The sequence below is a fragment of the Streptococcus sp. 2018110 genome (assembly GCF_019754115.1).
GTDB classification, from domain to species: Bacteria; Bacillota; Bacilli; order Lactobacillales; family Streptococcaceae; genus Streptococcus; species Streptococcus hashimotonensis.
This window is the reverse complement of the sequence record NZ_JAIJZO010000011.1, coordinates 1-57671: the sequence shown is the minus strand read 5'-3', so window position 1 is coordinate 57671 and position 57671 is coordinate 1. Positions and strand designations below refer to the sequence as shown.

Here is a 57671-nt window from a genome sequence, read left to right as displayed (position 1 = left end):
CTAAGTCTTCACCTGATACTTCTACAGTATCTAATTCCTCATTCACACGTCCAACTTCTGGAGAATTTACATGAGCCGATACAACATTATTAGCAATTTCCAGTTTTACTGTACCATTTTGCGTTGCATTTGAAAGAAGACGAGCACGCTCCATCGAGTGACGAAGATTTGCAGTATCAAAAATTGCAGTTGTTTTAAACTCAGTTGGAATTAAGCGGTCGGTATCAGGGTAGGTACCTTCTAATAAGCGTGTATAGAAGCTAATATGCTCGCTTCTAAAAAGGATTTGATTATTTGAAAAGAAGACTTCTACTGTTTCAATATCATCTGTAAAAACTGCAGTAAATTCACGGAGAGAACGACTTGGAATGACAACATTAAAATCATCACCAGATGTATCAAGGACCAATTTTCGTTGGCTCATACGGTGTGAATCTGTTGCAACAGTTTTTAGATTTTTATTTTCTGTTAAAACAAAATGAACACCTGTAAGAATAGGACGACTTTCTTGTGTAGAAGCTGCAAATGCTGTTTCATTAATTGTTTGTTTTAATACTTTGGTTTCTAACACCAATGGTTTTGAAGTTGGAACTTCCTGTAAACGAGGATACTGTTCTGCTTCTTTTCCCTTTAATGTGATTTCAGACTTACCACTTGTCAAAACGATTTGCTTTTGTTCAATTTCATTGAAGTCAAGGACCAAATCCGGCATGCTGGATACGACATTAATAAAGAAACCAGCTTCTAAGAGAATGGAACCTGGAGAACTGATCAAAAGTCCTGCATTTTCATCTTGAATAGAAATAAAATGTTCAATCGAGATTTGTCCATTTGAACCAGTTAAAGTGATTCCTTCACTAGTTACTGTAATTTTTACTGTTGAAAGAATTGGAATAGCATTTTTTGTACTGATTGCCCGTTTAGTAATACTAAGTGCTTGTAGAAATATATTTTTATTAATAGAAAATTGAATCATGGATTCTCCTTTATTTATTATCTATAAGGTTAATAGTAATAGTAGTCTCTGTGTATTCTGTGGAAAAGTGATGAAAGACCAATAAAACTGCGGAAATTAACTTGTTCACAACTTGTGGAAAAAACAGAAGTTTTTTTAAAAGTTATACACAGGTTAACGAAGTTTATTTTTTATACTGGTAATCTCTATTTCTAAATTCTCATCATCCAAGAGGAGAGTTTTTATTTTATTGTATGCATGCATAACGGTTGTATGGTCTCGATTACCAAATTCTTTCCCAATTTTTGGAAGGGAATTGTCTGTCATTTCACGTGCTAAAAACATAGCAACTTGTCGCGCGTGAACGATATGTTGAACACGCTTAGAACCTTTTAATTCTTTCAAGCTGACACCGTAGAAATTTCCCACTTCGGTTTGGATTTTCTCAATAGGAATAACCATGTTTTGTGGATTTGTTTGTTTTCTTGATCGAATAGCCTCAGCAGCAACCTCGACACTTATCTCAGACAGTTGCCGCATAGTGGCTATCAAATGGATATCTTTTAAGGCACCTTCAAGGTCACGTACGTTCGAATCAAATTGCCCAGCTAGATAGGATAGCGTCTCATTTGTAAAGTTATAAGGCAGGTTCTCGCACTTGTTACGTAAAATTGCGATACGTGTTTCAAAATCAGGTGGAGTGATTTCACTGGTTAACCCCCATTTGAAACGTGTTACTAGTCTTTCTTCCAAATTGTCTAAGTGATCGGGATTACGGTCACTTGTGAGTACAATCTGCTTATTTTTTTCATGAAGCGCATTAAAAGTATGGAAAAATTCTTCCTGTGTTGTTGCTTTATTACGGAGAGACTGAATGTCATCAATTAGAAGTAAGTCCAGATTGCGATAGGTTTTTTTGAAACTTTCCATATCATTGAGACGGAGGTGTTCTAAAAATTCATTGATGAATGTTTCCGATGAGACATATTTTATCCTTGCCTGGGGATTATCGGCTAGAACCTTATTTCCAATCGCATTTAAAATATGAGTTTTTCCAAGACCAGGACCACCAAAAATGAATAATGGATTGTAGAGCTCACCTAGGTTATCAGATACAGCTAAAGCTGCAGCCTTTGCCCAGTGATTATTGTCTCCTTGTACAAAATTAGCAAAGGTGTACTGGGATTTTATGTCAGAATGAACCGGTTTAAAAGTTTCTTGAGGCGTAGCCGGCTCAGGTGTCTGTACCTGGTGAACCACTGAACTTCTTGCGTTTGTAATGTTCTTAATCTCCTGTTCATCCTCTGTAAATTGATATTGGATGGCAAGAGGCTCTCCGTAGATTTCAAAACTAGCGGCAATCATTAACTCTTCGAAGTTTTTTTCCCAGAAATCTTTTTTAAATGGACGATTTAAGAAAATATTGGCAACTTGCTGGTTGATTCCGAGTAATTTTGCATCAGCGACATAAAAATCATAAATAGATGGCTTAAAATTTACTTTTGCCAATTCAATAAATCGTTGCCAAAAAAGTTGTTCTTGGTTCATATTTTCCCCCTTTCACATTATATTCGTTAGAATAGTGTACCATAAAAAACAAAAGTTTTCCACAGATAATTTTTAAAATCCACACTGTTAAGAAAAGTTTTCCACAAGATGTGAATAAAAGTCAGAACCTTTGCTGGTCCTGACTTTTTGTAATGATTTTAGTGTGGAAAAGAGTGTTTATAAAAATAAATTGTAAACAAGTCTATTTTAAATTGTTGATAATTCTTTCGAATTCATCGAGGTCATTAAAGCTAATTCGAATTTCTCCGCTCCCGTTTTTCTTCTTGAGAATTTTTGTAGCTGTTCCAAGAGTTTTACTGAGTGAATCTTCCTGTTCTTTTAAAAATTGGTCGCGTTGTTTAAGCTTAGTGTGTTTTTTCTTATTTGCAGCTATTAATTTTTCAAGCGTACGCACACTTAAATCTTTTGATAAAATGAGTTGAACCCATTCGGCTTGCTTTTCTTCTGAAAATGACACCAATTGTCGCGCGTGCCCTTGTGAAATTTTTCCTTCTTCTACAGCTTGTTTAGTCTGAGATGATAGATTTAGTAGGCGCAATAAATTACTGATATATGGTCTTGATTTTCCCATGATTTGAGCAACTTCATCATGTGTTAACCCTCTACTAATCAATTTTTGATAAGAGGCTGCTTCTTCTATCGGATTTAAGTTAGAACGCTGCAGATTCTCTATGATAGCCTGATAGAGTAAATCATCATCAGTCAGTTCTTTTACCACTGCTGGTATTGTAGTCAGTTCAGCTAATTGACTGGCTCGCAACCTTCTTTCTCCAGCTAATAATTCGTATCCGATAATAGAAGATTTTCTTACAATAATCGGTTGAATTAAGCCATTTTCCTTAATAGATTGAGCAAGCTCAAGTAGCTCCTTTTCATCAAAATGAATTCTTGGCTGATAGGGATTGGGATGGATTTCTGAAATATTTAGTGTACGTAATTCTTCCATATATCCTTATTCTAGCAAAAAAAATGAGACTTTACAATTGTGTAAAGTCTCATTTGTCAATTATTCGCTAAGTTCTTCTGTAGAATGTGTCAACTTAATGTCAACAGTTTGTTTCTGATTATTGCGGTAATAAGTTACAGTGATTGTATCTCCAATTTGATGTTTGTAGAGAGCGCTCTGGAGGTCACTCTTATTTTGAATAGCTTCTCCGTCAATCTCAGTAATAACATCAAAAGTTTCTAATTTTCCATCTGCAGGTAGCCCACTTTGTGTAGAGACAATTACTACACCGGATGTTAATTCCGTATTTGATAATCCAGCTTTTTCCAATTGACTAGTTGACAAGGTCGTCAAGTTAACCATATGAACTCCAAGAGCAGGTCGGCTAACTTTTCCATCTTTTTCAAGTTGATTGATAATAGCTACGGCATCATTTGCAGGAATAGCAAATCCCATACCTTCCACAGCCACACCAGAGCTACTTACAGAACTTGAGGTGATTTTGCTAGAGGTGATACCAATAACTTGTCCTTGGATATTAATCAATGGTCCACCAGAGTTTCCTGGGTTGATAGCTGTATCGGTTTGAATAGCATTGGTTGAGATTGTTTGTCCGTCTTCTGATTGTGAAGTAACTGTCCGACTTAGGCTGGAAATAATACCTTGAGTAACTGTATTGGCGTAGACACTACCTAGAGGACTACCAATTGCGATAGCAGTTTCTCCAACTTTAATTGTATCGGAATCAGCAAATTCAGCAACAGTAGTGACTTTATCTGCTGATATTTTTATAACAGCTATATCAGAATAGGTATCGGAACCAACGAGTTCACCGCTGATTTTTTCTCCAGATGCTAAAAGAATATCAATCTTTTCTGCGTTATTAATAACATGTGTATTTGTCACAATATAGGCATATTGACCATCTTTTTTATAGATAACCCCAGACCCCTCTCCAGCAACAGCTAGTTCGTCAGATGATTCAATATTTCCAAAGATAGCACCAAGACTATTGTTGGCTGACTTTTGGTAATTAATAACAGACACAACAGCATTTTGTACTTTCTCTACAGCTTTTGTGGTGGAAGTTTCATTATTATATTGAACATTGCTGACACTAGTGATAGCAGAATTTGCTTGTTGAACCTGTGGTTGGAAGAAAGAGGCTGATAAGGCCCCGATAAGCCCCCCAAAAAATCCAATTACAAATAGAATCGCAAATTTCAAATATTTTTTCATATAAGGAATCCTTTCCATTTCTTTAATTTTCCTTAAGATTACTCTTGCTTTCTTAATTATAGCTTAAAGTTTTCAAAAATCAATCCACAACCTGTGGATAACTCTGTGAATTGTGTGAAAAACTGTAGCCATATCCTGATTTTCTAAAAATATTTTCTGTCGTATGCTTGTGGATATGTTACAATTATTTTATGAAAATAAAATTGATTACCGTTGGAAAATTGAAAGAAAAGTACCTCAAAGAAGGTATTGCAGAATATAGTAAACGATTGGGACGATTTACTAAGTTGGATATGATTGAGCTTCCTGATGAAAAAACACCAGATAAAGCCAGTCAGGCAGAGAATGAACAAATATTAAAAAAAGAAGCCGATAGAATTATGTCTAAAATTGGAGAGCGAGATTTTGTCATTGCCTTAGCGATAGAAGGGAAACAATTTCCATCGGAAGGATTTAGTCAAAAGCTATCTGATATTGCAGTAAATGGGTATTCAGATATAACTTTTATCATCGGTGGTAGTTTGGGTCTCGATTCTTGTATTAAAAAAAGAGCTAATTTGTTGATGAGTTTTGGACAGTTGACACTTCCCCATCAACTAATGAAATTAGTTCTCATCGAGCAGATTTATCGTGCATTTATGATTCAGCAGGGAAGCCCATATCATAAGTAGTTTCACGTGAAACAAGGAGTGAAAATGAATCAAAAAGATTATCGTGTTTTTGAGGGATTGAGAATTGCTTGTTCATTAACGTTTATCAGTGGTTATTTAAATGCCTTTACTTTTGTGACTCAGGGTGGTCGCTTTGCTGGTGTACAATCTGGAAATGTTATTTCCCTAGCTTATTTTTTAGCTAAAGGTGACTTTGCGCAGGTAGTTAATTTTTCCATTCCCATTTTATTTTTTGTATTCGGACAATTTTTTACCTACTTAGCAAGAAGGTATTTTGAAAAACAAACATGGTCTTGGCACTTTGGTAGTAGTGTAATGATGTTAGTTCTTATTTTACTAACTATCATTTTCTCACCTATTATGCCTGCGTCTTTTACAATTGCTAGCCTAGCCTTCGTAGCCTCTATTCAAGTAGAAACATTTAGAAGGTTACGAGGTGCTCCGTATGCCAATGTGATGATGACAGGGAACGTCAAAAATGCTGCTTACCTCTGGTTTAAAGGAGTTATTGAAAAAGATTCAGAACTTAGAAAAACAGGTAGAAACATCTTATTGACCATTATAGGATTTATGCTAGGTGTCATCATATCTACTCACCTATCCTTCCAATTTGAAGAATATGCCCTTATTGGTCTGATTTTGCCAGTTTTATATATTAATTATGAATTATGGCAAGAAAAAAGACCTACTCGAGGTAGGTCTAAATGATTCCAGCAGGATTCGAACCTGCGACCGTTCGCTTAGAAGGCGAATGCTCTATCCAGCTGAGCTATGGAACCTTAACCATTTTATTTTACATTAAACAAAGCACTCTGTCAATACAATAAAAAATCAAAAAAATGTATTGACAAACAAAGTCACATGTATTATACTAGTTATTGTTCTAAAAATGGTCCGTTGGTCAAGGGGTTAAGACACCGCCTTTTCACGGCGGTAACACGGGTTCGAATCCCGTACGGACTATTTCTTCCGCCATAGCTCAGTTGGTAGAGCGCATGACTGTTAATCATGATGTCACAGGTTCGAGCCCTGTTGGCGGAGTAAATAAAGCAGAGGAAACCTTGAGAAATCAAGGTTTTTTGTTGTTTTGGTCAAAACTTGGTCAATGAATTTACAGTTATTTCAATTTTGTTTGTTTTTCAGATTAAATTAAAAAAATATTGAAAAAGTGGTATGAATAATAATACAAAAGGGAAATTTGGTCAAAAAACGGTCAAGTAGTTGCTGACATGATTTTCCTAATTTTTTCAGTCTCTTCCTCTTCTTTTTCCTTAATAAGATGAGAGTAGGTTTCTATAATCTGCTTTGTGTCTTTATGACCTACGATTTTTGATAGTGTCCAAATATCGATTCCTTCAGCAAGTAAAATACTGATGTAGGTATGACGTATACCAGTAGCAGTTAGGACTTTTGGAGTTATATTTAATTGATGAAGCAGTTCACTGAGACAAGTATTGACAGTTTTATTTGAAGGTACACCATAAATTGGATTAACAAATAGAAGATTATTTGGATTATCGAAATCAATTGTATCTTGCTCTTTTAGCAATTTATCAAGTACCTCTATTACAGTATCATCAATAGGAATATTTCGTACAGATGTTTTTGTTTTAGGGTCTGTAAACTCATTTTTCGCTGAATCGTATCGCCTATAAGTTACAATCTCTTTGCTTTTCCAAAGTATGCAATCCCAAGTTAAGCCTAACACCTCTCCAAATCTCATACCAGTTTTTAACTGTATGTAAAGAAGATAGTAAACTAAGTTGTCAGTATAGTTTACATTATTGTAAAGATAATTAACTAATTTTTTATAATCTGCTTTACTATGAATATACTTATCTTCTTTTGATTTTGCTGGTTCTAATCCAGTTATCTTTACACCTATTGTAAAGTCATGGAAATCAAGTCGGTCTTGCTTAGCAAATTCTAGAACTTTCTTAACTTCAGAATTTAAACGAGCAACATTATCACGACCATTAGTTTTAGCAAATTGATTGATAAAGAGTTGGTAGCGACTAGCCTTTATATTTACCAGAGGCATATTTCCGAAAAATTCTTCAATTAGTTTGCCACGTTTTATGTGTTTGTTTAGTGTCGCCTGTTTTTTATTTAAAGGAACGATATGTAGCTCATACCATTTTTTCCAAAGTTCATGTAAACTAATTTGTCTATCAATGTTAGCCCCTTTTAGAAGTCTAAGCTCAATTTCGATTGCTTCAAGTTCAGCTTCTTTTTTAGTTCTAAATCCAGAATTTGAAGCTATTACTTTTCCTTTATCATCAAAGATTCTATAGTCCCATAATTTTTTCTTACCTCTTTGTCTATAGGATGCCATATAGTTACCTCACTTTCATAAAAAGCAGATAACCAAGGGTTGTCTTGGTTATCATAGCATAATTATTTGAAAATTTCTAGAAAATTCTGTTCGAAAAATTCACGTGTTTTAGTAGCTAAAAAGAAATATCGACCTCCTCGATTCTGAGGATATTTTACAAATCCGTTTGGGTTTTGGTCAATATCAATTTGTTTGCGAATAATTGGCTTATATAGGACATTTTCAAGTAGCCATGGACGAGATACAGAGAGCATTTCTAGGACATCGTTTAGTGTCATATAGTGACCTGCTACAGCACTTTTCTTCAGTCTTTCATATTCATCTTTATCTACAATAATCTTCGAATCAGGAAGCTTAATAGTGATATTTGCTAAGTCAATAGTAAATTTATTTATTTCCATGACTTTATCTCCCTTCTAAATTATGAGATAATAGACTAGGGATAAGCCTAGTCTTATCTCAGTTAATCGGCAACATCATTCTTATTGTTCTTGGCGGAATTTTTAGGGTTGATGTTGTTTTTTTGATAAAAAATTTGAAAAGCATCTTCAAGTAAATCTTTAAAATTAAGATTAGAGAGTTTGTCACCAAACTTAGATAACCATATTCCTACATCTGTGTTTGGGGTGTAGTTGGCCTCATACTCTTGAATTAGTCTGATGATGAAGTGGTTACGTGCTTCTGTTCCCCATATTGTTTCTATTTTCCGTAGAAGTGGATAAAAGCCACTACCTTTCATTAAATATAATATTGTTGCCATCAGGTCATTATTCCTTGAAGATAATGATTCTAGTGCTGGAAAGTCTCCCATACCTTTTATTAAATCACTTGTTACATCAATAGCTTCTCCAGTAGTTGTATCAAAGAAGCAATATTTATCAAGTATCTTATTAACAATTAGCTTGCTCAAGTCCTCAGAGCTATCTAATGTTAGTAGCAGAGCTAGGATTTGCTTACTATAAATTCCTTTATAGGAAGCTTCCATACGAATCCAAGAATCACAAAATTTTGTGAGGTGCATATATCGTCCCTGATTATCTAATTGCTCCTGGTACTTATTATAGATGCGAAGTAAAGCGTTAATATTCTTTTTCTTGCTACCAATATAAACAGTTTGTGCATATCCATTTACCTCTTGAGCACTAATTTTTGATATATTTTTACGCCCCTTGTTATTGGTAATGATGTATTTCTTTGTTTTCAATCCTTGGTAGAGGTCATTGACAGTTAACTTATAGTTAAAATAGTCAATGGCAAAGTCAATACGTGAAAGACGTAATTCATAGTAATCCTCGTCCAGTAAATGTGCCATGTTGTGGACGTCGATTGCTTTACCATTGAAGTCTTGATAACTAGATTTATATTGCGACAATGCAGATGCACTGAACTTTAATATAATACCCATTGTAAAGTTGGTCTGATGCCAAGCAATAGCAAAATAGTAAGGCAAGTCTTGAAAGGTGAATCCATCTGTATAGCCTGCTGGTGGTATCTTTAGAGGAATATACTCTCCAAAGAGAATAGGCAAAGATAGTTTCTCAGCCATTATTTCTGATAGCGATGAAGCAATTTGAAACCAATTAGCAAGAGACTCTCCTACAGTATCTTCTGTTGGCTTGATGACGAATGTTACTTCATCAATGCTGGTCATAATTACAGGTTTACGGTTAGTATCTTTTTGAAGATACTCTTCAATTTCGTTTTTACAAAACATAATTTACGTCCTTTTATCCGCCTATAAATTGATAGTTAACTGGGCGGTAGGTTTTATTTTAGTTAACTATTGCTACCGAGTAGCGAAATTCCTATGATTTAATTTTCCCATGATATGAAGCTATAGTCACCCTAAGTTTTATTTAGCAGGTAAATGCTTGCTTTGACAGCCTTTTGTAATGGTAGTAAGTTCCTTCCCTAAAGTGGAATGTGTAAAGCAAAGAATCTAGGAAATAATGGAACGGGGGTTATTACATTATCCCCGTTAGCCAGCTAAAGCTGGCGAGGCTGTAAGCCAATCCTTCGCCTGAAGGCTACGGGGCAACAGCCTCATCAAATTAAAAATAACGGTCTGAACGCTGCACAGCTTCCAGAATCAAATTTTCTAGCGGTCGCATGTTATAACTAGGTACTATGATGTGACGACTCTCTTTTCCATTGATTTTCATATATCCTACCCCTCGGGAGTTATTTCTTATGATGTTCTCTTTTTCATCAGAGAAGAGCATTGAGACCGTTTCTTTAGACAATTTACCTAGTGCAATCACTGTACCTATGGAATCACGTGATAAGCCAAGTGTTGACTTATGAGCGTCCTGCTGGGAAACGACTACAAATATAGAAAATGACCGTGATAATTGAATAAGACGTGTAAAGTCTTTTATAGCTTGGTCACGCTCCTTCTTATCAAGGCTATTTTGCCATGCAGTAAATTCATCAAAGCAGACTACTACAAATTCTCTGGACTTATCAAGCCCCTTTTGACGGTTTTCAAGAATTGATAATGCTAAAGTAAGGAGTTCTGCGACATCATTAAAACGCTTAAATCCTTTACATCCATCTAAAAAAGCAAAGTCAGAATCAGCCTTATAGTCGCCAATCAGAAACGTGGCTCTAGGGTAGGTGTGTGCAAAACGTGCTAAAAAAATTTTTGTCGCATAAGTCTTACCAGAACCGCTGGAACCTACTAAAAGAGCGTGTGGTACACGCTCAACTGGTATATCCCAGAAGAAGTGATTTCCAGCATCAAAAAGCTTTTTATCAAGAAAACATTTCATCTGTTCACACTCCTAATTAGAACTATAGGAAAATTGAATTTCCAAATTGAGATAATACTGATTGTTATACCTCAACAGTTCTCCAAATTTGGGTGTAATATATAACGACTTCCCTTTGTCTGACCAATTTTCATAAGTTATAGAATCAACCAGAAATTTACTAAATTGTGTCAGAAAAACTTGTTGGATATAGCTTTCTTCTTCCTCAACAGGCTTTTTAGATAGCATAACAGGAAAACGAATAAGGTGAGAACGATAATCACTGCTAGTTTGCAAGTATCGAATATAGCGACTATCAAAAAGAAGTTTTTGCCCTGAAACAGTTGCAGTTTTTTCAATTACCTGTTCAATATCTGCTATGATTGTTGGGAGGTTTAATTGAAGTATTTGAGCCTGTTTCTGTTTTTCTTTAATCTCGCTAATTCTAAGAGCAAAATAAAGAAATCCAGCAAATAAGATAATTAACCAAGACAAAATTGTCATAAAAAGTCCTTTCTATGGCTAGGAGGAATCCCCCTAGCCACTAAACCAACTCAATAAAAGCAGACTTAGCTTTGACTGAAAGCGCACCGCGATTCCCACTTGTGTAGGCATTGATAGAAACATTATCAAGAGTAATTTCTACTTTTTCATCAAACAAAGTTGTAAAGTCTGATATATTCACGGTATCAACTTTTATATTTGTCTGACTAAAACGCCCCTCTAACGAGCGTATTCCGATAGAGAGTTGGATTTGACCAGTACTGTGCCCAGACGTAAAATCTTTTACTTCCGATGCCCCGAGCAAGCGCCCTTGAATTGTTACTTGTGTAGCTTCCATGAGCCACCTCTTTTCTAACCCATGTGGGTAAATAATGTTGTGTGATAGCTATCTCACACTACGAGAATAACATACAAATAATTCAGTTTCTACCTAACGTCTAGGTACTGATGTAATAGGCTTTTTCCACTTTCACTAACGGAATAAAGTACACTTGAATTTGTTCATCGGTTATGCTAATCTAATGAAAAATATGTGAGGTGCTATTTATGTCTATAGATGTTGTTGAACAACAAGAAAAATTATTACTAGCTTGTATAACTCTGAACTTTGTTGAAGATTTAGAGGAATTCAAGGAATTTCAAGAACTTTCAGCTGAAGAAAAAGGATACAAAGCAATATTAGAATACGTCGATGATATGATTGATTCTAAAGTAGGTGTTAAAACACTAGAAAAAATCTTCCAAGGAAACCCTTCTACGTCCAAAACAGCTATTAGTGATAGAGCTTATAATGCTATCTTTGAAAATGAAATATTTAGTGAATTAAGTGAAAAAATATACGAAGGCATTCAAAACAATGATAAAGTAATTATGGACAAGGTTACGGACATTATTGAGCATCGAATTGAAAACAAAGAATTCCCTAAGATATTGGAGAAGATGAAGAAATCAAGTAATTGTCATTATGCTCTACCTATGTTATTACAAAATGAGCAACTATTAACGAATGTGCTTGATTATCTCCCTTTAATTGAAAAGATTTTTGAATCAGAGGAGAATGTTACAGTATTTTGCCAACTAGCTGAACGATTGGAAATGTTTAAGATAGTTGAGGAGTTTGAGGACTGGGAGAATGTTGAACAGTTTATCAAATCTGTTCAAACACGAAACGGATTTGATAATTACATAGATTAGAGCATGCAAAAAGCCAAGTCATTTTTCGACTTGGCTTATTTTTCAACTTCTTCTATTAAATTTATCATAAGTTTTAAGAGTCGCTCTTGTTTATCTTTAGGGAGCTCAGCAAGCAGGGACAGTAATTGATTGGTCAGAGGGTTGTTTTCTTTTAGCGAGATATCAAAAAATGTTTCTACATCTGTATCAAGAGCAGACATGATTTTTTCAAGTGTTTGGATTTTTATGTTTGGTTCTAAGTTTTCGAGTTTATAGGCGTATTTTAAAGGGAGGTCGGCATACTCCTCTAGTTGTTGCTGGGTCATGTTTTTTTGGATTCTGAGAATACGAATCCGTTTACCGATATATGCCCTTAAATTTGTTGTTTTCATGTTGATACCTCTTTTAGAACCTATACTACTGTATTTAATATCTTTAAAGAACTACTCCAAAAGCGAATATTTTTGTAAAATAGCTTTTAAATGCTATAAAATATGGTATAATATCTTTAAAAAGCTATTTAGGAGTTTATATATTATGCTTAAATCTAACATCCATGGTCATGGAACCATTAAGAAATTGCGTACTGGTGCGGTTGTATCTGTATTGACTACTTCAATGCTAGTAGGTGGGGTAGTGAGTGCTGAGGAGGTTGTTACTGGTACTGAGTCTACTTCGGTTGAGGTGGTTGCCGAGTCTGGTGCAAGTGAAGGAGTTGTTGAAACTAAGGTAACTGATGCTCAGGTGTCTGAAGCCAAGGCTGAAGCAGACCAAGCTAACCAAGCGGTTACAGAGCAAGAAGCAGTTGTAGGTGGTTTAGAAGAAACTATTGCTACGGGTGAATCTACGGTTTCTGATTTGAATACTCAAATTGAAGAAGCTAATAAGGTCACACCAGAGGTAGTAGCAGATGCTAAAACTGATGCCGATGCTAAGTCTGATGCGTTGGTTACAGCTAATGAAACTGTAGAGACTGCTAAAAATTCTGCAAATGCAACAGCAGTGGCGGTAACTGTTCAAGAGGGTGTTGTATCTGATGCTGATGCTAATGCTCAAAAAACTGCAAGTGCGGTTGCCGATGCCGAGAAGAAAGTAGCAGACCTTTCAGGTACTACGGATACAACTCAACTTCAGAAGGATGTAGATACTCTTACTGAAGCTGTTGCTAAAGATACTACTGACTTAGCAGAAGCTAAACAGGCTCTTGAGTCTGCACAGTTGGCTGAAACCGACAAGGCTCAAGCTATCGCAACTCAAGAAGGGGTAGTAGCGTCTAAGGAAGCTGATGTTGACTCAACTGCAAATGCTTTGGCAAATGCAACTAAAGCTAAGTCAGACGCCGATAAAGAAGTATCTACCACTAAATCAGCTCTTGATACTGCCAAGGCGGGTACTACTGTAACTGAAACTGTTCAGGTTGGTACTAAGACTAAGACTACTGGCGGTACGTCTACATTAAATACTGGTGTTGCTCAGTCAGGTCGCTTCTCGGGTGTAAATGGTGTTGTAACCAACTCAGATTATCTGAAGGCTATTCAAAACTACGCTAATGGTACAGGAACAATTGCCGATATTGAGTCTGCTCTAGCTAAAGGAATTTCTTATCAGAGCGGAGGCTCTACTGTTTCTGTTAAAGTGAACGTTCGTGACTTGTTGGCATCGCCAACTGTTGCAGAGTTCCAATCTTGGACTGAGAATCTTCGTTACTCTTTCTCAGATACAGATAACTCTACTCTTGTAAAGGTTCATGACCTTACAGAAGAGCAACGCACAGACTTGAGCCTTTTCTATGCCTCATTGGTTAATGAATTACGTTCTAAACTAGGTACTCCTTTGTTGGATGTAACCAAGTCTAGTGTGTCAGTAGCAAACAGTACTACAGATGCTTTGTTTAATGGTATGTTTGCTAATTACCAAGGTATGACTCATGACCAGCTTGTTGCTAGTGGTTTCTTTACAAAAGCTACTGGAACAATTAATGATGTTACAGTTATTGCTAAAAGTATTGCAAATAACGAAAACACTACAATCATTAACAATATTGCAAATATCGCTCAATTTGATGATAGAGATGCAACTGTTTCTACAATGGCAGAGTTGAAGTCTATGGTAGTGGCAGCGGTAGGTCATCAGTTGTATCGCCCTCTTTACAATATTGTAAATGGTGTTGGAAACAACTCTGATTTTTCTACAGCCCTTAAGGTGTTGGGTCTTGTAGAAGGTGAAAGTTCTGTAGGGGTATCTTTAGATGTATTGTCATTCAAGGACGGTCATGGGGAACGTGTACCTAAGGTTGTTGTTACATTTAGCGATACTGTAGGTACCCCAATTGTTAATAAGTATTCAACAGTAACAGGTGGTACTACAACAACTACCCCTATTTACGAAACAGTAACTAAAACAGTAGTAGACGAATCAGCAGTCGCAGCAGCTCAATCAGCTTATGATACTGCTTTGGCTAATGCCCAAACAGCAAATGTAGCTTACCAAAATGCAAATACTGCATACGTTAATGCACAACAAGCCCTTGCAGATGCTCAAAAACAACTTTCTGACTTGAAGTCAGGTACAGTAGATATTCCTGCTCTTGAGCAAGCAGTAAAAGATGCTGAAACTCAACTTGAAAAAGACCAAGCATCCTTGCAGTCTGCTAAGGAAACTCTTGCCGTAGCTAAGGCTAGTGCTATCGATAAGGCTAACGCCCTTTCTAAAGCTAAAGCTGAACTGGTAGAGGCTCGCTCAGCAGATGAAAAAGCCCAAGGGGTACTTGCACAAGAAAAAGAAACTCTGGAAGTGCTTAAGAAGGCTGACCAGGTTGCACAACTTACCCTTACTGATGCTATTGCTAAACAAAGCACAGCTAAATCTGACTCTGAAAAAGCTACTGCTAAGTACAATGAACTTGCTAAGGCTTTGGTTGACAAGGGTGCAGTTCTTACAGTCTTGACTGCTAAGCTTACTGAAGCTAATCAAGCCCTTGCAGTTGCTCGTGCAGAGTATGAGACTGCTAAGGAGTTACTTGCAACCCTTAAAGCTAATGCAACTGAGAAAACTGCTCGCTACGAAGAGTTGGCTAACCTGAAGGCGGAACAAGACCGTGCTGAGGCTGAGGCTAAACGCTTGGCTGAGTTGAAGGCTAAGGCTGAAGCTATCAACAATGCAGGCGGTATTGCTACCCCAGTACTAGATGCTAACGGGGTAGTTATTGACTACGTTGATGGGAAGAAAGCAACATCTGTAGTGCATACTAAAATTGGAAAACAAGCTGGCATAACGCAGGTTGGTGACAAAATTACTTATTCACGTGTTGAACGTGCTAAGATCTTGCCAAACACAGGGGAGCAAACAAGTTTGTTGGCACTCGCAGGTGTGTCAGTATTATCTAGCCTTGGTCTTGCAAGTGCAAGAAGACGCAAACAAGGATAGATGGCTAAAATGAAAAAATCTTCTTACTTATTGTAGGAAGATTTTTTGGATTCCTAAAAATTTCGGAAAGACTACGCTATTCCAACAATTTTTAGGAATGTTAATAGAATTTTAAATTTTTTAGTTACTCCGAAATGCTTCTTTGTCAAAACTTGGTCAGACTGTATTTTTATAAAAATTCTGCATAATTTAGGAAATACATAAATATTTTATAAAATTTCATGTGGTCAAAATTTGGTCAAATTCCTTCTTTTCATTACTCCATAGATAAGTGACAAACCCTTGATTATCGCTATTTTTGTTATCTATTTTAACTTATTTTAACGTACAATTATCTGTTGGCGGAGTAGATAAAGCATAGGAAACCTTGAGAAATCAAGGTTTTTTGTTGTTTACAAGAAAAAACCGAGAAAGTTTAGGATTCTCGGTTCTTAGAATAATAGTATCTAATGAATTGATAGGAGAAAAATACAAAAACTGCACCAAAAGAAATCAGTAAACCTAGATAGAAACCATTTGGTATAAAGGTTAAAACTAGTTTAGTTTGACCTGGACTTACATCTACTTTCATAAAACCCTCTTGCGCTTTTTGGATTTTGATAGGTTTACCATCAATGGTTGCATTCCATCCTTTATCATAGGGTAAAGTAAGGAGGAGCGAGGCTTCTTTATCGGTTACAAAATCAACGGTTACTTTATTACTATCAGTTTTTGTTACTACTTGTTTTTCTTGGAGAATGGAAATAGCCTGTTGGAAAGCTAATAAGTCCAATCGATAAAATTGTGGTTTATCAAAAGAAACTTGATTATTTTCAGGAAAATATACATCGACTTGAACTTGTACATCTGTAGTAAAGCTCCCCACATTGAAGAAAGAGAAAGCATTATCTAGTGTAAACTCACTTGACTGATTATTGACAGTAATGACAACCTTTTTTTGATTCTCATTTGAGAATGTTAAATTTGGCAAATTTAAGTATACTTGGCTATTTGCAGGTATATTTACTAAGAAAGTTGCTTTTGCAGCATCCTCATTGTCAACTTTATTGACAGTCATTCGATTGCTCAGTTCAACTGTATTTTGTGAAACAACATCTGATAAAGTGTGGTAGTATTTTTGAGATAACCCTGTTAGTTGATTAAGAAAATTTGTTTGATTATCGAGAGTCAGATTTGTAAAATTGACATCTTTGTAAATCCCTTCAGTCAATAGGGCTAACCCTAGATTAAAACTATTTTCGTAAAGATTAATAGTAGACTGACTCTGATTCAGTGTGAAACCAAACTTATTTGGGTCCGTAGTAGCTAAATTATATTTGATTCCGAATAGGCTATCAGCAATAATTGTATTATTCTGATAACGAAGATTCAAATTGGTACCGTCTGAACGGAAACCGAGCTTATCTAGTACTGAGCTGGAAGCACGATTTCGAATGGAGGAGAATTGAGAAATACCGTTGTAATTGAATTTCATGCTATCATTGCCAGTTTGTGGTAATAGACGTTCTATACGATAAAATGAATCAGTTGTAGTCTTTGTAGACTTTACAATACTGTCAATATCTGTCAATTTTTCTTCATAGTTTGATCGGCTAGGGAAATGCCATTCATCAGAAATCCCCTGAACCTGATAATGACTATGTAATCCAAGTTCTAAGAAAGTGAAGAACAATAAAACAATATTAATCCATTTTAAGGATGATTTATAGTGAATCATTGCTACAAAAAGAATGAAGTAGGCTATTAGAAATTCTAGTGTGAGTAGGAAATTTACATCCATTAGAAACTCATAATGATCTCTAAAAATAAAGGTAGAAGCAAAGCAAATGAGTAAAAATGAAACAATCAGAGTAAAATTTTTAATACTTACTTGACGTAGTCGTACCAATGTCTCTGCTGCTAAATAGATAACGGTTATTGATAGAGCCCATGCATAACGATAGAGGAACATGTTTGGCGCATGCATACCTTGCCAAAAAAGATTGAGTGGTTGTAAGTAGAAACTTGAAATAATGAATGTAAAGAATAGAGCATAGGAGAGTTTGACAGTTGGTTTTATTTCTTTTAATGTAAAGAATAATAAAGCGAGTATTAGTGGAACGAGACCAACAGAGATCATGGGAATAGAACCGAATTTTGTTGTATCAAAGCTACCAACTAAGTTTTTTGCAAAGAAGTCCAGATACCAAGAGTCTTCGGTTTTTAGGTTGACAATTTTTGTAAATGTTTCACCATGAGTTTTTAAATCCAAGTAGGTTGGTAACAACATGAACATGCTGCTTAGAGCAGATAAAATTGACACTATTGTAAAGTTGATAAATCTTTTGATTCTCTGACTATTTATCCATGATAATTGAACCAATGTCCATAATGTTAGAAAAATAGCCACCATATACCCGAAGTAATAGTTTTGGATAAACAAGCATGTTAATGTTATGTAGTAGAGAATCGGACCCTGTTTTTTTAATAATCGATGCAATCCAAGAAGAACGAGTGGGAGGAGTATAAAAACGTCTAGCCAGTTGTTTATTTCTAATTGACTTGTACTAAAACTCATCAGAGAAAAACTAGTAGCGAGTAATAGTGCCCATTCTTCTTTCAAATTTTTATGGATACCCTTTAGGCTGACATAAGTTGACAACCCAGTCAATCCAAATTTGACAATAGTGACAAGATAGATAGCGTCAGGCATGGATTGTAAATCAAAGAAAAAGACAATTGGAGATAGGAATGAACCTAGGTAATAGGAGGATAGGGCATAAAAATTGAGTCCTAAACCACTTGAAAATGTGTAAAATAAAGAGCCGTCTCCGTGTAAAGTATTTCGTAATGTTTGATTAAAAATAACATACTGGTGGAAGCCATCACTGGCCAATATTGTTGTATCACTTCCCCACCAGATTCCTTGAAATGCTAAGACGATAGAAATAATAGTCAGCGGAATAAGGAAAGAGAAGAGATAATAAATGGATGTTTTTGTAAATATTTTTTTCATAGATTTAAAAGAAAAGGCGAATAAATCGCCTTTTTATTATGCTTTCCAAAGTTCTTGTACTTTAGCCTGTACTTCAGCATTTTCCAAGAATTCATCATAAGTTTCGTCGATTCGATCGATAACACCGTTTTTAGAAATGACGATGATATGGTTTGCTAAAGTTTGAATAAATTCGTGGTCGTGGCTGGCAAAGATGATGGACTCTTTAAAAGCTTTCAAACCATCGTTCAGACTGGAAATTGACTCCAAGTCCAAGTGGTTGGTTGGATCATCTAAGACCAAGACATTTGACTTGAGGAGCATGAGTTTTGACAACATCACGCGCACTTTTTCGCCCCCTGACAAGACGTTTACAGGTTTGTTAACCTCATCACCCGAGAAGAGCATACGTCCCAAGAAACCGCGCAAGAAGGTATTGTCATCTTCTTCCTTGCTGGCAAATTGACGGAGCCAATCAAGGATAGATTCGTTTGTATCGAAGTCACGAGTATTGTCTTTTGGTAAGTAGGATTGACTAGTAGTGACACCCCACTTGACAGTACCTTCATATTCAATATCGCCCATAAGAGCACGAATGAGAGCAGTTGTTTGGATGTCGTTTTGACCAATAAGAGCAGTCTTGTCACCTGGACGCAGGATAAAGCTGATATTGTCAAGAATCGTTTCACCATCGATGACAACTTTTAAGTTTTCAACTGTTAGGAGGTCATTACCGATTTCACGTTCTGATTTGAAGTTGATAAATGGGTACTTACGGCTAGAAGGAATGATTTCTTCCAACTCGATTTTGTCCAACATCTTCTTACGTGAAGTAGCTTGCTTAGACTTAGAGGCATTAGCAGAGAAACGGGCAACGAATTCTTGTAGTTCCTTGATTTTTTCTTCTGCTTTGGCATTACGGTCAGCTTGTAGTTTAGCTGCTAATTCACTGGATTGTTTCCAGAAGTCGTAGTTACCAACGAAAATCTTGATTTTACCGAAGTCTAGGTCGGCCATATGGGTACATACTTTGTTTAAGAAGTGGCGGTCGTGGGACACGACGATAACCGTATTTTCAAAGTCAATCAAGAAATCTTCGAGCCAGTTGATGGATTGGATGTCGAGACCGTTGGTTGGCTCGTCCAAAAGAAGAACGTCAGGCTTACCAAAGAGGGCCTTAGCTAAGAGAACCTTAACCTTCTCACCGTTGGTCAATTCGCTCATGTTTTGGTAGTGGAGGTCTTCTGAAATGTTGAGGTTTTGGAGCAATTGAGAAGCTTCACTTTCAGCTTCCCAGCCACCAAGTTCAGCAAACTCACCTTCTAATTCAGCAGCACGAACACCATCTTCATCAGAAAAATCTTCCTTCATGTAAATGGCATCTTTCTCTTTCATTATGCTGTAAAGTTGCTCGTTCCCCATGATAACGACGTCAATCACGCGCTCATCTTCATAGTCGAAATGGTTCTGACGTAGCACAGAAAGGCGTTCGTCTGGTCCAAGTGAAATATGACCTGTTGATGGCTCGATGTCACCAGCAAGAATTTTTAAAAATGTAGATTTACCGGCCCCGTTTGCACCAATCAAACCGTAGGTATTTCCTGCTGTAAATTTGATATTGACATCGTCAAATAATTTGCGGTCGCTAAAGCGAAGCGACACGTCTGATACTGTAAGCATAGTTTCTCCTCTATTTCTGTCTATTAGTTTTATTGTACTAGAAAGAACTTGAATTTTCAATGAATTACATTGGAATCAAAATATCTTCATCATAATGTTTATGGTCTTTTTGAAGACTGAAGCCACGTCCACGCACCTGACTCGCAGGCATAACAACCATAAAGGCAGTTTCATCAATTTCTAATACCGCTGTCTCCAGTTTTTGCATTTCTGGGATAGAGATGGTGGTCATCAACATGCGCTTGTCAACCCCTGTAAAGCCACCGATAATTGGGAGCTCTGTCACACCGCGATCAGCAACTTTTGTGATGTAGTCTTTTATTTCTTCTGATTTTTGAGAAATAATCATGACATTTCGAGAAGATTGGTTACCAGACATCATGCGGTTGACAATATAAGTAATGGTCATTAGGGCAATAATCGAGTACATAACAGTATCAGTATCGAAGGCAATAAATCCAAGACCAACGATAATACCATCAATAATAGCCATTGTCAGACCTAATGATAAAGGGGTGTACTTGTGAATAAATTGAATAAGAATACCTGTCCCACCAGTAGAAGAATTTCCAAGGAAAACAAGACCAAGTCCAAAACCTAGGATAATTCCACCGAAAATAGCAGCTAGGAGAGGATTTTCTGTCAAGTTGGGTAAACCTGCTGTCAACTTGATGCAAAGAGGATAAATGACAGCACCATAGACAGTTTTGATAAATACAGATTTTCCTAAGAAAAACCAACAGATGATTAATAAAGGGATGTTACAGTAGAGGACAAAGTCAGACGGACTCCACCCCAGAAGAGCATTGAGTGCGATTGCTAAACCTCCGACACCACCAGATACGATATTATTCTCTAGAAAAAAACTGTTAAATCCAATGGCCATGACAACTGATCCGAGTGTGACAGAGATAAAGTCCTTTATACGTTCTTTCATATATTCTCCTTGGTTAGTGTTATAAAAGCAATTTCTATTATCCCTAATTTAGACAGTATCGTCAAGGCTTTGTCAGCTTGACTTTCTAATTTTTTGCGGTTATAATAGGAATCAATCAGAAGAGTAGTAAGTGGATAATTTTTAGAGAGTTTGTGGTTGGTGGAAACAAACAAGAGTCGCTTATGAATGGACTGAGTGAATAGAATCTGAATAAATAAGGATTCGGCTAGCAGGCCTTATGTGCAAAAAGATGTAAGCTTATTTAATGCTTATAAGTGAGGTGGCACCGTGTCCTTGACGCCCTCGCACAGTTTTCTGTGCGTGGGCTTTTATTATGTAAAAGGAGAATATTTTATGAGTAAACCGATTATCCTAACAGGAGACCGTCCAACAGGCAAATTACATATTGGACATTATGTTGGTTCGTTGAAAAATCGTGTTTTATTACAGGATGCAGGTCAACATGAACTTTTTGTCTTTTTAGCAGACCAACAAGCGTTGACAGACCATGCCAAAGAACCGCAAAAGATTGTTGAATCCGTTGGAAACGTAGCACTAGATTATCTAGCGGCAGGACTTGATCCAGCTAAGACAACGATTTTCATCCAGAGTCAAATTCCTGAATTGGCAGAGTTGACCATGTACTACTTGAACTTGGTATCTGTTGCACGTCTAGAACGCAATCCAACTGTAAAAACCGAGATTGCTCAGAAGGGATTTGGCGAAGGAATTCCAGCTGGTTTCTTGGTCTATCCTGTGTCTCAAGCGGCGGACATTACAGCCTTCAAGGCAAATTTTGTCCCTGTTGGAAATGACCAGAAACCGATGATTGAGCAGACTCGTGAAATCGTTCGTAGCTTTAACCATGCTTACCAGACTGATATTTTGGTAGAGCCGGAGGGCATTTATCCTGAAAATGAGGCAGCTGGTCGCTTACCAGGTTTGGACGGTAATGCTAAGATGTCTAAGTCACTCGAAAATGGGATTTACTTGGCAGATGACATGGATACGCTCAAGAAGAAAGTCATGTCCATGTACACTGATCCCAACCACATCCGTGTTGAAGACCCAGGTAAGATTGAAGGAAACATGGTTTTCCACTATCTTGACGTTTTTGGGTGCGAAGAAGATAAGGCTGAGATTGAGGCTATGAAGGAGCACTATCAACGTGGTGGTTTGGGCGATGTGAAGACCAAACGTTATTTGCTGGACATTTTAGAGAGAGAATTAGGACCAATCCGTGAACGCCGTCTGGAGTTTGCACAGGATATGGGACAGGTCTATGCAATGTTGGAAGCAGGTAGCCAAAAAGCTCGCCAAGTTGCTGCGACAACTCTTGACCAAGTGAAATCTGCTATGGGAATTAACTATTTTAAATAAGGTTAACAATAAAAGAGCAATGTTGAGAAAACGTTGCTTTTTTCATTTGTTTTACGACGCAGCAAAAAACAAACGTTCGAATTTCTAAAAGAAATAAGGAATGAATTTTCTGAATTATTATTGTTTCTTATTTTAAAGCGAATAATATTTGACAAATGATTTCAAAATGTTATCATAAATAAAATAATTATAGCGATAGCTAGTAAGAAAAAAAGAAAAGAGGAAGAAAATGTCAAACTGGGACACTAAATTTTTGAAAAAAGGCTTTACCTTTGATGATGTATTACTTATTCCGGCTGAAAGTCATGTATTACCGCATGATATTGATTTAAAAACGCAATTAGCACCAAATTTGACCCTTAATCTTCCGATTATTTCTGCTGCCATGGACACTGTAACAGATAGTAAAATGGCTATTGCAATGGCACGTGCAGGTGGCTTGGGTGTCATCCACAAGAATATGTCCATAGCAGAGCAAGCTGAAGAAGTGCGTAAGGTAAAACGTTCTGAAAATGGTGTTATTATCGATCCATTCTTCTTAACTCCTGAGCACACAATCGCAGAAGCTGAGAAGTTGATGGCTACTTATCGTATTTCCGGTGTGCCAATCGTTGAAACATTGGAAAATCGTAAATTGGTTGGTATTATCACCAACCGTGATATGCGTTTCATTTCAGATTACTCACAACCAATTTCGACAAACATGACAAGTGATGAATTGGTGACAGCGCCAGTTGGAACAGACTTGGCGACTGCAGAGGCTATTCTTCACAAGCATCGTATTGAAAAATTGCCATTGGTTGATGAAAATGGTCGTTTGTCAGGCTTGATTACCATCAAAGATATTGAGAAAGTGATTGAGTTCCCAAATGCTGCGAAGGATGAATTTGGTCGTCTCTTGGTTGCGGGTGCTGTTGGTGTTACATCTGATACTTTTGAACGTGCAGAAGCCCTTTTTGAAGCGGGTGCAGACGCGATTGTCATCGATACAGCTCATGGTCACTCAGCAGGTGTTCTTCGTAAGATCAAAGAAATCCGTGACCACTTTCCAACTCGTACCTTGATTGCCGGCAACATTGCCACAGCTGAAGGAGCTCGTGCTCTTTATGAAGCTGGTGTTGATGTTGTCAAGGTCGGTATTGGCCCAGGTTCAATCTGTACAACACGTGTCATTGCAGGTGTTGGTGTACCACAAGTGACAGCTATCTATGATGCAGCTGGTGTTGCGCGTGAATATGGTAAAACCATTATCGCTGACGGTGGTATCAAGTATTCAGGAGATATTGTCAAGGCACTTGCAGCTGGTGGTCATGCCGTTATGCTTGGTTCTATGTTTGCAGGAACGGATGAAGCACCAGGTGAGACAGAAATCTTCCAAGGTCGTAAGTTCAAGACCTATCGTGGTATGGGCTCTATCGCTGCCATGAAACAAGGTTCAAAAGACCGTTACTTCCAAGCATCTGTAAATGAAGCAAACAAACTTGTTCCAGAAGGAATTGAAGGACGTGTAGCCTATAAAGGTTCTGTTGCAGATATGATTTTCCAAATGGTTGGTGGACTTCGCTCAGGTATGGGTTATGTAGGTGCTGGTAACTTGAATGAATTGCATGAAAATGCTCAGTTCATCGAAATGTCAGGTGCTGGTTTGAAAGAAAGCCATCCACACGATGTTCAAATTACAAACGAAGCTCCAAACTATTCAGTACAGTAAACAAAAACAAGACCCTCTTGACAGGGTCTTTACTTTTTTGTAAATTTTATTGACAACAGTGTAAATAATCTTATTCTGATTCAGTAACCTTACCAGACTCAATATGGAATATTTTTAAACTATCAGGTAGCTTATGTAAATGGTCTAAAGATGTCGTTGTAATAAATGTTTGAATCGTATCTGTAATAGTTTCTAGTAGCTTGATTTGACGATTATTATCCAGCTCACTCATAACATCATCTAAGAGTAGAATTGGGTATTCTCGTGTGACCTCCTTCATCAGCTCGATTTCAGCCAGTTTGAGTGACAGAACGAGACTGCGGTGCTGACCTTGACTACCATAATGGGCATTCATTCCATTTATAAAGAAAGCTACATCATCTCGATGTGGTCCAACTCCTGTATTTTTCTTAAATAAATCACGTTTGCGACACCTTTCTAATTCCGTCAAGAATATGTCAATTAAATTGACAGAAGTAGTAAACTTAATTGAGGATTGATATTCGATAGTTAGTTCCTCTCTCTTATCTGAAATATCTTGAACTTTTCTATTTCCGAATTCCTCTAATTTCTTTAGAAAGTCAATACGATGTTGGATAACACGACTACCATATTCAGCAAGTTGCTGATCTAACACGGATAGGAAGTTCTCATCAATCTTATCTGTAGATTTGAGGTAAGTATTTCTTTGTTTTAAAACGTGGTTATAATTCGATAGGTCAGAGAGATAGAGTGGTTTGATTTGCCCGAGCTCGACATCGATGAACTTTCTTCTCAAAGCAGGGGCACCTTTTATCAGCTGTAAATCTTCTGGAGCAAATAGGACGACGTTCATATGTCCAATGTAATTAGAAAGTTTTGCTTGTTTGAGATGGTTGACCTTGGTCACTCGCCCCTTATCTGTCAAGTGAATGTCAAGTGGAACTTTACCGCTTGCGCGATGGAGTAAACCCGAAATAGATAATTCCTTTTCTTGAAACTGTAGTAGGTCCTTATCTGTTCGTGTTCGATGACTTCGTGTTAAAGCTAAAGCATAGATAGATTCTAGAATATTGGTTTTTCCTTGGGCGTTTTCGCCTAAAAAGACATTGAGCCCTTTGTGGAACTCAATATCTAATTGGTTGTAATTGCGAAAATGTTGTAACTCTAATCGTTCTAGCCACATGTCTACATACCAGGGAAACGAACAGGTTTTCTTTCAGTCTTTTTAGTTGCTTTTTTAGGAGTTTTTACCTGTTTCTTATTCTTTTTATTTTCTTGATTTAACTTTTTAACGATTGCAGCCACACGTTCTTTTTCAGCTTGATCTTCTTGGTGTTGCTGTATTTCTTCTGCACTAGGTGCGACGATTGTGATGCTGGTGTTGTGGTCTGGGAGTGTGATAACATCTCCGACACGGATTTTTTTACCGCGTCTTTTTTCATCCTCTCCATTGAAAAGAATGGTATTTTCTTCTAAAAATCCTTTAATGGCACCTCCTGAATGGAGAATACCAGTCGTTTTTAATAATGCTTGTAATGTGATGTAGTCATCAAATAATTTAAATTCCATAAGTCACCTCGTTACAGAATATTATATCACAAAATGGTATAATGGAAGGTACAATGTTTGAAAGAGGAAGAAGATGAAATTACAAGAGGGAGTAGATCTTCATTTTATTGATACAGATCAGTTTACGACAAATCGTATACGTATTCGCTTTGCAGCTGAAATGAGTGAGGCTACAGTTGCTGGTCGTGTGTTAGTTGCAAATGTTTTTGAAATGGGTAACCAAGAATTTCAGACTGCTCAGGCTGTTCGGAGAAGATTGGCAGAATTGTATGGTGCTCAGTTCTCGACCTCAGTTTCAAAACGTGGTAGGGTGCACTGTGTAGATGTGACAATTTCATATGTCAGTCCTCGTCACTTGCCAGAAAATGAGGATATTACAGTAGAGATTCTTGATTTTTTATACACGTGTATATTTAGACCACTGAAAAAGGGGCGAGGATTTGATAGTCAGATTTTCGAGGTTGAAAAAACGAATTTAATCAATTTTCTTCAGTCAGAGATAGAAGATAATTTTTATCATGCAGATGTTGAAATGAGTAAGCTTTTTTATAAAGATCCCTCTCTTCAAATTCCACGCGTCGGTAGGCTTGATTTGGTTGAAAAAGAAACAGCAGAATCAACCTTTCAGATTTATCGGAATATGTTGCGTATGGATAAAATTGATATATTTGTCTTAGGGAAGGTTGACAGAGAACAAGTAAAAAGAAAACTTGAAGATTTTGGTTTTACTTATAGAAATCCAAAATTAGAGTTAGAATATCATCAGGAATACTCAAACATAACGCAAGAAAAAATCGAGCGTAAACAGGCAAGGCAGTCCATTTTGGAATTGGCATATCATTTACAGGTGGTTTACAACGATGTAAACTATCCAGCTTTGATGGTATTTAATGGTCTACTAGGTGCTTTCTCCCATTCGAAATTATTTATGAATGTTCGTGAGAAAGAAAGTTTGGCCTATACAATTGGAAGTCAGGTCTCTATTTTTTCAGGAATGCTGAAGGTCTATGCTGGAATTAGCCGCGAAAATAGACTCAGGGTAATGAAGTTAATTAGTAAACAACTACTTGATTTAAAATGTGGTAAATTTACAGAAGAAGAATTAGAGTTGACAAAAAACATGTTGATTCATTCGGCAACCTTGGCTCAGGATAGGCAGAATAATTTGATAGAACAAGTATATAATCAAGTTACCTTAGGAAATAGAAATTTAAGTTGGCTAGATTGGATTGAGGCTATCAAATCGGTATCAATAGACGATGTCATTCGAGTAGGACAGATGATTAATTTACAGGCTGTTTACTTTATGGAGGGGACAGAAGAATGAAGTTAATTGAGAAGAAGTATCCTTACATGAAAGAATCTGTCTTTTATGGGAAAGTTGACAATGGGTTGACAGTTGTTTTACTTCCTAAAGTAGATTTCCATGAGACATATGGAATTCTAACGACAAATTTTGGGGGTATTCATACTCGATTTACATTGGCTAATGGTAATAGTGTTGTTTATACTGCAGGGATTGCACACTTTTTAGAACATAAGCTGTTTGAAACTGAGAATGAAGAGGATATTATGAATGAGTTTGCTAAATTGGGAGCAAGCGCAAATGCTTATACCAGTTTTAGACAGACTAGTTACTTATTTTCAACGACTCAGAAAGTATTGGAGTCTCTATCACTTTTACAATCTTTTGTTCGAGAACCGTATTTTACAGAAGACAATGTAGAAAGAGAACAGGGGATTATTGAACAAGAAATTGAGATGTATCAAGATGATGCAGATTATCGCTTGTTTACGGGAATTTTATCATCGCTTTATCCAGAAAGTCCTTTGGCCTATGATATAGCAGGGACAGTTGAATCAATTGCTGCAATTACTGCGGATGATTTATATGAGAATTTTGATGTGTTTTATCATCCAAGTAACATGAATTTATTCGTTATTGGTAATTTTGATTTAGAGGCAGTTTGGAAACAAATTTCAAGCTATCAAGTAGCTCAGATGGATAATCCAGCTCAGTCGTTTGAATTGGAAGGTGTCCAAAAGTTGCCGATACAGGAGCATCTCTCAGAACAATTTGAAGTATCTACCCCAAAATTGGCTGTTGGTTTACGGGGAAATGACGAGGTTGATAAGGAGACTATTCAGAAATATCGGCTCAGTTTACAATTTTTATTTGCCATGTTGTTTGGTTGGACTTCAAAACGATACCAACAGTTATACGAGCAGGGAAAAATTGATTCTTCTTTCCAGTTCCAATTAGAGGTTACACCTGAGTACCACTATTTGATTATCTCGGGAGATACTCAAGAACCCATTACGCTTTCTAGTATACTGATGAAAGCACTTAGGAAATTTGAGGATGATGCAGATGTGACAGAGGATCATTTACAATTGTTGAAAAACGAGATGTATGGAGATTTTATTCGTAGCTTAAATTCTCTTGAGTTTACAGCTAGTCACTTTGTTTCTCAGTATTCAGAATATGAAAATGTTTTTGATATACCTCAAATGATACAGGAACTACAGTTAGATGACATCAGAGAGGCAGGTCGTCGCTTTATTGATCACTGTGATATGACAGATTTCACGATTTTTCCAAAATAAGTGGGCGCAACCCGTCGAAATTTCCTTGGAATTTTGTTAGAATAGTATACTGTACATGATGAGCGATAGAGAGAGGGTATTATGAGACAAAAGAGTATAGGGGAAGTACTTAGAACAGCTAGAGAAGGACGGGGTTGGACATTCGTTGATTTGCAACGGATAACAAAAATCCAAGCTAAATATTTGCAGGCACTTGAGTACAATGATTTTGATTTTATTGCAAACTCAGATGATGTTCATTCTATTTTAAGAGCATATGCTGAGGCTTTGGAATTAGATGCAGATGTCCTACTGGATGCTTACGAGACCAATAGTTTAGTGAAATATTATGAAGATGGAGAAGAAGAACTCCGATCTTCAGAATTGAAAAGAAGCTATAAGGTTCGTAAACGTAAAAAGAACTCTTATCTTCCGTTGATTTACTTATTACTTGCTACGGGTTTGATTATTATTTTTGTGACTTATATTGTTCATAGCAGGCTCCAAAATAGAGCATCTATTACGCCTACTACAACGTCATATAGTATAGTTGAGCAATCTGTATCTGAAGCAAGTAGTGGCACAGAGACGAGTTCTACTGAGCAGGCGCAGTCAAATTCAACGAGTTCAAGTAGTTCCGCTACAGAAAATGTGACTATTTCAGGATCAGGTTCTAACATTGTTGCGACCCTTAAAACAGTGACTTATCCAGTAGAAGTAACTGTAACAGCAAAAAATACAACGAGTTGGATCAGCCTTTCTGACACCTTGTTAGAGGGGGGCGTTACACTAACACCTGATAATCCAACAGTAACTACTACTATTGAAGAAGGAGTGACTTCTACTACACTTGTTCTTGGTGTTGTCAAAGGAGTAGAGGTAAGTGTAGGTGGTCAAAAGCTAGATCTATCAGCTCTGACAGCCGATACAGGGGCGGTCACTTTAAATTTTGAATAAGGGCAATAAAGGTATTAGAATGAAAAAAGAAAATATTCCCAATGCATTGACGATAGGTAGGATTTTGGTAATCCCAATTTTTATCTTGTTACTGACCGTTTGGGATTCAACAATTAGTCATGTGTTGGCAGCGCTTATTTTTGCATTAGCTAGTATTACGGATTATCTAGACGGCTACTTGGCTCGTAAATGGCAGGTTGTAACAAACTTTGGAAAATTTGCGGATCCGATGGCAGATAAGATTTTGGTGATGACAGCGTTTATCATGCTTGTAGAGCTTGGATTTGCCCCAGCTTGGGTAGTTGCAATTATTATTTGTCGTGAATTGGCAGTGACAGGTCTTCGTCTACTCTTGGTGGAAAATGGAGGAACAGTTCTAGCTGCGGCTATGCCAGGAAAAATCAAAACATTTTCACAGATGTTTTCAGTTATTTTCCTGCTCTTACACTGGAACGTTGTGGGGCAAATAACACTCTATATTGCACTTTTCTTCACCCTATATTCAGGTTATGATTATTTCAGGGGTGCCTCTTACTTATTCAAAGATACTTTTAAATGATGACAAATATTATCGAAGTAAAAAATCTTAAATATAAATACGACCAAGAGGATGAACGCTATACCCTAAATGATGTCTCGTTTCACGTGAAACAGGGAGAATGGTTGTCTATTATTGGACATAATGGTTCGGGTAAATCAACAACAGTCCGTTTGATTGATGGTTTGTTGGAAGCTGAATCAGGTGATATTTATATTGACGGTGATGCCTTAACCATTGATAATGTATGGGATAAGCGACGCTTGATTGGTATGGTTTTTCAAAATCCAGATAACCAATTTGTGGGCGCTACAGTTGAAGATGATGTTGCATTTGGTTTAGAGAATCAGGGAATCCCTTTGGAGGAGATGCGTAGTCGAGTTGACGAAGCTTTGGAATTGGTTGGAATGACTGATTTCAAAACACGTGAGCCTGCTCGTTTATCTGGTGGTCAGAAGCAGAGGGTGGCGATTGCTGGAGTGGTTGCCTTACGTCCAAAAATTATTATTTTGGATGAGGCTACGTCTATGTTGGATCCAGAAGGTCGTCTCGACTTGATTAAGATTGTCCGTGAAATTAAGGATCGTCATGGTATGACGGTTATCTCTATAACACATGATTTGGATGAGGTTGCATTGAGTGACCGAGTTATCGTGATGAAAAATGGACAGGTTGAATCAATTAGCACTCCAAATGAACTATTTATGCGAGAAGATTTGGTAGATTTAGACTTGGATAGACCATTTACGACAGAACTGGCTTCATCTTTGCGCCAGACTGGACTTGATTTACCGCTCCGCTATTTTACAGAGGAAGAATTAGAGGAAACTTTATGGGAATTGATCTCCAAGAAGTAAGCTATACCTATCAAGCTGGCACTCCTTTTGAGGGGCGTGCGCTTTTTGGTGTGGATTTGGAGATTGTTGATGGCTCTTACACGGCCCTTATTGGGCATACGGGTTCGGGCAAATCAACGATTTTACAACTCTTGAATGGATTAAATGTACCAACAGAAGGAAGAGTAGTCATTGATGATGTTGTGATTACAGCAACGTCTGAAAATAAGGATATTAAGCAAGTAAGGAAGAAAGTGGGGCTGGTGTTCCAATTTCCTGAAAGTCAAGTGTTTGATGAGACAGTTTTGAAAGATGTTGCTTTTGGTCCACAAAATTTCGGAGTTTCTCAGGAAGAGGCTGAAACGATTGCGCGTGAAAAGTTGGCCTTGGTTGGAATTGATGAAAGCTTGTTTGAGCGTAGTCCTTTTGAACTATCTGGTGGTCAAATGCGTCGGGTGGCTATTGCTGGGATTCTGGCAATGGAACCAAGTATCTTAGTTTTGGATGAACCAACAGCTGGCTTGGACCCTGCGGGTCGTCAGGAATTGATGGATATTTTCAAAAAGCTTCATGAATCAGGCATGACAATCGTTTTGGTAACTCATTTGATGGACGATGTGGCTAACTATGCTGATTTTGTTTACATTATGGAAAAGGGAAAGCTGGTCCGTTCTGGTAAACCAGTTGATCTTTTTCAAGAGGTAGATTTTTTAGAGAGTATTCAGTTGGGAGTGCCTAAGATTACTAAGTTTGCAGCTAATTTGGAGAGAAGAGGCTTTGTATTTGAACGTCTTCCTATTACAATTGAAGAATTTACGGGGATGGTGACACATGGATAAATTAATTTTAGGTCGCTATATTCCTGGGGATTCAATTATTCATCGCTTGGATCCAAGAAGTAAGCTTTTAGCAATGTTTGGATTTCTATTGATGATTTTTTGGGCCAATAATTTGGTCACCAATGCCTTGTTGATAGCATTTGTTTTAGGAATGGTTGTTTTATCTCGTATTCGCTTATCATTTTTTATTAATGGTTTGAAACCGATGATAGGAATTATTCTATTTACAACTTTCTTTCAGGTTTTCTTTACATCTGGAGCGACACTTTTATGGGAGTTTTGGATTTTTAAATTATCAGTTGAGGGTTTGCAACAGGCGGCGATTATTTTTGTTCGCTTTGTTTTGATTATTTTCTTCTCAACCCTATTGACCTTGACGACGACACCCCTTAGCTTGGCAGATGGTATTGAATCAGGTCTTGCACCTTTGAAGAAATTTAAAGTTCCTGTGCATGAAATTGGTTTGATGTTGTCCATGAGCTTGCGTTTTGTACCGACCTTGATGGATGATACCACTCGGATTATGAATGCTCAGAGAGCTCGTGGAGTGGACTTTAATGAGGGAAATCTTATTCAGAAGGTAAAGTCAGTTATTCCTATTTTGATTCCTTTATTCGCATCAAGTTTTAAGAGGGCAGATGCTCTTGCAACGGCGATGGAGGCGCGTGGGTATCAAGGCGGAGATGGGAGAACCAAGTATCGGATTTTGGAATGGAAGTTAGCAGATACGTTAGCAATTTTAGTTATGTTAGCTTTAGCTGGACTCTTATTTATATTGAAAAAATGAGTAAAAAACGCTAGAAATAGCGTTTTTATTGTCTAATCTCAATTTGTCTGTAATATTTGTAACAATTTCACAAAGTCTAAGTAATAGTTAGAGGGTATGATAGACACATGACAGAAAGGAATGTGACTATTATGAACATTACATTAAAGAAAAACTTAAAAACAACTATTGCTGGTTTGGTAGCGGGAATCTCCCTTTTGACTGCGGGTGTAGTCAGTGCAGAAACCTATACTGTAAAGTCTGGTGATACCCTGTCTGAAATTGCTGAAACACACAATACTACTGTTGAAAAATTAGCAGAGCAGAATAAGATTACCAACTTAGATTTTATCCATGTCGGTCAAGTTATCGAATTGGGTGATGTGACAGTGAAGACAGTAGAGAGTTCAGTTGAACAAGCTCAATCAACAACATCCTCAACTTCTACTGCAACAGCAACAACTAGCACCTATTCTTCAAACTTGAGTGCTGAAGATGCAGCAGCAAAAGAATGGATTGCAATGAAGGAATCAAGCGGTAGCTATGATGCCCGTAACGGTATCTACATTGGTCGTTACCAGTTGACAAATACTTACTTGAATGGTGATTACTCACCAGAAAACCAAGAGCGTGTAGCAGATGCTTATGTTGCTAGTCGCTATGGTTCATGGTCTGCAGCCAAGGCCTTCTGGTTGGCAAATGGTTGGTACTAAGATAAATTAGAAGAGGTCTAGCGCGATGCTAGACTTTTTTCTATTGTTGAAAGTTGTCTAGCTTTACAGATAGGGTTGTTTTGTTTATAATTGTGAAAAAATTGACTAGAAAAGAAGAACTATGAAATTACAAAAAAGAATTTTTCGATTAAATATGATTATGCTTATTTTTTCCTTGGTTGCTATGCTGGGGGTAAGTGTTTATGTGGTTAATAGTATTTATCGTAACCAAGAAACATGGCAGTCCACTAGCCAGAAGACAGCAAGTAGTCAACAGAGTTTGGAAAAATTTTCGGGATTAGATTTTGCAGTATTGGCAGATGAGTTAGCATCGAATGATGCACGACTCTATGTAGAAAGTAATGGTGTGGCTGTCTTTTCAAATCTGAAAGATGATGCGGATGAGATATTGGGAGTGACAGTATCATCAACCACTCACACCTCCTATGTAGATGGAGAAATTGTGATTAGCCGTAAACTCGCCACGGATGGGCAAGTTTATTATTTATATGCCTTGTTAGAAGATTTGGAAGACCAGCAAGAAAGCCAAGAATTTCAAGCCTTCCTGATACAGCTTTTGTTAGTTGGTGGAATAGGTATCGTGGTCGTAGTAGTGCTTAACTTCTTCTTTACTCGCCGTCTCCTAGATGTCATCATGCGTCCTTTGGAGGAATTGCACAGCGGTGTAGAACGTATCCAGCAGGGAGATTATACAGTACCTCTGACCTATCAAGGTGATAAGGAATTTGAAGAATTGACCCAAGGGTTCAATCAAATGCAGACTTCTTTGTTAGATGCCCGTGAGAAAAATCGACTGTATGAACAAAATCGAACCCAGATGGTCGCAGATATTTCGCATGATTTGCGGACTCCCTTGACTTCTATCAAAGGTTATGCCAAGGGAATTTTGGATGGTATTGCCAATACGGACGAAAAACGCAATCAGTATTTGACTGTTATCTATCAAAAATCTCAGGTGATGGAGAAATTACTGGAAAAATTATTTGCTTTTTCACAATTGCAGACAGATAAAATGCCATTTGATAAAGTCCAGCTTGATTTGGCTATCTTTTTACAGTCCTATGTAAGAGAGAAAGCTGAGGAATTAGTAGATGAGGATATTCGGTTTAGTTTGGAAGTATCAGATGGATTGCCAGTTGAGATTGATCCAATTCAATTTCGTAGAATTCTAGATAATTTGGTGGACAATGCACGAAAATATGCCGCTGTAAAGCCCCTGATAATCAGTATTACTGGACAAATGCAGGAGCAAGAAGTTGTTTGGACTTTTACAGATAACGGAAAAGGTGTAGCAAAGGATAGACTTGACTTGATTTTTGAAGAATTTTACAGGGAAGACGATACCAGACAGCAAGTAGAAGGTCATGGTCTGGGGTTAGCGATTGTAAAAAATATTATGGAGAGACTGGATGGTCAGGTATCTGTTGAGGCAACTCCAGGTCTTCGATTTATCTTTAGATTACCTAGAAAGGATACGAAATGACACGGATTTTAATCGCAGAAGATGATGTAGAGATTGCTTATTTGGAGCGAGATTATCTAGAAATGCAGGGCTACCAAGTAGATTTGGTACATGACGGTGGTCTTGTAGAGGACCAACTCAAAAAAGAGGATTATGCTCTTTTAATGCTGGATGTCATGCTCCCAAATAAAACTGGCTACGATCTTTGTCGTGATTTACGGGATAAGGTGGACTTCCCTATTTTGATGGTTACATCCAAGCAAGAAACTATGGACGTGGTGAGAGGGCTAGGTTTGGGAGCAGATGATTACATCAGCAAACCTTTTGATCCCATGGAGTTGGTGGCGCGTGTAAAGGCTCATTTGGCTCGCTACCAGCGTTTTCAAAAGGATAATGATCATAATGAATTAACAGTTGGGAATATGACTATTTTCTTGGATAATTGGAAAGTGACTTTGGATGGTCAGGAAATCAAATTGCCTAATCGTGAATTTGAATTGCTGGTTTATCTAGCAAAACACCCTAACCGAGTATTCTCTAAAGATCACTTGTTTGAAACCATTTGGGGATATGACTATGTTGGAGATAGTGCAACAGTTGCTGTTCATGTCAATCGGATCCGAGATAAATTGGGAGCGGATTTGATTGAGACTGTCTGGGGAGCAGGCTATCGTCTTAATGATTAATTTATAAGTGTTTAGAATTTGTTTAGAAAGTTTCTCTAAAGTGTTAAAACCTATCCTCTATAATAGACTTATCAGCAAGAGCTGAAGAAAACAAGTTAAAAAGAGGACAAAATGGAAAATAACAATCAACAACAAGAAATTATTGAAGTGGTAGAAAGTAAGAAAACAGGTGTCTGGGAATCAGTCAAACAGAAGGTTACAGGCATGAGTAAGAAATCGATTATCTTATTGTCGGTAGGTGCCTTGGCACTTGTGACGGCTGGTTTTGTCGTAGCAGAAGTCTATGAAAATAAACTAGAGGCATTAGGAGATCAAATTGAGCGACAAGTTGGAATTGCAGATGATGATGACAATCAACAGGTAATAGCACAAGCTAATGCATCATCAGCCTCATCAGTAAATACAACTTCTGCTAGTCAACTCGCAACAAGTTACGGTGTAAAGTTAGTTGAAACCTCTGAGCTAGATGGTACTTATACAGCAACATCTGGAAATGATACCTACACGTTGACTGTAAAAGGGAATCAAGCAACCTTGACAGAAGTTGACAAAGACGGAGATCAAGATATTGAACAAGTTATCTTTGATTTAGATAAAAAACTTGCCTACATTGATGGCGAAGCAGATAGTTATACCTTGAATGGTCCAACTCTTACTTTGACAGAAATTGATGCCAATGATACAACCTTAGAGAAACTAACATTCACGAAACAATAAGAAAAGGGACCGTTAAGGTCCTTTTTGGTTTACACTATTGTCAATCTTCTCCAAAAATTTCTTGAGCAAGGCGACGACCCGTCGGTGTAGCTGCAAGGCCACCTTCAGCAGTTTCACGGAAGGCAGTTGGGAGGACTGAACCAACTTGGTACATGGCATTGACAACTTCGTCAACGGGGATTTTGGATTCGATACCTGCTAGTGCCATATCGGCAGCAACCAAGGCGTAGCTTGCTCCCATTGCATTACGTTTGACACAAGGGACTTCTACCAGACCAGCGACGGGATCGCAAATCAGACCCAGCATATTTTTGATGACAAAGCAGATGGCTTGGCTGGCTTGGTAGGGAGTTCCACCTGCTGCAAGAGTTAATGCTGCGGCAGACATAGCAGAGGCAGATCCGACTTCTGCCTGACAGCCTCCTTCTGCACCTGAGATGGAGGCGTTGTTGGCGATAACTAGTCCAAAGGCTCCAGCTGTAAATAGGAAGTCAAGTTGCTGTTCTTCTGTCAAATTGAGCTTTTCAATAGCAACTCCTAGCACAGCTGGTAGACAGCCTGCAGATCCTGCTGTCGGAGTGGCACAGACTAAGCCCATTTTGGCATTCAATTCGTTGACAGCCATAGCATTTCTTGCTGCGGACAGGACAGCGGAATCTGACAGAGTTTTACCAGATTTCATATAGGCATCTAACTTGGCAGCATCGCCTCCTGTTAAACCAGATACGGATTTGCTTTCAGTAAGTCCATCTACGATGGAGGCTTTCATAACTGTCAAGTTTCTTGACATGATTGTCAAGATTTCTTCGCGGCTACGACCGGTCAATTCAATTTCAGTAGCGATCATGAGTTCAGCTACATTACCAGAAAAGTTGTCTGCTTGCTGAACTAATTCTTCGATAGTATAAAACATGGTTTCCTCTTTCTAGTTAAAGAAGGTGACATTATGCAAGTGGGGAATTTTTTCAATCTCTGCAATCGAATTTTCACACTGGCGAGCATCCACTTCGATAATCATAATGGCTTTTTCTCCAGCTTGTTCACGCGTCACGTTCATTTGGGCAATGTTGATATTGTATTTTGACAGGACATCTGTCACCTTTGCAATCATACCTGGGACATCCTGGTGAACAATGATAATGGTCGGTGTGTTCATGTTAAGGTTGACAGAAAATCCGTTGAGCTCGGTTACCTGGATATTGCCGCCGCCGATGGAAACGCCTGTAGCTGAGATGGATTTTTTATCGTTTTTTATGATGATTCTGGTGGTATTGGGATGGGGTGTATTACTATCCTTGTTGACACGCCAGTAAACCTTAATGCCTCGTTCCCTTGCAATATCAAGAGAGTCAGGAATGCGGGGATCATCCGTATCCATGCCCAGAATACCTGCTACCAAGGCTACATCCGTACCGTGACCACGATAGGTCTTGGCAAAGGAATTGTAGAGTTGAAATTCCACCTCTGTTGGCTCATCGCCGAAAATTGAAGATACAATTTTCCCAATTCGGACCGCACCAGCTGTGTGACTAGAAGACGGTCCAATCATAACCGGTCCAATGATGTCAAAGACCGATTGAAATTTTAAGTTTGTCATAGCTTTCCTCGCTTTTCATTCTTAGGTATATTATATCAAATTATCCTGTCAAGGAATATGCTAAGATGAATGGGTTTTCAATGCAAAATTCCTGTAGCTTCTCCCATTTGTGTGATATAATACAAGTTGTTCAAAATCGACCTTCAAATCGTTTTTTGGAAAAAATTTTGAAATACGACCTTCAAATCGTTATTTCTACGAAAAGATGGGAGAAGATTATGTCAACTGACAATTCTAAAACCCGTGTTGTTGTCGGTATGAGTGGCGGTGTGGATTCATCGGTTACGGCCCTCTTGCTCAAAGAGCAGGGCTACGATGTGATCGGCATCTTCATGAAAAACTGGGACGACACGGACGAAAATGGCTTCTGTACAGCAACAGAAGACTATAAGGACGTGGCTGCAGTGGCAGACCAAATCGGCATCCCTTACTACTCTGTCAACTTTGAAAAAGAGTATTGGGACCGCGTATTTGAGTATTTCTTAGCTGAGTATCGGGCTGGCCGCACACCCAATCCAGATGTCATGTGTAACAAGGAAATCAAGTTCAAGGCCTTCTTGGATTACGCTATGAACTTGGGGGCGGACTATGTGGCGACGGGCCACTATGCTCAGGTATCACGCGACGAGGACGGCACTGTTCACATGCTGCGTGGGGCAGACAATGGCAAGGATCAGACCTACTTCCTTAGCCAACTTTCACAGGAACAGTTGCAGAAAACCATGTTTCCGCTCGGCCATTTACAAAAGCCTCAGGTAAGGGAAATAGCAGAGCGAGCAGGCTTGGCGACAGCTAAGAAGAAAGATTCGACAGGCATCTGCTTTATCGGTGAAAAGAATTTCAAAGAATTTCTAGGGCAGTATTTGCCAGCCCAGCCCGGTCGGATGATGACGGTTGACGGTCGTGACATGGGAGAGCATACAGGCCTTATGTACTATACCATTGGCCAACGGGGCGGGCTTGGTATCGGAGGACAAATCGGTGGGGACAATGAGCCTTGGTTTGTTGTCGGAAAAGACCTGTCAAAAAACATCCTCTATGTCGGTCAAGGCTTCTATCATGAGTCCTTGATGTCAACTTCTTTACAGGCTAGTCAAGTACACTTTACACGTAATATGCCTGAAGAATTCACGCTAGAATGCACAGCTAAGTTCCGCTATCGTCAACCAGATAGTAAAGTAACTGTCAAGATAAAAGGTGACAAGGCAGAAGTTATTTTTGCAGAGCCACAACGAGCAATCACACCAGGACAAGCCGTTGTTTTCTACGACGGTCAAGAGTGTCTGGGTGGTGGCATGATCGACATGGCCTACAAAGATGGGGTGGCTTGTCAGTATATTTAATCAAAAATAAAAGCTTAGCACCCTCATGCTAAGCTTTTTATCTTATCCCCAGAAAGCATCTTCGGCTTTTTGGTCGGCTGAGAAGAGCCAAACTTCCTTGATTTTGCCATCTTCCATACGGAAAATATCGATGCCATTCATGTTTAGTTCTTCACCATCTGTTCGAGTACCGAGGAATGTTACGTTAGCGGCAACAAGAGTATCATTATCGGATACCCAGTTTGTCACTACTTTGAAAGTTCCATTTGTTTTTTCGGCGAAAGTTGCTAGATGTGCTCCGAGTACTTCCTTACCAATTTTAGCACCAGATGTTGAATGATTTCCGGGTTGATGCCAGATAATGTCATTAGCCATTGTTTCAAAAAGAGCTGCAAAATCACCAGCGATGAGAGCATTGTTATAGGCATTAAAAATTTCCAAGTTTGTTGACATTTGATGTCCTCCAATTTTTTTGATATAGTACAATTATAGCTGAAGCATTCCATTATGCAAGTAGGTACTTTTGCATTTGTTAGTATCAAAAGTGATACTATTGTGATAAATAAAGGAGAATTTTTTTGAAAAAAGTTAGTGAATATGGTATTTGCCCTTTTGCAACAACACAAAAAGTCTTGACTGGTAAGTGGGGATTGGTGATTATCTACCAACTCAGTACAGGAACGAAACGCTTCAATGAATTACAGCGACTGATTCCAGGTATTACTCAAACCATGTTAACAAGGCACCTTAGACAATTGGAGGCGGATCGCATTATTAGTCGCACGGTCTATGCAGAAGTCCCCCCTCGTGTAGAGTATAGCTTGACTGAGATGGGCGAAAAATTTCGTTCGGTACTGGATGCTGTTGAGGCTTGGGGCTTAGAATATATTGAAACGTTAGCGTAACACTAGATTTGAAATTCTACAAATCTTTTGATAGAATAAGAGTAACAATTATCATGATGGTCAAAGCTCATGGGAATTGTAGGCTTTTTTGTCCTGCAGTTTTCGAGAGTTTTGGCTATTTTTTGCTATTGAGGAGAGAAGATGGACTTTCGGACAGTGGTAGGCAACCAGTCCTTTGGTGTTCGTGCGACGGGATTGTTAGTAAAAGATGAGAAACTATTTCTTGTAAGGGCACCGGAGGGGAACTACTACACCTTGGGCGGAGCCATTCAGCTTGGTGAAACAACTGAAGAGGCTGTGCAACGGGAAATGCAAGAAGAACTTGGAATTGATGTGGAGGTTGGACCGCTGGCTTTCATCGTTGAAAATCAGTTTAGTTTGCAGGAGAAATCCTATCATCAGATTGAATTTCTTTATCTTGTTACCCCACTGTCTGATCCAGTTACCTATCTGGAAGAAGGTGATTCTATCCGTCAGTGTGAGTGGATTGCCTTTACAGACTTGAAAAATCTTGACCTTAACCCTGCCTTTCTCAAAACGGAACTAGCCACTTGGAAGGGACAGTTGCAGCATTTTACTAATCGGGAAAGCTAGACTATCTAAATGAAATTTTAGAAAAGAGAAAGAAAAATGGATTTCAGGACCAGAATTGAAAATCAAATCTTCGGTGTTCGTGCCACTGCATTGATTATAAAAGATGGGAAAATATTTCTCACGAAGGACTCTAAGGGGCGTCATTATACCATTGGTGGTGCAATTGCAGTCAACGAAACGGCACAAGATGCGGTTGTTCGGGAAGTCAAAGAAGAATTAGGAGTTGACAGTTGTGTCAACCAGCTAGCTTTTGTCGTTGAAAATCAGTTTACACACGAAGACATAGATTTTCACAATATCGAATTTCATTTTATTGTTGAGCCTATTGGAGAAATGCCTAAGGAGATGATTGAAGGCAAGTTGAAACAAGCTTGTGAATGGATTGAACTTGACAATCTTGTCAACTTAGATATCGTGCCAGCCTTTCTGGCTCAAGAATTGCCAAACTGGAATGGGCAAGTCAAACATATCATGAATATAAAGGAGAAAACAACATGACACATACATTTGCAGAAAACTACGATGTCATCGTGATCGGTGCGGGGCACGCGGGTGTAGAAGCAGGCTTGGCAGCCAGCCGAATGGGCTGTAAGACCCTGCTTGCGACGATTAACTTGGACATGGTGGCTTTTATGCCATGTAATCCCTCCATTGGTGGTTCTGCCAAGGGGATTGTGGTAAGGGAAATTGATGCCCTGGGTGGCGAAATGGGCCGCAACATTGACAAGACCTATATCCAGATGAAAATGCTCAATATGGGCAAGGGTCCAGCTGTACGTGCCTTGCGGGCTCAGGCGGACAAGGCAGAGTACGCAGCGGAGATGAAACGGACGGTGGAGCGTCAGGAAAATCTGACCCTGCGTCAAACTATGATTGATGAGATTTTAGTGGAGGATGGCAAGGTTATCGGTGTCCGCACGGCTACCAACCAGAAATTTTCAGCCAAGGCAGTTGTGGTGACGACGGGTACAGCCCTGCGTGGCGAGATTATCATCGGTGACCTCAAGTATTCGTCAGGCCCTAACAATAGCCTAGCTTCTATCACGCTGGCGGATAATCTGAAAGAATTGGGACTTGAAATTGGCCGTTTCAAGACAGGGACACCACCGCGTGTCAATGCCCACACCATTAATTACGACGAAACCGAGATTCAACCAGGCGATGAAAAGCCAAATCACTTTTCATTCTTGTCCAAGGACGAGGATTATTTGCAGGACCAGATCCCTTGCTGGTTGACCTATACCAATGCGACCAGCCATGAGATTATCAACAGCAATCTTCATCGGGCGCCTATGTTTTCGGGCATTGTCAAGGGGATTGGGCCCCGTTATTGTCCGTCAATCGAGGACAAGATTGTGCGTTTTGCCGACAAGGAACGCCACCAACTTTTCCTAGAGCCAGAAGGTCGCAACACAGATGAAATCTATGTTCAAGGGCTGTCAACCAGTCTGCCAGAAGATGTGCAGCAGGACTTGATTCACTCCATTAAAGGCTTGGAAAATGCCCAGATGATGCGGACGGGCTATGCTATTGAGTACGATATGGTTATGCCTCATCAATTGCGGGCGACGCTGGAAACAAAGAAGATTTCTGGGCTCTTTACAGCAGGTCAGACCAACGGAACATCAGGTTATGAAGAAGCAGCAGGTCAGGGAATTATCGCTGGTATCAATGCAGCCCTTAAGGTACAGGGTAAGCCTGAGTTAATTTTGAAACGAAGCGACGGCTACATTGGTGTTATGATTGATGACCTGGTAACCAAGGGAACGGTGGAGCCTTATCGCCTCTTAACCAGTCGGGCAGAATACCGCCTGATTCTGCGTCATGACAATGCTGATATGCGACTGACGGAAATCGGTCGTCAGGTAGGCTTGGTAGATGATGAACGCTGGCAGGTTTTCCAGATTCACAAAAAACAATTTGACAATGAAATGAAACGCTTGGAGTCTATCAAACTCAAACCAATCAAGGAAACCAACGAAAAAGTTGTTGCTATGGGATTCAAGCCCTTGACAGACGCTTTGACTGCCAAGGAATTCATGCGTCGTCCAGATGTGACTTATGCAGATGCGGTAGCCTTTATCGGTCCTGCGGCAGAGGACTTGGATGCCAAGACCATTGAGTTGATTGAAACAGAGGTCAAGTACGAGGGCTATATTGCCAAGGCCTTGGATCAGGTGGAGAAGATGAAACGTATGGAAGAAAAACGCATTCCAGCCGACATTGACTGGGATGATATTGACTCCATTGCGACCGAGGCTCGCCAAAAATTCAAGCTGATTTCACCAGAAACTATTGGCCAGGCTAGTCGGATTTCCGGTGTCAATCCAGCGGACATCTCCATTCTTATGGTTTACTTGGAAGGACGCAGTCGTTCCATTTCTAAAAACAAATCAAAGGACAGTCACTAAGGCTGTTCTTTTCGCTGTATGTCAGCTATATGTCAACTACTTTAAAATCATGTGAAAAGTAGCTTTTTTACTGAATTTATGGTAGAATGGCAGGCAGAGGTTAGTGATGAAAAGATTTCGATTTTCGACAATTCACTTTGTCATGATAGGTGTCATTTTATTTGGGTTGGTGGCTCTTGTCCACCGACTTTTTCCAATTGGTGCCAGTACAGTTTTTGCGCTACTCATCAGCCTATTGGTGTTGATTGCGCTGTTTATTTATCAAAAACATTCTTATGAATTTAGTGAGCTAGAACAGATTGAATATCTCAATAATCAGGCCAATTCTGGTTTGATGATGCTCTTGGATAAAATGCCAGTGGGAGTTATAAAAGTTCGACCAGATAGTAATCAGGTAGAATGGTTTAATCCCTTTGCTGAGCTGATTTTTGCTCAAGAAAATGGTGAGTTTGATCAAAAAAAACTACGTGAAATTATTGACGTTGGTCTGGATGAGGAGCGAATTTATGCGAACTTTTCAGGCAAGAGATACGCTGTTAACGTTGATTTTGATCAAGGGTTATTTTACTTTTTTGATGCGTCAACAGAGTATTCAGCGACAAATAGTTTGATCGGAAGCCGTCCTGTTATAGGGATTATTTCAGTTGATAACTATGATGAGCTTGAGGATGCTGTAACGGATTCTCAAATCAGCCAAGTCAATTCCTTCTTGGCTCAATTTGTTTCGGAATTTTGCCATGATTACGGTATCTACTACCGACGCGGTACAATGGATCGATTCTATTTCTTTACAGATTATGCTGTGTTGGAAAAATTGATAGAGAATAAGTTTTCAGTTATTGATAAGTTCCGCGAGGAGGCTAAAAAGTTAGATTTAGGTTTGACTTTGAGTATGGGATTGGCGTATGGTAATGAAAATCATCACCAAATCGGACAGGTTGCGCTCCAAAATCTCAATATGGCTGAGGTTCGTGGTGGAGACCAGGTTGTGGTCAAGGAAAATGATGAGAGTAAACAGCCACTTTTCTTTGGCGGTGGCTCGGCTTCTTCCGTTAAACGAACACGTACGCGGACTCGTGCTATGATGACTGCTGTATCAGATAAACTCAAATCGGTTGATGCTGTTTTTGTGGTGGGACATCGTAATTTAGATATGGACGCGCTTGGATCCGCGGTCGGTATGCAGTACTTTGCTCAAAATATTATGAACAATGCCTATACGGTGTATAATCCAGATGAAATGGCACCAGATATTGCACGTGCTATCAAGAAGTTGAGTGATGAAAATTGTTCTAATTTGCTAACGGTTGAGGAAGCCATGAAGATGGTCACTTTCCAGTCGTTGTTAATCATGGTAGATCATTCAAAGATTGGCTTGACTTTGGATAAGGATTTCTATGAACAATTTACCCAGGTTGTGGTGGTTGATCATCATCGTCGCGATACAGATTTCCCAAATAATGCAGTTTTGACTTATATAGAGAGTGGTGCTAGTTCTGCGAGTGAGTTAGTAACGGAATTAATTCAGTTCCAGAATGACAAACACCATAAGCTTAATCGCATTCAATCTAGTTTATTGATGGCTGGGATTATGCTTGATACAAAAAATTTCACCTCTCGTGTGACCAGTCGTACTTTTGATGTGGCTAGTTACTTGCGGACTCGTGGTAGCGATAGCTTGGAAATTCAGCAGATTGCTGCGACAGATTTTGAGGAATATCGTCAAATCAATGAACTGATTTTAAGTGGGCAGAGAATTGAGTCCAATGTTGTTATTGCGTGTGCAGATGATACTAAAGAATACGATAATATTATTCCGAGCAAGGCTGCCAATACAATATTGGACATGGCAGGAATTGAGGCGGTATTCGTTGTAACAAGAAATACCAAAGGGTATGTATCTATTTCTGCAAGGAGTCATAGTAAAATCAATGTTCAACGCATTATGGAAGAAATGGGTGGAGGTGGCCACTTTAACCTAGCTGCCGCTCAGGTATATGACCAGACAATCGCAGAAGTATGTGAAAAATTGACGGATAAAATCCGCGAAGAAATAAATGGAAATTAGGAGAACAGATATGAAAGTAATCTTTTTAGCAGATGTTAAAGGTCAAGGTAAAAAGGGTGAGATTAAGGAAGTTCCAACAGGTTACGCCCAAAATTTCTTGATCAAGAAAAATTTGGCTAAGGAAGCAACAAATCAAGCGATCAGTGCCCTTCGTGGTCAGGAAAAATCTAAGGAAAAGGCTCATGCAGAGATGATTGTAGAAGCAGAGGCTATCAAGGCTAAGCTGGCTGAGGAAGCTACTTTAGTGAAATTTGTCGAAAAAGTTGGTCCAGATGGTCGTACCTTTGGTTCTATTACCAGCAAGAAAATTGCTGAAGAATTGGACAAGCAATTTGGCATCAAGATTGATAAACGCCATATTCAGCTGGATCACCCAATTCGTGCGATTGGTCTCATTGATGTACCAGTTAAAATCTATCAAGATGTAACAGGCATCATTAATTTGAGTATTAAGGAAGCTTAATTATTTATCTAGCCAGTGAGGAGGTGAGATCTTGGCAGAGTTGGATGAATTGCGGGTGCAACCGCAGGATATTCTAGCTGAACAATCGGTATTAGGAGCTATTTTCCTTGATGAAGGCAAGCTGGTCTTCGTTCGTGAATACATCGAAGCTGAAGATTTTTTCAAACATGCTCATAAGCTAATTTTTAAAGCTATGATTGCTCTTTCTGATAGAAATGAGGCAATTGATGCGACTACCATGCGTAACTATTTAGTGAACCATGGTGATTTGGAAAATATTGGTGGCTTGGCCTATTTGGCTGAAATCATTAGTTCCGTGCCGACGGCAGCCAATGCGGAATTCTATGCCAAGATTGTTGCTGAAAAGTCTAATCTTCGTAAACTGATTGCCCGTTTGACGGATGCAGTTAATCAGGCTTATGAGGGTGCGGATGGTTCAGATGACATTATTGCCAATGCTGAAAAAGCTTTGATTGATGTCAGTGAGGGAGCCAGTCGAAGTGGTTTCAAGCGGATTGATGATGTCTTGAATATCAACTTTGACAACCTTGAAACTCGTGCTAAGCAGACGTCGGATATTACAGGGATTGCAACTGGTTATCCTGCTCTTGATGCCATGACAACGGGTCTGCATGAGGAAGAGTTGATTATTCTTGCCGCTCGTCCTGCGGTTGGTAAGACGGCATTTGCTCTCAATATTGCACAAAATATCGGTACAAAACTGGGTTTGACAGTTGCCATCTTCTCTTTGGAGATGGGTGCAGAAAGCTTGGTTGACCGTATGCTCGCTTCTGAGGGAGTTATCAATTCGAGGGCTATTCGTACGGGGCATTTAACGCAGGAAGAATGGAATAAGTACATGGTGGCTCAAGCTAACCTGGCTCGGGCTAGTATCTATATTGATGATACACCAGGTATCAAGATTACAGAGATTCGTTCGCGTTCACGTAAGTTGGCTCAGGAAACGGGCAATCTGGGCTTGATCTTGATTGACTATCTTCAATTGATTACGGGAACAGGTCGTGAAAACCGACAACAAGAGGTTTCTGAGATTTCCCGTCAGTTGAAGATTTTGGCAAAGGAATTGAAAGTACCAGTTATCGCCCTCAGTCAGTTGTCTCGTGGAGTTGAGCAACGTCAGGATAAGAGACCTGTTCTGTCTGATATTCGTGAATCTGGGTCTATCGAGCAAGATGCGGATATTGTTGCCTTCTTGTATCGTGATGATTATTATGAGCGCGGTGAGCAGGAAGACGGTGGTATTCCCAATAATACGGTTGAAGTCATCATCGAGAAAAACCGTTCCGGTGCGCGTGGTACCGTGGAATTGATGTTCCAAAAAGAATACAATAAATTTGCAAGTATTTCCAAGAGAGAGGATGGATAGAGAATGAGTGATGCATTTACAGATGTTGCTAAAATGAAGCAAATCAAACAAGATATTAAAGACCATGAGGGACAAATTGTTGAGTTGACCCTTGAAAATGGTCGTAAGCGTGAGAAGAATAAGCAGGGGCGTATTGTGGAGGTTTATCAGTCTCTCTTTATCGTTGAATTTGAAGATCCAAACAATACCTTTGTGGAATCTTATACTTACTCAGACATTTTGACAGAAAAGATTTTGATTCATTATTTGGATTAATCGCTATATAAGGCTTTACAGAGCCTTTTTTTTGTGCTATACTAATCTTTGTGCGAAATAACAGCAGGGCAAAATGAAGCTCGTCAACAGAAGGTCAGCAAGAAGAGTAATCGTTGCTGTTTCGATGAAGGCCTCCTGCACGAATCAGGTTTGCTTAAAACGTTATTTCCTATAAACAAGTCTTTTTGTTTCCTTTTAGTACTAGGCAAGGAGGGGCAGGCTATACTGAGGTATGCCAAGCCGACTTAACGACGTAATAAAAGTGAAACGAAATGACGGAAATTTTTATTTTAGGAGGACATAACTATGTCACGTTATACAGGACCATCTTGGAAACAAGCTCGTCGTCTTGGCTTGTCATTGACAGGTACAGGTAAAGAATTGGCACGTCGTAACTACGTACCAGGTCAACACGGACCAAACAACCGTTCTAAATTGTCAGAATACGGTTTGCAATTGGCTGAGAAACAAAAATTGCGTTTCTCTTACGGTTTGGGTGAGAAACAATTCCGTAACTTGTTCGTACAAGCTACTAAAATCAAACAAGGTACTCTTGGTTTCAACTTCATGCTTCTTTTGGAGCGTCGTTTGGACAACGTTGTTTACCGTCTTGGTTTGGCAACTACTCGTCGTCAAGCACGTCAATTCGTAAACCACGGTCACATCCTTGTTGACGGCAAACGCGTTGATATCCCATCATTCCGCGTTGAAGTTGGTCAAGTGATCTCAGTTCGTGAGAAGTCAATCAAAGTTCCAGCTATCCTTGAAGCTGTTGAAGCAACTCTTGGACGTCCAGCTTTCGTATCATTCGATGCTGAAAAGCTTGAAGGTTCATTGACTCGCTTGCCAGAACGCGACGAAATCAACCCAGAAATCAACGAAGCTCTTGTCGTAGAATTCTACAACAAAATGCTCTAAGATTTGTATCGATATTTTAAAAGCCCTATTTACAAGGGCTTTTTGTCTGTATTTGAGGAGGGATTATGTGGCGTAAGTATTCTTTGCTAGTGGTATTGACTATTTTGGTCGTAGGTGGGGCATTCTTTCTATCTCAATCAGCGGCTGCACCGAATGAATCAGACTACGTGAAGGCTGTCAAGAGTTATCAGGCTATTTCGATAGATGAAGTGGAGCAAAAGGTCCAAGACGAGGAAGAATTTATATTATACATAGGTCGTGAGACATGCCCTTATTGTCGTGATTTTGTTCCTAAATTAACAGAGGCAGTAGAACAGTCACATGCGACTATCTACTATTTAGATAGCGAGTTGGATCCGACTGGAAAAATACAACAATTTCGACAGAGTCAAGGTCTTGCTACGGTTCCTAGCTTAACCTATTATAAATCGGGTAAATTATCTGGAATACTTCGTAAAGGGAGTCAAGCAACGCTATCCGAAATAGAGAATTTTTTAGCTCTTCAAGGGCAGTAAATAGTTTTAAAAATGTATGAATCGAATATCATACATTTTTTTGTTCATGTTTGTGAAAAATATTTCAAAACAGATTGAAAAACATTTCACAATCTTGTATAATACTAATATCAGATAAAAATTGGAGGTTTATATGAAAAAGAAAGCTTGGTTAGGCTTGTTGATGAGTCTACTTGCTGTTTTGTTTTTAGTGGCGTGTGGAGGTAAGTCTGAAAAGACAGCTACATCTTCATCATCTACGACTTCTTCTTCATCAGAAGAAGCTGTTTCAGGTGCATCTGAGAAAGTGTATACAGATCCATCTGAGTTGAAAGATAGCTATGATGTTATCGTTGTTGGTTCAGGTGGTGCAGGTATGTCGGCAGCTATCTCAGCTAAAGACGCTGGTGCTAGTGTTGCTCTCTTGGAGAAAATGCCTGTTATCGGTGGTAATACGGCTAAATCATCAGCTGGTATGAATGCTTCACAGACTAAATTCCAAGAAGCGGAAGGTATTGCTGATTCAAACGATAAATTCTACGAAGAAACGCTTAAAGGTGGTAAAGGGACAAACGATCCTGAATTGCTTCGTTATCTTGTAGATAACTCTGCTGGTGCAATTGACTGGTTGGATGGAATGGGGATCACTCTTAGCAACCTAACTACAACTGGTGGTATGAGCGAGAAACGTACCCACCGTCCTGCAGATGGTTCAGCTGTTGGTGGCTACTTGGTAAATGGTCTTTACCACAATCTTGTTGAACGTGAAGTACCAATTTTTGTCAATGCAGATGTTACAAAACTCCAAGACAAGGATGGAGCTGTGACAGGTGTTGAAGTGAAGATTGCTGGTGAAACTAAGAAAATCTCAGCTAAAGCAGTTGTATTGGCGACTGGTGGTTTCGGTGCAGATTTGGAAATGGTTGCTAAATTAAACCCAGCATTGAAAGGTTATGTTACAACTAACCAAGAAGGCTCAACAGGTGACGGTATTGCGCTTGCTGAATCAGAAGGTGCAGCAACTGTTGATATGGAACAAATCCAAATTCACCCAAGTGTTGAGCAAGAAACTTCTTACTTGATTACAGAAGCAGTTCGTGGCGAGGGTGCTATCCTTGTCAACTCAAAAGGTGAGCGTTTTGTTAACGAATTGGAAACTCGTGATAAAGTTTCTGCGGCTATCAATAGCTTAGAGCCAAACTATGCTTATGTTATCTTTGATGATGCCTTGAAAGATCGTGTGAAAGCTATTGCTCAATACGAAGAAAAAGGTCTTGTAAAAACGGGTGCTACACTTGCAGATTTGGCTAAAGAAATTGACCTACCTGCGGATACACTTCAAACAACACTTGATACTTGGAACAAGGCTGTAGCAGATAAGAATGATGCGGCATTTGGTCGTACATCAGGTATGGACCATGCTTTGAATACTGGTTCTTACCACGCGATTAAAGTTGCACCTGGTGTTCACCATACAATGGGTGGTGTGAAAATCAATACCAATACTGAAGTATTGAAAACAGATGGTTCAGCAATTTCTGGCCTTTATGCTGCTGGTGAAGTAACTGGTGGTGTTCATGGTCAAAACCGTATTGGTGGTAATGCTGTAGCAGACATTATCGTATTTGGTCGTCAGGCTGGTGAACAAGCAGCTGGATTTGCTAAGAAATAAATTTTAATATGAGGGGTTGGCTACAGTCTAACTCCTCTTTTTGTATTGTCGTCATTCATCTAAGATGATATACTTTTAAGGTATGAAGAAGAAAATAGTATTATTGTTAGGAGCTATTGCAGCCATTCTTTTGATTTGGTCTGCTATTACTGGCCAGCGTCAGCAATCCTATGTCGAGGCTGAATTAAGAGACCAAGATAAAATTTGGATTATCACAGATTTGCATTATTTGTCACAGGATTTATTTGATGATGGAGAGGCTTTTTCTTATATCGAAAAAACAGCTGTTGGCAAGGATTTACGTTATGGAAAAGAGCGGATGGAGGCCTTGGTTGAGCAGGTTGAGCGTGAGCAACCGTCCTTGTTACTAGTCAGTGGGGATTTGACTCTCAATGGTGAAAAGCAGAGCATGGTTGAATTGGCGCAGTATTTTACCCAGATTGAAGAAAAAGGAACGGAGGTTTTGGTCATTCCTGGCAACCATGATATTGCCAGTGGCTGGGCTAGGGCCTTTAAGGGAGATCAGCAGATAGTGACGGATCAGGTCACCGCTCAGCAATTTTCAGATATATTTGACAATCATGGCTATCAACAAGCCAGCAGTCGTGATCAAGCCTCATTGAGCTATCTGGCTAAGCCATTTTCCAATGCATGGTTTCTGATGATAGACAGTAACATCTACTCTGACGGCTACGGCAAAGGAGCTCCTCCAACCAATGGACGTATCAAAAAAGAGACCTTGGATTGGATAGATGTACAGCTTCAGGCAGCCAAGGAAGCTGGAGTGAGCTTGATACCTGTTGTCCATCACAATGTCTTGCAACAGCATGCCATGCTCTCAAAAGGCTATACTTTGGATAATGCTGCCGATTTGAAGGCCTTGTTCAATCAATATGGCATTCAATTTGGTTTTTCGGGACACACTCATTCTCAGAATATTGTTGAAGAAGACTTGGGGCAAGTCAGCTATACTGAAGTGGTCAATGGAGCATTTTCTATTTATCCAGCTGTTATCGGCCAACTGATCCTTGATGATACAAGCATTCGCTATCAAAAAACTCAACTTGATATGGCTTCGTGGGCAGAAAAGCACCAACCTAGTGATCCAAATTTGCAGAATCACGTAAAGTACTTACAAACCGTCTTTGACAATACCAGTGACATCATGGTCCACAATGTGTTGAACGATGAACGGTGGTATGATGGCGAGACAGCGGATGCTATTTCACAATTTATCATGCCGGCCAACCGTGCTTATTTTTCAGGAGAAAAATTGGACCAGACTTGGCTTGATGAGACGGTATTTCCAAGCCAAGTCTATCAGACCTTGCAAGCGGCATCACCGAGAAGTTTCTTGGCTGATTATCTTGATGTGATTATAAAACGGAGTCAAGGTCGAGATGTGGAGCAAGTGACGGTTTCTAAATGACGAATAGAAAGAAAATCCCGCTTTTAAACGGGATTTTTCTATTCTTATGCTTGTAAGGGGAGGATGATTTTTAGTTGCACCCAATTATCTTCCTTGCTAAGTGTGAGACTGCCACCGTATTTATTGGCAACATACTCCATACTCTTAAGACCGAATCCGTGGTAGTCCTTATTTGTTTTTGAGGTTTCAGGGAGCTGTCCTGTGGATAAGTCTAGTGAAGAAGTATCGTAGTTGTCTAATCGAATGATGAGAAATTGCTGATGGCTGGCAACCTTTAAAGTAATCAAGCGTTGTTCAGGATTATCTATTTTTTCAACAGCCTCGATGGCATTGTCAATGGCATTTCCAAACAGAGCTGAAATATCCATTACATCCATAAAATGGAGGGGTTCTCCCTGAACAATACAGGTAAAGTTGATTCCATTTTGCAAACAGTAATAATTTTTCTGGCTGAGAATGGTATCTAGAACGGGATTTCCTGTTTCAATCTTGGCATCAAGGGTCTGGATCACCTCGCTCATTTCAGCTAGGTATTGCTCCTTTTTGGTTTTATCCGATTCTTGCTGAATGATGGCCAGTTGATGCTTTAAATCATGGACCTTACGGTCAAGAATCTCACTGTTTTCACGATAGGCTTGGTATTGCTTGTATTGAAGTTGGAACATATTATTGATAGAAGTCAATTCCTGTCGTAAATAGCGATCGTATTGTTGAGATTCTTGGGTAAATAGGAGCAGAAGACCAGAGAGATTGACGGTTGTCCGAAGAATGAAAATGCTGGTCGAGTCTTGAAATTGGCGCGTGCCTGAGAGGATGAAGCCAATATTACTGAGAACAAAGATAGATAAGGTTGTAAAGACGGCTACCGTCACATCTCGCTGCTCAATGAATTTATCCAATTCTTCTAAGCGAACTTTTTTATCTTGTAGATAGATGAGCCAGTAAGACAGCAGAGAAGTTATCAACAGAAATACCCCTTGTGTCCACAAGTTATCCACAGGTTGTTGATAAATCGTCAAACAGTAGAGATGCCAAGTAATGGAGGCTACTAATTCGGCAATGATAAAGGCTTTTGCTGTCAAATAGAGACTAGTCCTCTTGTGGATAACTCCAAGCAATCGAATGGAAACAAACATCCAAGCGATATTGATGCTCATTCCCAAAGTCCAAAAGAGCAAGGGGAGTTTGCCAGCCAATAGTTGAAGTAAGATTTGTATGAGGAAAATCAGGAGGATGCGTACCTGTTTGCGTGACCATTTTTCAGACAAAACAAGCGAGGAACAGATCAGTAGGCAGGCCAAGCTTTCTGTTAGAGCAGTATAGAAACGCGGAATATCAGGGAAATTGATCATAGTAGGCTATCTCCGATGAAGTTGGTTAGAGCTGTCATAAATTCTTTTTTTCTTGGGCGGCTAATCGGCAAGGCTGTATTTGTGACGTAAACAAGGCTACCTTCCACTTTTTGAACGTGGGATAGATTGATGATATAGGCGGAGTGGGCTCGTACAAACAATTTACTGTCTAACATGGCTTCGAGATTCTTGAGACTATTATGGGTAATCGTTAGGTCACCGTCAACTGTGTAGATGTGAACCTGATGTCCTTGACTTTCTAGGTAAACAATATCTTCTTGATAGAGTTTTACAGTGGATTGCTTGCTTTTTATATACAAACTTTGTTTCTCTTGGCTATCGGGTAATTTTCTAAGAATTTTTTTAAAATGTTCCTCAAAGACAAAGGAGCTCAGTGGTTTGAGAAGAAAGTCAATGGCCTCAACAGAATAACCCTGAATGGCGACATGGGAATGATTGGTCACAAAGACGATGAGAACATCTTTATCCACAGACCGAATTTTTTGAGCGGTGGTCATCCCGTCCATAATTTCCATCTCGACATCTAGGTAAATCAGGTCAAATTGTTTTTGATAGTCACTAGTGATATGGAGACCGTCGTTAAAACAGCTGATTTCCACTGCAATCCCAGCTTTCTGGCAGTAGGTTTTGATGTAGTTGGACAGTCTCTCTTGCTCGATTTTTTGATCTTCTACAATCGCGATTTTCATAAAGTACCCCCTTTTATTTTCTATCAGTATATCAAAATTAAAATGAAATTGTTAGCTATATTTTAGAAAAATCAAATGATAAAATAGCAAGAGTAGGATTATTTTTCTCAATTTACAAATTATGAAGGTTAAATGACAGATTATGAAGAAAGGGTTTTCATTAAGTATGTTAATTGATATAGTGGACTCAAGAAAAAGAAAAGGCTTACATGAAAGCCGAAACGTTTAGGAGGAAGTCTTATGAAGGCTTGGAAAAAACTTGGTTTAGCAAGTTTAGTTACTCTCATGGGAAATGTCGGAGTAACGGTATTTGCGGAAGATTATGCTAGTTCCTATCAAGCATGGGATGCGGCAGGGATTGCAAAGATTGTTTTAATATGTGCTAGTTTAGCAGTCGTAGCTTTATTCGCATACTATATTTACAAAGGTGTGAAGAATAAGGCATTTGTTCCCAAAAAATCAAAAATCTTTACTTCACTTTTGGCATTGTTAGGTGTAATAATCATTGGTGCCAACTATGCTGTCAATATGTTTGTCAATGTAATCGACACCTATTTTGCGCCGTCTTATGCAGATGAGACAAAAATAGCTGAGGCAGAAGAGGTTTCTAAATCTTTGGTAACAACCATTCAAGAAGAAGGCACTGTCTTGCTTGAAAACAAAAATCAGACCCTACCGCTTGAAAAATCATCTAAGGTCAATGTCTTTGGTATTTCTTCTGTAGCCATTACTTACGGAGGATCTGGTTCAGGTGCTGCGGATGAGTCTAAAAACGTTAATCTGCAACAAGGTCTTGAAAATGCTGGTTTTGAAGTCAATAGTGAATTGACTGATTTCTACACAGAAAACCTACCAGAAAAAGAAGGTACTAACATCTTCTCTCTTAATGGTGGAGATTACAATATCTATGAGCCAACTCAAGACAAATACACAGATGAATTGCTAACAAACGCGAAGAACTTCTCCGATACAGCCTTGGTGGTCATTTCTCGTAACGGTGGTGAGGGTGCAGACCTTCCACAAAATATGGCAGAATACCAACAAGGTGACAAGGATAAGCACTATCTTGAACTTCAAGATGTTGAGAAGGCTATGCTGAAAACTGTGACTGAAAACTTTGACAAAGTTGTTGTATTGGTCAACTCTTCAAATGCTATGGAACTTGGCTTCTTGGAAGATGCAGGTGTCGATGCAGCTCTATGGATTGGAGGACCAGGTTCAACTGGTTTGAACGGTGTAGCCAATGTCTTGGCAGGAGATGTCAACCCGTCTGGTCGCTTGGTCGATACCTATGCCTATGACTTGGAAACCAACCCAACCTACTGGAATACAGGGGACTTCTCTTATACAAATATTACTTATGAAGATACTCCATGGGGAGCAAAAGAGCCTCAGACCTTTAACTACAAATTTGTTAACTACCAAGAAGGCGTCTATCTAGGATATCGTTACTATGAAACTCGCTTTATTGACAATGCAACTGGTCAAGTAGATGAGGCAGCCTACGATGCAACAGTGCAATATCCATTTGGCTACGGTTTGAGTTATACAACATTTGATCAAGAAATCACCAGTATGAAAGAGAATGGTGACAAGATTGAGGTCAATGTCAAGGTAACCAACACTGGTGATGTAGCTGGTAAAGAAGTTGCACAAGTTTATTACACTGCTCCATATACCGAAGGAGGCATTGAAAAATCCCATGTTGTCTTGGCTGGCTTTGACAAGACAGATGTACTTGAACCAGGACAAAGTGAAGAAATGACAATTTCTTTCGACCGTGATGACATGGCATCTTACGATGAAAAGACTGAAAAAGCCTACACTTTGGATAAAGGTGACTACCAAATCAAACTCATGAATAATGCTCATGATGTATTGGATTCAGAAACCTACACAGTTGACAGCAAGGAAGTCTTGAAGCAACGTTCATCTGACAAGGCTGAGGTAACTAACGCCTTTGAATACGCTGTTGGCGATGTCAAGTATGTCACCCGTGCGGACTGGGAAAGTACTTTGCCAACTGAACGTACAAAAGATAAAGAAGCTAGTGAGCAAATTGCTGCTGAGGTTGATCGCTCGAACTTCCGTATTGACGAATCTTCAGAAACACCGATTGATACGGTGACAACAGAAGATAACGGACTTCGTTTGGTTGATTTGATTGGTGCAGACTATGATGACGAGCGTTGGGAACAACTCGTTGCTCAAATGTCTGTTGATGAAATGGTCAACTTGATTGGTTACGGAGGCTATGCAACAGGAGCAGTCAAATCAATCGATAAACCAGCTGTTGTTGACTTGGACGGCCCTGCTGGTATCAACGGTATCTTCCAAGGTATCAAAGGTGTTCAATATAACTCAGAAGTCGTTGTTGCTTCTACTTGGAATACTGACTTGGCTGAAGAAATGGGTGATGCTTTTGCCAAAGAGGCATTGGCACATGGTATCGTTGGTCTATATGCCCCAGCTGTGAACATCCACCGCTCACCATTTTCAGGTCGTAACTTCGAGTACTATTCAGAAGATCCACTGATTTCAGGTAAAATGGCAAGCTCACTGGTAGCAAAAGCTCTTGAAAATGGAGTCTATACCTTTACAAAACACTTTGCTCTCAATGACCAAGAAGATAACCGTGATGGAGTTGCAACATGGTCTAATGAACAAGCTATCCGTGAAATCTATCTGAAAGCCTTTGAAATTCCTGTCAAAGAAGGCGGAGCAACTGCTATTATGTCATCCTTTAACCGTATTGGTACCCTCTGGGCAGGGGGTAATAGCGACCTCTTGAATACTGTCCTTCGTGACGAGTGGGGCTTCAAAGGGATGGTGATCACAGACTTTGCAGGTAAGGATTACATGAGTCCAGACCAAGCTATCCGCAATGGCGGTGACCTCATGTTGACACCTATGGGAAGCCTCCCTACAGCAGCATCAACAGGTACAGAAGAAGGTGTTGCAGCACTTCGTCAAGCAAGCAAAAATATCTTGTACACCGTTACTCATTCTGCAGCCTTTGACATCTACAAACCAAAAACGAAATGGTGGATTGTAGCTTTAGTAGCAAGCAATATTGCCCTCATCGGATTGACAGGTTTCGGTCTTGTCAAGTTGACAGGTAAGAAAAAAGAAGAAAAAAACGCAGCATAGCAAGGGGGGTCCCCCTTGTCTTGCATAGGAGACAGTATGAAAGAATGGATTGCCAAACACCCAGACTTGTGGGAATTTATCAAGTTTAATGTGTTATCAAACATAGCGACCATCACAAATTTCTGTGTTCTGTGGTTGTCAACAAATTTCCTCTTTACAGCCTTGTCAAGTCAGCCATTTGACTGGTTTATCTTTCACTATTCTGTAGAAAATGGCGGTTTGAACGGCTTTCTCTCCTTCCTCTTGGCCTATGTAGCGGCACAGATTGTCAACTATATCGTCCAAAGGAAGTTGGTATTTGGTGCAGAAAATGATATTTCCAAGACCCTCCATTGGTATATCTTAACTGTTCTAGTTGCAGGAATTTTGTCCATTGTGCTACCACCTTATACTACTCAGCTTTTTACATCATGGGGTTTGAGTTTGGGTTGGGCACAGACAGCAGCCAACTGGGTCAATATTTTCGTTCAAGTGGCTGTTAACTATCCGATGATGAAGTTTGTAATCATGAAATAATACTCTTCGAAAATCAAACTCAGCCGTTGTTGACTTGATTTGATGAGTGGAAAGCTCCAGTGGAGGTTTCCAGCCTGTCACTTGACAATAATAAAGTGACAGAGTTCTATCTGCTCATATCGAAACGAACAAGGTTCGTCCTATCTCCCAGCTCCAACAGTCTATTCTCAGACTGTTGGAGCTAGCCTGATTCATTATGTGACTTTTAGTCCGTCACGCTCCGTAAGGTGCGTGACAAATAAACCACCCGCTATGCGGGTGTGCGACGAAGGTTGTACCAAAAAAACTCCAAACGCGATACAATAAAGGTGTTCAAGCCTATTGTAAAGCGAGAGGAGAAAAGTATGGCACAAAAGGCACATAGTTTATCACATACAAAGTGGCTGTGTAAATACCACATTGTCTTCACCTCTAAGTATAGACGAAAAATCATCTATAATCAATATCGAAGTAGTTTGGGAGAAATATTCCGACGTTTGTGTAGTTATAAAGGCGTAGAAATTATC

Annotated in this window: 54 protein-coding genes, 3 tRNA genes and 1 other annotated feature (1 of these 58 running past the window's edge); of the genes, 35 read left to right on the top strand and 22 right to left on the bottom strand. The window is 39.1% G+C overall.

Features of this window, described 5'->3' with window-relative positions:
• From dnaN to K5Q34_RS07670, 4 genes are all read right to left on the bottom strand, one after another.
• Nucleotides 1–976, bottom strand: partial view of a DNA polymerase III subunit beta gene (gene dnaN / locus K5Q34_RS07685; RefSeq protein ID WP_004194538.1) — the 5' portion only. It extends 161 nt beyond the left edge of the window; only the first 976 of its 1137 coding nucleotides appear in the window; the start codon lies at nt 974–976; the stop codon falls past the left edge of the window.
• Nucleotides 977–1129: 153 nt separating this feature from the next.
• Complete coding sequence (dnaA, locus tag K5Q34_RS07680; RefSeq protein ID WP_024384308.1) at nt 1130–2503, bottom strand: chromosomal replication initiator protein DnaA; 1374 nt, start codon at nt 2501–2503, stop codon at nt 1130–1132.
• A 202-nt stretch (nt 2504–2705) separates the two neighbouring features.
• Complete coding sequence (locus tag K5Q34_RS07675; protein WP_221864793.1) at nt 2706–3470, bottom strand: ParB/RepB/Spo0J family partition protein; 765 nt, start codon at nt 3468–3470, stop codon at nt 2706–2708.
• 60 nt (nt 3471–3530) lie between these two features.
• Nucleotides 3531–4727, bottom strand: coding sequence for a S1C family serine protease (locus K5Q34_RS07670; RefSeq protein ID WP_024384306.1), 1197 nt, complete (start codon nt 4725–4727; stop codon nt 3531–3533).
• Between the two features lie 173 nt (nt 4728–4900).
• Between K5Q34_RS07670 and rlmH the strand changes: the two genes are divergently transcribed.
• Nucleotides 4901–5380, top strand: coding sequence for a 23S rRNA (pseudouridine(1915)-N(3))-methyltransferase RlmH (gene rlmH, locus K5Q34_RS07665; protein ID WP_221864792.1), 480 nt, complete (start codon nt 4901–4903; stop codon nt 5378–5380).
• A gap of 24 nt (nt 5381–5404) precedes the next feature.
• A complete protein-coding gene (locus K5Q34_RS07660; protein WP_053867304.1) occupies nt 5405–6088 on the top strand; it encodes a YoaK family protein in 684 nt (227 codons plus the stop codon).
• On the opposite strand, the gene K5Q34_RS07655 is transcribed toward K5Q34_RS07660, so the two are convergent.
• Nucleotides 6086–6159, bottom strand: a tRNA-Arg gene (locus K5Q34_RS07655). The two genes, K5Q34_RS07660 and K5Q34_RS07655, sit on opposite strands and share 3 nt — an antisense overlap.
• 112 nt (nt 6160–6271) lie before the next feature.
• On the opposite strand from K5Q34_RS07655, the gene K5Q34_RS07650 reads away from it, so the two are divergent.
• Both K5Q34_RS07650 and K5Q34_RS07645 read left to right on the top strand, forming a co-directional pair.
• A tRNA-Glu gene (locus tag K5Q34_RS07650) sits at nt 6272–6343 on the top strand.
• A 5-nt stretch (nt 6344–6348) separates the two neighbouring features.
• Nucleotides 6349–6421: transfer RNA gene (locus tag K5Q34_RS07645), tRNA-Asn, on the top strand.
• Nucleotides 6422–6593: 172 nt separating this feature from the next.
• Here the strand turns inward: K5Q34_RS07645 and K5Q34_RS07640 are convergent.
• The 6 genes from K5Q34_RS07640 to K5Q34_RS07615 form a co-directional block, all read right to left on the bottom strand.
• Nucleotides 6594–7715 (bottom strand): site-specific integrase, encoded by a 1122-nt coding sequence (locus K5Q34_RS07640; protein ID WP_172004022.1) that lies wholly within the window; start codon nt 7713–7715, stop codon nt 6594–6596.
• 62 nt (nt 7716–7777) lie between these two features.
• The gene (locus tag K5Q34_RS07635) at nt 7778–8116 is read right to left on the bottom strand and encodes a DUF771 domain-containing protein (protein ID WP_105096471.1); all 339 of its coding nucleotides are present in this window, start codon (nt 8114–8116) and stop codon (nt 7778–7780) included.
• Between the two features lie 62 nt (nt 8117–8178).
• Nucleotides 8179–9429, bottom strand: coding sequence for a replication initiation factor domain-containing protein (locus K5Q34_RS07630; protein ID WP_205028814.1), 1251 nt, complete (start codon nt 9427–9429; stop codon nt 8179–8181).
• Between the two features lie 337 nt (nt 9430–9766).
• Entirely contained in the window at nt 9767–10486 is a 720-nt protein-coding gene (locus K5Q34_RS07625) for a type IV secretory system conjugative DNA transfer family protein (RefSeq protein WP_205028813.1), read from the bottom strand.
• Nucleotides 10487–10498: 12 nt separating this feature from the next.
• A complete protein-coding gene (locus tag K5Q34_RS07620; protein ID WP_024407766.1) occupies nt 10499–10969 on the bottom strand; it encodes a hypothetical protein in 471 nt (156 codons plus the stop codon).
• A 40-nt stretch (nt 10970–11009) separates the two neighbouring features.
• On the bottom strand, nt 11010–11306 hold the full coding sequence (locus tag K5Q34_RS07615) for a hypothetical protein (protein ID WP_024407765.1): 297 nt from the start codon (nt 11304–11306) through the stop codon (nt 11010–11012).
• A gap of 209 nt (nt 11307–11515) precedes the next feature.
• Between K5Q34_RS07615 and K5Q34_RS07610 the strand changes: the two genes are divergently transcribed.
• A complete protein-coding gene (locus K5Q34_RS07610) occupies nt 11516–12163 on the top strand; it encodes a hypothetical protein (RefSeq protein WP_024407764.1) in 648 nt (215 codons plus the stop codon).
• A 35-nt stretch (nt 12164–12198) separates the two neighbouring features.
• On the opposite strand, the gene K5Q34_RS07605 is transcribed toward K5Q34_RS07610, so the two are convergent.
• The gene (locus K5Q34_RS07605; protein WP_014638870.1) at nt 12199–12534 is read right to left on the bottom strand and encodes a helix-turn-helix domain-containing protein; all 336 of its coding nucleotides are present in this window, start codon (nt 12532–12534) and stop codon (nt 12199–12201) included.
• A gap of 145 nt (nt 12535–12679) precedes the next feature.
• Here K5Q34_RS07605 and K5Q34_RS07600 point away from each other — a divergent pair, with 145 nt between their 5' ends.
• The gene (locus tag K5Q34_RS07600; RefSeq protein ID WP_221864791.1) at nt 12680–15568 is read left to right on the top strand and encodes an SEC10/PgrA surface exclusion domain-containing protein; all 2889 of its coding nucleotides are present in this window, start codon (nt 12680–12682) and stop codon (nt 15566–15568) included.
• Nucleotides 15569–15983: 415 nt separating this feature from the next.
• Here the strand turns inward: K5Q34_RS07600 and K5Q34_RS07595 are convergent, their stop codons facing one another.
• The 3 genes from K5Q34_RS07595 to K5Q34_RS07585 all read right to left on the bottom strand — a co-directional run bounded on the left by K5Q34_RS07595 (nt 15984) and on the right by K5Q34_RS07585 (nt 21159).
• Nucleotides 15984–18563 (bottom strand): YfhO family protein, encoded by a 2580-nt coding sequence (locus K5Q34_RS07595; protein ID WP_221864790.1) that lies wholly within the window; start codon nt 18561–18563, stop codon nt 15984–15986.
• Nucleotides 18564–18599: 36 nt separating this feature from the next.
• Complete coding sequence (locus tag K5Q34_RS07590) at nt 18600–20222, bottom strand: ABC-F family ATP-binding cassette domain-containing protein (RefSeq protein WP_012775415.1); 1623 nt, start codon at nt 20220–20222, stop codon at nt 18600–18602.
• A gap of 64 nt (nt 20223–20286) precedes the next feature.
• Nucleotides 20287–21159: a YitT family protein gene (locus tag K5Q34_RS07585; RefSeq protein WP_024407761.1), complete on the bottom strand. Its 873-nt coding sequence runs from the start codon at nt 21157–21159 to the stop codon at nt 20287–20289.
• Nucleotides 21160–21260: 101 nt separating this feature from the next.
• Nucleotides 21261–21467, top strand: a binding site (T-box leader).
• A 46-nt stretch (nt 21468–21513) separates the two neighbouring features.
• Here K5Q34_RS07585 and trpS point away from each other — a divergent pair.
• Together trpS and guaB are read left to right on the top strand one after the other, a co-directional pair.
• On the top strand, nt 21514–22539 hold the full coding sequence (trpS, locus tag K5Q34_RS07580) for a tryptophan--tRNA ligase (protein ID WP_172114819.1): 1026 nt from the start codon (nt 21514–21516) through the stop codon (nt 22537–22539).
• A gap of 229 nt (nt 22540–22768) precedes the next feature.
• Nucleotides 22769–24250, top strand: coding sequence for an IMP dehydrogenase (guaB, locus tag K5Q34_RS07575; protein ID WP_029186220.1), 1482 nt, complete (start codon nt 22769–22771; stop codon nt 24248–24250).
• A 70-nt stretch (nt 24251–24320) separates the two neighbouring features.
• Here the strand turns inward: guaB and recF are convergent, their stop codons facing one another.
• Complete coding sequence (recF, locus tag K5Q34_RS07570; protein WP_105153126.1) at nt 24321–25415, bottom strand: DNA replication/repair protein RecF; 1095 nt, start codon at nt 25413–25415, stop codon at nt 24321–24323.
• Nucleotides 25416–25417: 2 nt separating this feature from the next.
• Nucleotides 25418–25801, bottom strand: coding sequence for a S4 domain-containing protein YaaA (yaaA, locus tag K5Q34_RS07565; protein WP_029186223.1), 384 nt, complete (start codon nt 25799–25801; stop codon nt 25418–25420).
• Between the two features lie 73 nt (nt 25802–25874).
• Here yaaA and yfmF point away from each other — a divergent pair, with 73 nt between their 5' ends.
• The 11 genes from yfmF to K5Q34_RS07510 all read left to right on the top strand — a co-directional run bounded on the left by yfmF (nt 25875) and on the right by K5Q34_RS07510 (nt 35922).
• Nucleotides 25875–27128: an EF-P 5-aminopentanol modification-associated protein YfmF gene (gene yfmF, locus K5Q34_RS07560; protein WP_172114821.1), complete on the top strand. Its 1254-nt coding sequence runs from the start codon at nt 25875–25877 to the stop codon at nt 27126–27128.
• Nucleotides 27125–28408 carry an EF-P 5-aminopentanol modification-associated protein YfmH gene (yfmH, locus tag K5Q34_RS07555; RefSeq protein WP_172114823.1) on the top strand — a complete coding sequence of 428 codons (1284 nt, stop codon included), beginning with the start codon at nt 27125–27127 and terminating at the stop codon, nt 28406–28408. The genes yfmF and yfmH overlap by 4 nt, the downstream gene beginning before the upstream one ends.
• A gap of 81 nt (nt 28409–28489) precedes the next feature.
• A complete protein-coding gene (rodZ, locus tag K5Q34_RS07550; protein WP_044683083.1) occupies nt 28490–29344 on the top strand; it encodes a cytoskeleton protein RodZ in 855 nt (284 codons plus the stop codon).
• A 19-nt stretch (nt 29345–29363) separates the two neighbouring features.
• Entirely contained in the window at nt 29364–29903 is a 540-nt protein-coding gene (gene pgsA / locus K5Q34_RS07545) for a CDP-diacylglycerol--glycerol-3-phosphate 3-phosphatidyltransferase (protein ID WP_105119838.1), read from the top strand.
• Nucleotides 29903–30739: an energy-coupling factor ABC transporter ATP-binding protein gene (locus K5Q34_RS07540; RefSeq protein WP_029171263.1), complete on the top strand. Its 837-nt coding sequence runs from the start codon at nt 29903–29905 to the stop codon at nt 30737–30739. The genes pgsA and K5Q34_RS07540 overlap by 1 nt, the downstream gene beginning before the upstream one ends.
• A complete protein-coding gene (locus K5Q34_RS07535; protein WP_172114825.1) occupies nt 30715–31557 on the top strand; it encodes an energy-coupling factor transporter ATPase in 843 nt (280 codons plus the stop codon). Before K5Q34_RS07540 ends, K5Q34_RS07535 begins: the two co-directional genes overlap by 25 nt.
• Nucleotides 31550–32344, top strand: coding sequence for an energy-coupling factor transporter transmembrane protein EcfT (locus K5Q34_RS07530; RefSeq protein ID WP_024384289.1), 795 nt, complete (start codon nt 31550–31552; stop codon nt 32342–32344). Before K5Q34_RS07535 ends, K5Q34_RS07530 begins: the two co-directional genes overlap by 8 nt.
• 131 nt (nt 32345–32475) lie before the next feature.
• The gene (locus K5Q34_RS07525) at nt 32476–33036 is read left to right on the top strand and encodes a LysM domain-containing protein (RefSeq protein WP_044670100.1); all 561 of its coding nucleotides are present in this window, start codon (nt 32476–32478) and stop codon (nt 33034–33036) included.
• Between the two features lie 121 nt (nt 33037–33157).
• Complete coding sequence (locus tag K5Q34_RS07520) at nt 33158–34540, top strand: HAMP domain-containing sensor histidine kinase (protein WP_202846889.1); 1383 nt, start codon at nt 33158–33160, stop codon at nt 34538–34540.
• A complete protein-coding gene (locus tag K5Q34_RS07515; protein WP_105134420.1) occupies nt 34537–35205 on the top strand; it encodes a response regulator transcription factor in 669 nt (222 codons plus the stop codon). Before K5Q34_RS07520 ends, K5Q34_RS07515 begins: the two co-directional genes overlap by 4 nt.
• 111 nt (nt 35206–35316) lie before the next feature.
• Nucleotides 35317–35922 (top strand): DUF3642 domain-containing protein, encoded by a 606-nt coding sequence (locus K5Q34_RS07510; RefSeq protein WP_172114829.1) that lies wholly within the window; start codon nt 35317–35319, stop codon nt 35920–35922.
• 40 nt (nt 35923–35962) lie between these two features.
• Here K5Q34_RS07510 and sdaAA read toward each other — a convergent pair whose 3' ends face one another.
• On the bottom strand, nt 35963–36835 hold the full coding sequence (gene sdaAA / locus K5Q34_RS07505; protein ID WP_172114831.1) for an L-serine ammonia-lyase, iron-sulfur-dependent, subunit alpha: 873 nt from the start codon (nt 36833–36835) through the stop codon (nt 35963–35965).
• A gap of 12 nt (nt 36836–36847) precedes the next feature.
• On the bottom strand, nt 36848–37519 hold the full coding sequence (gene sdaAB / locus K5Q34_RS07500) for an L-serine ammonia-lyase, iron-sulfur-dependent subunit beta (RefSeq protein ID WP_105114085.1): 672 nt from the start codon (nt 37517–37519) through the stop codon (nt 36848–36850).
• A gap of 218 nt (nt 37520–37737) precedes the next feature.
• Here sdaAB and mnmA point away from each other — a divergent pair, with 218 nt between their 5' ends.
• Nucleotides 37738–38862: a tRNA 2-thiouridine(34) synthase MnmA gene (gene mnmA / locus K5Q34_RS07495; protein WP_221864789.1), complete on the top strand. Its 1125-nt coding sequence runs from the start codon at nt 37738–37740 to the stop codon at nt 38860–38862.
• Nucleotides 38863–38904: 42 nt separating this feature from the next.
• On the opposite strand, the gene K5Q34_RS07490 is transcribed toward mnmA, so the two are convergent.
• Nucleotides 38905–39294: a nuclear transport factor 2 family protein gene (locus K5Q34_RS07490; protein ID WP_172114835.1), complete on the bottom strand. Its 390-nt coding sequence runs from the start codon at nt 39292–39294 to the stop codon at nt 38905–38907.
• A 125-nt stretch (nt 39295–39419) separates the two neighbouring features.
• Here K5Q34_RS07490 and K5Q34_RS07485 point away from each other — a divergent pair, with 125 nt between their 5' ends.
• The 12 genes from K5Q34_RS07485 (at nt 39420) to K5Q34_RS07430 (ending at nt 51437) form a co-directional block, all read left to right on the top strand.
• Nucleotides 39420–39746: a helix-turn-helix domain-containing protein gene (locus tag K5Q34_RS07485; protein WP_172114837.1), complete on the top strand. Its 327-nt coding sequence runs from the start codon at nt 39420–39422 to the stop codon at nt 39744–39746.
• Nucleotides 39747–39887: 141 nt separating this feature from the next.
• The gene (locus K5Q34_RS07480; protein ID WP_172114839.1) at nt 39888–40340 is read left to right on the top strand and encodes an NUDIX hydrolase; all 453 of its coding nucleotides are present in this window, start codon (nt 39888–39890) and stop codon (nt 40338–40340) included.
• Nucleotides 40341–40376: 36 nt separating this feature from the next.
• Nucleotides 40377–40838: an NUDIX hydrolase gene (locus K5Q34_RS07475; protein WP_172114841.1), complete on the top strand. Its 462-nt coding sequence runs from the start codon at nt 40377–40379 to the stop codon at nt 40836–40838.
• Nucleotides 40835–42751, top strand: a complete 1917-nt coding sequence (mnmG, locus tag K5Q34_RS07470) for a tRNA uridine-5-carboxymethylaminomethyl(34) synthesis enzyme MnmG (protein ID WP_172114843.1) — start codon at nt 40835–40837, stop codon at nt 42749–42751. The genes K5Q34_RS07475 and mnmG overlap by 4 nt, the downstream gene beginning before the upstream one ends.
• Nucleotides 42752–42857: 106 nt before the next feature.
• Complete coding sequence (locus K5Q34_RS07465; protein ID WP_044758771.1) at nt 42858–44819, top strand: DHH family phosphoesterase; 1962 nt, start codon at nt 42858–42860, stop codon at nt 44817–44819.
• A gap of 10 nt (nt 44820–44829) precedes the next feature.
• On the top strand, nt 44830–45282 hold the full coding sequence (rplI, locus tag K5Q34_RS07460; RefSeq protein WP_221864788.1) for a 50S ribosomal protein L9: 453 nt from the start codon (nt 44830–44832) through the stop codon (nt 45280–45282).
• 31 nt (nt 45283–45313) lie between these two features.
• Nucleotides 45314–46669 (top strand): replicative DNA helicase, encoded by a 1356-nt coding sequence (dnaB, locus tag K5Q34_RS07455; protein WP_002938217.1) that lies wholly within the window; start codon nt 45314–45316, stop codon nt 46667–46669.
• Nucleotides 46670–46672: 3 nt separating this feature from the next.
• Nucleotides 46673–46924 (top strand): Veg family protein, encoded by a 252-nt coding sequence (locus tag K5Q34_RS07450; protein ID WP_002938218.1) that lies wholly within the window; start codon nt 46673–46675, stop codon nt 46922–46924.
• Between the two features lie 306 nt (nt 46925–47230).
• Entirely contained in the window at nt 47231–47842 is a 612-nt protein-coding gene (rpsD, locus tag K5Q34_RS07445; protein ID WP_024407736.1) for a 30S ribosomal protein S4, read from the top strand.
• Between the two features lie 65 nt (nt 47843–47907).
• Nucleotides 47908–48357 carry a thiol reductase thioredoxin gene (locus tag K5Q34_RS07440; protein ID WP_105136723.1) on the top strand — a complete coding sequence of 150 codons (450 nt, stop codon included), beginning with the start codon at nt 47908–47910 and terminating at the stop codon, nt 48355–48357.
• Between the two features lie 133 nt (nt 48358–48490).
• Nucleotides 48491–50008 (top strand): flavocytochrome c, encoded by a 1518-nt coding sequence (locus tag K5Q34_RS07435; RefSeq protein ID WP_221864787.1) that lies wholly within the window; start codon nt 48491–48493, stop codon nt 50006–50008.
• Between the two features lie 82 nt (nt 50009–50090).
• Nucleotides 50091–51437 carry a metallophosphoesterase gene (locus tag K5Q34_RS07430; RefSeq protein WP_221864786.1) on the top strand — a complete coding sequence of 449 codons (1347 nt, stop codon included), beginning with the start codon at nt 50091–50093 and terminating at the stop codon, nt 51435–51437.
• 44 nt (nt 51438–51481) lie between these two features.
• Here the strand turns inward: K5Q34_RS07430 and K5Q34_RS07425 are convergent, their stop codons facing one another.
• Together K5Q34_RS07425 and K5Q34_RS07420 are read right to left on the bottom strand one after the other, a co-directional pair.
• A complete protein-coding gene (locus tag K5Q34_RS07425; protein WP_221864785.1) occupies nt 51482–52789 on the bottom strand; it encodes a sensor histidine kinase in 1308 nt (435 codons plus the stop codon).
• Complete coding sequence (locus K5Q34_RS07420; RefSeq protein WP_221864784.1) at nt 52786–53499, bottom strand: LytTR family DNA-binding domain-containing protein; 714 nt, start codon at nt 53497–53499, stop codon at nt 52786–52788. Before K5Q34_RS07420 ends, K5Q34_RS07425 begins: the two co-directional genes overlap by 4 nt.
• A 240-nt stretch (nt 53500–53739) precedes the next feature.
• Between K5Q34_RS07420 and K5Q34_RS07415 the strand changes: the two genes are divergently transcribed.
• The 3 genes from K5Q34_RS07415 to K5Q34_RS07405 form a co-directional block, all read left to right on the top strand.
• Complete coding sequence (locus tag K5Q34_RS07415) at nt 53740–56649, top strand: glycoside hydrolase family 3 C-terminal domain-containing protein (RefSeq protein ID WP_221864783.1); 2910 nt, start codon at nt 53740–53742, stop codon at nt 56647–56649.
• Between the two features lie 36 nt (nt 56650–56685).
• Nucleotides 56686–57165: a GtrA family protein gene (locus K5Q34_RS07410; RefSeq protein ID WP_114866972.1), complete on the top strand. Its 480-nt coding sequence runs from the start codon at nt 56686–56688 to the stop codon at nt 57163–57165.
• Between the two features lie 344 nt (nt 57166–57509).
• Nucleotides 57510–57671 (top strand): transposase (locus K5Q34_RS07405; protein ID WP_221864799.1); only part of this gene is annotated, 162 nt, incomplete at its 3' end.

Coding starts and splice junctions, on each gene's coding strand:
- dnaA (WP_024384308.1), bottom strand. CDS start 2,503: ATGAACCAAGAACAACTTTTTTGGCAACGATTTATTGAATTGGCAAAA.
- K5Q34_RS07675 (WP_221864793.1), bottom strand. CDS start 3,470: ATGGAAGAATTACGTACACTAAATATTTCAGAAATCCATCCCAATCCC.
- K5Q34_RS07670 (WP_024384306.1), bottom strand. CDS start 4,727: ATGGAAAGGATTCCTTATATGAAAAAATATTTGAAATTTGCGATTCTA.
- rlmH (WP_221864792.1), top strand. CDS start 4,901: ATGAAAATAAAATTGATTACCGTTGGAAAATTGAAAGAAAAGTACCTC.
- K5Q34_RS07660 (WP_053867304.1), top strand. CDS start 5,405: ATGAATCAAAAAGATTATCGTGTTTTTGAGGGATTGAGAATTGCTTGT.
- K5Q34_RS07640 (WP_172004022.1), bottom strand. CDS start 7,715: ATGGCATCCTATAGACAAAGAGGTAAGAAAAAATTATGGGACTATAGA.
- K5Q34_RS07635 (WP_105096471.1), bottom strand. CDS start 8,116: ATGGAAATAAATAAATTTACTATTGACTTAGCAAATATCACTATTAAG.
- K5Q34_RS07630 (WP_205028814.1), bottom strand. CDS start 9,429: ATGTTTTGTAAAAACGAAATTGAAGAGTATCTTCAAAAAGATACTAAC.
- K5Q34_RS07625 (WP_205028813.1), bottom strand. CDS start 10,486: ATGAAATGTTTTCTTGATAAAAAGCTTTTTGATGCTGGAAATCACTTC.
- K5Q34_RS07620 (WP_024407766.1), bottom strand. CDS start 10,969: ATGACAATTTTGTCTTGGTTAATTATCTTATTTGCTGGATTTCTTTAT.
- K5Q34_RS07615 (WP_024407765.1), bottom strand. CDS start 11,306: ATGGAAGCTACACAAGTAACAATTCAAGGGCGCTTGCTCGGGGCATCG.
- K5Q34_RS07610 (WP_024407764.1), top strand. CDS start 11,516: ATGTCTATAGATGTTGTTGAACAACAAGAAAAATTATTACTAGCTTGT.
- K5Q34_RS07605 (WP_014638870.1), bottom strand. CDS start 12,534: ATGAAAACAACAAATTTAAGGGCATATATCGGTAAACGGATTCGTATT.
- K5Q34_RS07600 (WP_221864791.1), top strand. CDS start 12,680: ATGCTTAAATCTAACATCCATGGTCATGGAACCATTAAGAAATTGCGT.
- K5Q34_RS07595 (WP_221864790.1), bottom strand. CDS start 18,563: ATGAAAAAAATATTTACAAAAACATCCATTTATTATCTCTTCTCTTTC.
- K5Q34_RS07590 (WP_012775415.1), bottom strand. CDS start 20,222: ATGCTTACAGTATCAGACGTGTCGCTTCGCTTTAGCGACCGCAAATTA.
- K5Q34_RS07585 (WP_024407761.1), bottom strand. CDS start 21,159: ATGAAAGAACGTATAAAGGACTTTATCTCTGTCACACTCGGATCAGTT.
- trpS (WP_172114819.1), top strand. CDS start 21,514: ATGAGTAAACCGATTATCCTAACAGGAGACCGTCCAACAGGCAAATTA.
- guaB (WP_029186220.1), top strand. CDS start 22,769: ATGTCAAACTGGGACACTAAATTTTTGAAAAAAGGCTTTACCTTTGAT.
- recF (WP_105153126.1), bottom strand. CDS start 25,415: ATGTGGCTAGAACGATTAGAGTTACAACATTTTCGCAATTACAACCAA.
- yaaA (WP_029186223.1), bottom strand. CDS start 25,801: ATGGAATTTAAATTATTTGATGACTACATCACATTACAAGCATTATTA.
- yfmF (WP_172114821.1), top strand. CDS start 25,875: ATGAAATTACAAGAGGGAGTAGATCTTCATTTTATTGATACAGATCAG.
- yfmH (WP_172114823.1), top strand. CDS start 27,125: ATGAAGTTAATTGAGAAGAAGTATCCTTACATGAAAGAATCTGTCTTT.
- rodZ (WP_044683083.1), top strand. CDS start 28,490: ATGAGACAAAAGAGTATAGGGGAAGTACTTAGAACAGCTAGAGAAGGA.
- pgsA (WP_105119838.1), top strand. CDS start 29,364: ATGAAAAAAGAAAATATTCCCAATGCATTGACGATAGGTAGGATTTTG.
- K5Q34_RS07540 (WP_029171263.1), top strand. CDS start 29,903: ATGACAAATATTATCGAAGTAAAAAATCTTAAATATAAATACGACCAA.
- K5Q34_RS07535 (WP_172114825.1), top strand. CDS start 30,715: ATGGGAATTGATCTCCAAGAAGTAAGCTATACCTATCAAGCTGGCACT.
- K5Q34_RS07530 (WP_024384289.1), top strand. CDS start 31,550: ATGGATAAATTAATTTTAGGTCGCTATATTCCTGGGGATTCAATTATT.
- K5Q34_RS07525 (WP_044670100.1), top strand. CDS start 32,476: ATGAACATTACATTAAAGAAAAACTTAAAAACAACTATTGCTGGTTTG.
- K5Q34_RS07520 (WP_202846889.1), top strand. CDS start 33,158: ATGAAATTACAAAAAAGAATTTTTCGATTAAATATGATTATGCTTATT.
- K5Q34_RS07515 (WP_105134420.1), top strand. CDS start 34,537: ATGACACGGATTTTAATCGCAGAAGATGATGTAGAGATTGCTTATTTG.
- K5Q34_RS07510 (WP_172114829.1), top strand. CDS start 35,317: ATGGAAAATAACAATCAACAACAAGAAATTATTGAAGTGGTAGAAAGT.
- sdaAA (WP_172114831.1), bottom strand. CDS start 36,835: ATGTTTTATACTATCGAAGAATTAGTTCAGCAAGCAGACAACTTTTCT.
- sdaAB (WP_105114085.1), bottom strand. CDS start 37,519: ATGACAAACTTAAAATTTCAATCGGTCTTTGACATCATTGGACCGGTT.
- mnmA (WP_221864789.1), top strand. CDS start 37,738: ATGTCAACTGACAATTCTAAAACCCGTGTTGTTGTCGGTATGAGTGGC.
- K5Q34_RS07490 (WP_172114835.1), bottom strand. CDS start 39,294: ATGTCAACAAACTTGGAAATTTTTAATGCCTATAACAATGCTCTCATC.
- K5Q34_RS07480 (WP_172114839.1), top strand. CDS start 39,888: ATGGACTTTCGGACAGTGGTAGGCAACCAGTCCTTTGGTGTTCGTGCG.
- K5Q34_RS07475 (WP_172114841.1), top strand. CDS start 40,377: ATGGATTTCAGGACCAGAATTGAAAATCAAATCTTCGGTGTTCGTGCC.
- mnmG (WP_172114843.1), top strand. CDS start 40,835: ATGACACATACATTTGCAGAAAACTACGATGTCATCGTGATCGGTGCG.
- K5Q34_RS07465 (WP_044758771.1), top strand. CDS start 42,858: ATGAAAAGATTTCGATTTTCGACAATTCACTTTGTCATGATAGGTGTC.
- rplI (WP_221864788.1), top strand. CDS start 44,830: ATGAAAGTAATCTTTTTAGCAGATGTTAAAGGTCAAGGTAAAAAGGGT.
- K5Q34_RS07450 (WP_002938218.1), top strand. CDS start 46,673: ATGAGTGATGCATTTACAGATGTTGCTAAAATGAAGCAAATCAAACAA.
- rpsD (WP_024407736.1), top strand. CDS start 47,231: ATGTCACGTTATACAGGACCATCTTGGAAACAAGCTCGTCGTCTTGGC.
- K5Q34_RS07440 (WP_105136723.1), top strand. CDS start 47,908: ATGTGGCGTAAGTATTCTTTGCTAGTGGTATTGACTATTTTGGTCGTA.
- K5Q34_RS07435 (WP_221864787.1), top strand. CDS start 48,491: ATGAAAAAGAAAGCTTGGTTAGGCTTGTTGATGAGTCTACTTGCTGTT.
- K5Q34_RS07430 (WP_221864786.1), top strand. CDS start 50,091: ATGAAGAAGAAAATAGTATTATTGTTAGGAGCTATTGCAGCCATTCTT.
- K5Q34_RS07425 (WP_221864785.1), bottom strand. CDS start 52,789: ATGATCAATTTCCCTGATATTCCGCGTTTCTATACTGCTCTAACAGAA.
- K5Q34_RS07420 (WP_221864784.1), bottom strand. CDS start 53,499: ATGAAAATCGCGATTGTAGAAGATCAAAAAATCGAGCAAGAGAGACTG.
- K5Q34_RS07415 (WP_221864783.1), top strand. CDS start 53,740: ATGAAGGCTTGGAAAAAACTTGGTTTAGCAAGTTTAGTTACTCTCATG.
- K5Q34_RS07410 (WP_114866972.1), top strand. CDS start 56,686: ATGAAAGAATGGATTGCCAAACACCCAGACTTGTGGGAATTTATCAAG.